The 57,176-nt window shown below is 67.1% G+C and carries 51 protein-coding genes (1 of these 51 running past the window's edge); 21 read left to right on the top strand and 30 right to left on the bottom strand.

Going from position 1 to position 57,176, the window contains the following annotated elements; genetic code table 11:
• Positions 1–325 precede the first annotated feature (325 nt).
• From FHR04_RS15095 to FHR04_RS15135, 9 genes are all read right to left on the bottom strand, one after another.
• Positions 326–2,512, bottom strand: coding sequence for a glycoside hydrolase family 3 N-terminal domain-containing protein (locus FHR04_RS15095; RefSeq protein WP_139404142.1), 2,187 nt, complete (start codon positions 2,510–2,512; stop codon positions 326–328).
• Positions 2,509–4,155, bottom strand: a complete 1,647-nt coding sequence (locus FHR04_RS15100) for a glycoside hydrolase family 43 protein (protein ID WP_139404143.1) — start codon at positions 4,153–4,155, stop codon at positions 2,509–2,511. The genes FHR04_RS15095 and FHR04_RS15100 overlap by 4 nt, the downstream gene beginning before the upstream one ends.
• Complete coding sequence (locus tag FHR04_RS15105) at positions 4,152–5,534, bottom strand: GH1 family beta-glucosidase (protein WP_139404144.1); 1,383 nt, start codon at positions 5,532–5,534, stop codon at positions 4,152–4,154. Before FHR04_RS15105 ends, FHR04_RS15100 begins: the two co-directional genes overlap by 4 nt.
• 62 nt (positions 5,535–5,596) lie before the next feature.
• Positions 5,597–6,859, bottom strand: coding sequence for a hypothetical protein (locus FHR04_RS15110; protein ID WP_139404145.1), 1,263 nt, complete (start codon positions 6,857–6,859; stop codon positions 5,597–5,599).
• 2 nt (positions 6,860–6,861) lie between these two features.
• Positions 6,862–7,764 carry a carbohydrate ABC transporter permease gene (locus tag FHR04_RS15115; RefSeq protein ID WP_039683651.1) on the bottom strand — a complete coding sequence of 301 codons (903 nt, stop codon included), beginning with the start codon at positions 7,762–7,764 and terminating at the stop codon, positions 6,862–6,864.
• A complete protein-coding gene (locus FHR04_RS15120; protein WP_039683654.1) occupies positions 7,761–8,711 on the bottom strand; it encodes a carbohydrate ABC transporter permease in 951 nt (316 codons plus the stop codon). Before FHR04_RS15120 ends, FHR04_RS15115 begins: the two co-directional genes overlap by 4 nt.
• 140 nt (positions 8,712–8,851) lie before the next feature.
• Positions 8,852–10,099 carry an ABC transporter substrate-binding protein gene (locus FHR04_RS15125; protein ID WP_039683656.1) on the bottom strand — a complete coding sequence of 416 codons (1,248 nt, stop codon included), beginning with the start codon at positions 10,097–10,099 and terminating at the stop codon, positions 8,852–8,854.
• Positions 10,100–10,175: 76 nt separating this feature from the next.
• Positions 10,176–11,201 carry a LacI family DNA-binding transcriptional regulator gene (locus FHR04_RS15130; RefSeq protein ID WP_139404146.1) on the bottom strand — a complete coding sequence of 342 codons (1,026 nt, stop codon included), beginning with the start codon at positions 11,199–11,201 and terminating at the stop codon, positions 10,176–10,178.
• Between the two features lie 275 nt (positions 11,202–11,476).
• The gene (locus tag FHR04_RS15135; RefSeq protein WP_139404147.1) at positions 11,477–12,235 is read right to left on the bottom strand and encodes a phosphatase PAP2 family protein; all 759 of its coding nucleotides are present in this window, start codon (positions 12,233–12,235) and stop codon (positions 11,477–11,479) included.
• Between the two features lie 281 nt (positions 12,236–12,516).
• Here FHR04_RS15135 and FHR04_RS21025 point away from each other — a divergent pair, with 281 nt between their 5' ends.
• Complete coding sequence (locus FHR04_RS21025) at positions 12,517–12,669, top strand: hypothetical protein (RefSeq protein WP_170213977.1); 153 nt, start codon at positions 12,517–12,519, stop codon at positions 12,667–12,669.
• A gap of 177 nt (positions 12,670–12,846) precedes the next feature.
• On the opposite strand, the gene FHR04_RS15140 is transcribed toward FHR04_RS21025, so the two are convergent.
• Positions 12,847–13,752: an SDR family oxidoreductase gene (locus FHR04_RS15140; RefSeq protein WP_039683662.1), complete on the bottom strand. Its 906-nt coding sequence runs from the start codon at positions 13,750–13,752 to the stop codon at positions 12,847–12,849.
• Positions 13,753–13,845: 93 nt separating this feature from the next.
• Positions 13,846–15,696, bottom strand: a complete 1,851-nt coding sequence (gene uvrC / locus FHR04_RS15145; protein WP_139404148.1) for an excinuclease ABC subunit UvrC — start codon at positions 15,694–15,696, stop codon at positions 13,846–13,848.
• 131 nt (positions 15,697–15,827) lie between these two features.
• Here uvrC and FHR04_RS15150 point away from each other — a divergent pair, with 131 nt between their 5' ends.
• Together FHR04_RS15150 and FHR04_RS15155 are read left to right on the top strand one after the other, a co-directional pair.
• Entirely contained in the window at positions 15,828–16,541 is a 714-nt protein-coding gene (locus tag FHR04_RS15150) for a spheroidene monooxygenase (protein WP_139404149.1), read from the top strand.
• A 17-nt stretch (positions 16,542–16,558) separates the two neighbouring features.
• Complete coding sequence (locus FHR04_RS15155; protein WP_139404150.1) at positions 16,559–17,149, top strand: histidine phosphatase family protein; 591 nt, start codon at positions 16,559–16,561, stop codon at positions 17,147–17,149.
• A gap of 79 nt (positions 17,150–17,228) precedes the next feature.
• Here FHR04_RS15155 and bshA read toward each other — a convergent pair whose 3' ends face one another.
• Entirely contained in the window at positions 17,229–18,353 is a 1,125-nt protein-coding gene (bshA, locus tag FHR04_RS15160) for an N-acetyl-alpha-D-glucosaminyl L-malate synthase BshA (protein ID WP_221265535.1), read from the bottom strand.
• Positions 18,354–18,557: 204 nt separating this feature from the next.
• Between bshA and FHR04_RS15165 the strand changes: the two genes are divergently transcribed.
• Entirely contained in the window at positions 18,558–19,397 is an 840-nt protein-coding gene (locus tag FHR04_RS15165; RefSeq protein ID WP_139404152.1) for a DegV family protein, read from the top strand.
• A 63-nt stretch (positions 19,398–19,460) separates the two neighbouring features.
• Here the strand turns inward: FHR04_RS15165 and ileS are convergent, their stop codons facing one another.
• Together ileS and FHR04_RS15175 are read right to left on the bottom strand one after the other, a co-directional pair.
• Positions 19,461–22,640: an isoleucine--tRNA ligase gene (gene ileS / locus FHR04_RS15170; RefSeq protein ID WP_139404153.1), complete on the bottom strand. Its 3,180-nt coding sequence runs from the start codon at positions 22,638–22,640 to the stop codon at positions 19,461–19,463.
• A 114-nt stretch (positions 22,641–22,754) separates the two neighbouring features.
• On the bottom strand, positions 22,755–23,084 hold the full coding sequence (locus FHR04_RS15175) for a DHCW motif cupin fold protein (RefSeq protein ID WP_139404154.1): 330 nt from the start codon (positions 23,082–23,084) through the stop codon (positions 22,755–22,757).
• 605 nt (positions 23,085–23,689) lie between these two features.
• On the opposite strand from FHR04_RS15175, the gene rho reads away from it, so the two are divergent.
• From rho to pdxT, 5 genes are all read left to right on the top strand, one after another.
• A complete protein-coding gene (gene rho, locus FHR04_RS15180) occupies positions 23,690–24,982 on the top strand; it encodes a transcription termination factor Rho (protein ID WP_139404155.1) in 1,293 nt (430 codons plus the stop codon).
• Positions 24,983–25,018: 36 nt separating this feature from the next.
• Complete coding sequence (locus FHR04_RS15185; RefSeq protein WP_249039152.1) at positions 25,019–26,389, top strand: M23 family metallopeptidase; 1,371 nt, start codon at positions 25,019–25,021, stop codon at positions 26,387–26,389.
• 24 nt (positions 26,390–26,413) lie between these two features.
• Entirely contained in the window at positions 26,414–26,854 is a 441-nt protein-coding gene (locus FHR04_RS15190) for a response regulator (RefSeq protein WP_245616445.1), read from the top strand.
• A 61-nt stretch (positions 26,855–26,915) separates the two neighbouring features.
• Positions 26,916–27,821, top strand: a complete 906-nt coding sequence (pdxS, locus tag FHR04_RS15195) for a pyridoxal 5'-phosphate synthase lyase subunit PdxS (protein WP_139404156.1) — start codon at positions 26,916–26,918, stop codon at positions 27,819–27,821.
• On the top strand, positions 27,811–28,428 hold the full coding sequence (gene pdxT / locus FHR04_RS15200; protein ID WP_375782581.1) for a pyridoxal 5'-phosphate synthase glutaminase subunit PdxT: 618 nt from the start codon (positions 27,811–27,813) through the stop codon (positions 28,426–28,428). Before pdxS ends, pdxT begins: the two co-directional genes overlap by 11 nt.
• Before the next feature lie 62 nt (positions 28,429–28,490).
• On the opposite strand, the gene FHR04_RS15205 is transcribed toward pdxT, so the two are convergent.
• The 5 genes from FHR04_RS15205 to FHR04_RS15225 are packed head-to-tail and all read right to left on the bottom strand — an operon-like array spanning position 28,491 to position 33,327.
• Positions 28,491–29,687 carry a Gfo/Idh/MocA family protein gene (locus FHR04_RS15205; protein WP_139404157.1) on the bottom strand — a complete coding sequence of 399 codons (1,197 nt, stop codon included), beginning with the start codon at positions 29,685–29,687 and terminating at the stop codon, positions 28,491–28,493.
• Entirely contained in the window at positions 29,678–30,712 is a 1,035-nt protein-coding gene (locus FHR04_RS15210; RefSeq protein WP_249039153.1) for a dipeptide epimerase, read from the bottom strand. Before FHR04_RS15210 ends, FHR04_RS15205 begins: the two co-directional genes overlap by 10 nt.
• Positions 30,709–31,581 carry a C40 family peptidase gene (locus FHR04_RS15215; RefSeq protein WP_139404158.1) on the bottom strand — a complete coding sequence of 291 codons (873 nt, stop codon included), beginning with the start codon at positions 31,579–31,581 and terminating at the stop codon, positions 30,709–30,711. The genes FHR04_RS15210 and FHR04_RS15215 overlap by 4 nt, the downstream gene beginning before the upstream one ends.
• Before the next feature lie 43 nt (positions 31,582–31,624).
• A complete protein-coding gene (locus tag FHR04_RS15220; protein WP_139404159.1) occupies positions 31,625–32,599 on the bottom strand; it encodes a dipeptidase in 975 nt (324 codons plus the stop codon).
• Positions 32,593–33,327, bottom strand: a complete 735-nt coding sequence (locus FHR04_RS15225) for an HAD family hydrolase (protein ID WP_139404160.1) — start codon at positions 33,325–33,327, stop codon at positions 32,593–32,595. Before FHR04_RS15225 ends, FHR04_RS15220 begins: the two co-directional genes overlap by 7 nt.
• A 190-nt stretch (positions 33,328–33,517) precedes the next feature.
• On the opposite strand from FHR04_RS15225, the gene FHR04_RS15230 reads away from it, so the two are divergent.
• Positions 33,518–34,675, top strand: a complete 1,158-nt coding sequence (locus FHR04_RS15230) for an aminotransferase class V-fold PLP-dependent enzyme (protein WP_039683687.1) — start codon at positions 33,518–33,520, stop codon at positions 34,673–34,675.
• Positions 34,676–34,735: 60 nt separating this feature from the next.
• Here the strand turns inward: FHR04_RS15230 and FHR04_RS15235 are convergent, their stop codons facing one another.
• Positions 34,736–35,440 (bottom strand): metallophosphoesterase family protein, encoded by a 705-nt coding sequence (locus FHR04_RS15235; RefSeq protein ID WP_039683689.1) that lies wholly within the window; start codon positions 35,438–35,440, stop codon positions 34,736–34,738.
• 76 nt (positions 35,441–35,516) lie between these two features.
• Between FHR04_RS15235 and lnt the strand changes: the two genes are divergently transcribed.
• Positions 35,517–37,004 carry an apolipoprotein N-acyltransferase gene (gene lnt, locus FHR04_RS15240; RefSeq protein ID WP_139404161.1) on the top strand — a complete coding sequence of 496 codons (1,488 nt, stop codon included), beginning with the start codon at positions 35,517–35,519 and terminating at the stop codon, positions 37,002–37,004.
• A 160-nt stretch (positions 37,005–37,164) separates the two neighbouring features.
• Entirely contained in the window at positions 37,165–38,130 is a 966-nt protein-coding gene (locus FHR04_RS15245; protein WP_139404162.1) for a tyrosine-type recombinase/integrase, read from the top strand.
• 4 nt (positions 38,131–38,134) lie between these two features.
• Here FHR04_RS15245 and FHR04_RS15250 read toward each other — a convergent pair whose 3' ends face one another.
• The gene (locus FHR04_RS15250) at positions 38,135–39,082 is read right to left on the bottom strand and encodes a diacylglycerol/lipid kinase family protein (protein WP_139404163.1); all 948 of its coding nucleotides are present in this window, start codon (positions 39,080–39,082) and stop codon (positions 38,135–38,137) included.
• A 120-nt stretch (positions 39,083–39,202) separates the two neighbouring features.
• On the opposite strand from FHR04_RS15250, the gene FHR04_RS15255 reads away from it, so the two are divergent.
• The 3 genes from FHR04_RS15255 to aspS all read left to right on the top strand — a co-directional run bounded on the left by FHR04_RS15255 (position 39,203) and on the right by aspS (position 42,642).
• Entirely contained in the window at positions 39,203–39,490 is a 288-nt protein-coding gene (locus FHR04_RS15255; RefSeq protein ID WP_338084767.1) for an IPT/TIG domain-containing protein, read from the top strand.
• A gap of 102 nt (positions 39,491–39,592) precedes the next feature.
• A complete protein-coding gene (gene hisS / locus FHR04_RS15260) occupies positions 39,593–40,915 on the top strand; it encodes a histidine--tRNA ligase (RefSeq protein ID WP_139404165.1) in 1,323 nt (440 codons plus the stop codon).
• Positions 40,912–42,642, top strand: a complete 1,731-nt coding sequence (aspS, locus tag FHR04_RS15265; protein WP_139404166.1) for an aspartate--tRNA ligase — start codon at positions 40,912–40,914, stop codon at positions 42,640–42,642. The genes hisS and aspS overlap by 4 nt, the downstream gene beginning before the upstream one ends.
• A gap of 85 nt (positions 42,643–42,727) precedes the next feature.
• Here aspS and FHR04_RS15270 read toward each other — a convergent pair whose 3' ends face one another.
• The 3 genes from FHR04_RS15270 to FHR04_RS15280 form a co-directional block, all read right to left on the bottom strand.
• Positions 42,728–43,477 carry an alpha/beta fold hydrolase gene (locus FHR04_RS15270; protein WP_139404167.1) on the bottom strand — a complete coding sequence of 250 codons (750 nt, stop codon included), beginning with the start codon at positions 43,475–43,477 and terminating at the stop codon, positions 42,728–42,730.
• On the bottom strand, positions 43,474–44,175 hold the full coding sequence (locus FHR04_RS15275) for an alpha/beta fold hydrolase (protein WP_249039155.1): 702 nt from the start codon (positions 44,173–44,175) through the stop codon (positions 43,474–43,476). Before FHR04_RS15275 ends, FHR04_RS15270 begins: the two co-directional genes overlap by 4 nt.
• Positions 44,176–44,310: 135 nt before the next feature.
• Positions 44,311–44,880, bottom strand: coding sequence for a hypothetical protein (locus tag FHR04_RS15280; protein ID WP_139404169.1), 570 nt, complete (start codon positions 44,878–44,880; stop codon positions 44,311–44,313).
• A gap of 110 nt (positions 44,881–44,990) precedes the next feature.
• Between FHR04_RS15280 and FHR04_RS21605 the strand changes: the two genes are divergently transcribed.
• Entirely contained in the window at positions 44,991–45,116 is a 126-nt protein-coding gene (locus tag FHR04_RS21605; protein ID WP_260170244.1) for a hypothetical protein, read from the top strand.
• Positions 45,117–45,356: 240 nt separating this feature from the next.
• On the opposite strand, the gene sucD is transcribed toward FHR04_RS21605, so the two are convergent.
• The gene (gene sucD, locus FHR04_RS15285; protein WP_039683712.1) at positions 45,357–46,262 is read right to left on the bottom strand and encodes a succinate--CoA ligase subunit alpha; all 906 of its coding nucleotides are present in this window, start codon (positions 46,260–46,262) and stop codon (positions 45,357–45,359) included.
• Positions 46,263–47,426 carry an ADP-forming succinate--CoA ligase subunit beta gene (gene sucC, locus FHR04_RS15290; protein WP_139404170.1) on the bottom strand — a complete coding sequence of 388 codons (1,164 nt, stop codon included), beginning with the start codon at positions 47,424–47,426 and terminating at the stop codon, positions 46,263–46,265.
• Between the two features lie 200 nt (positions 47,427–47,626).
• Between sucC and FHR04_RS15295 the strand changes: the two genes are divergently transcribed.
• The 3 genes from FHR04_RS15295 (at position 47,627) to FHR04_RS15305 (ending at position 49,613) form a co-directional block, all read left to right on the top strand.
• Positions 47,627–48,676, top strand: a complete 1,050-nt coding sequence (locus tag FHR04_RS15295) for a M24 family metallopeptidase (protein WP_139404171.1) — start codon at positions 47,627–47,629, stop codon at positions 48,674–48,676.
• A gap of 47 nt (positions 48,677–48,723) precedes the next feature.
• Complete coding sequence (locus FHR04_RS21610; protein WP_139404172.1) at positions 48,724–49,026, top strand: septal ring lytic transglycosylase RlpA family protein; 303 nt, start codon at positions 48,724–48,726, stop codon at positions 49,024–49,026.
• A gap of 125 nt (positions 49,027–49,151) precedes the next feature.
• Positions 49,152–49,613, top strand: coding sequence for a YbjN domain-containing protein (locus FHR04_RS15305; RefSeq protein ID WP_039683722.1), 462 nt, complete (start codon positions 49,152–49,154; stop codon positions 49,611–49,613).
• A gap of 111 nt (positions 49,614–49,724) precedes the next feature.
• Here the strand turns inward: FHR04_RS15305 and FHR04_RS15310 are convergent, their stop codons facing one another.
• The 4 genes from FHR04_RS15310 to FHR04_RS15325 all read right to left on the bottom strand — a co-directional run bounded on the left by FHR04_RS15310 (position 49,725) and on the right by FHR04_RS15325 (position 55,064).
• Positions 49,725–51,092, bottom strand: a complete 1,368-nt coding sequence (locus tag FHR04_RS15310; RefSeq protein WP_170213978.1) for a 3-oxoacid CoA-transferase — start codon at positions 51,090–51,092, stop codon at positions 49,725–49,727.
• Complete coding sequence (locus FHR04_RS15315; protein ID WP_139404174.1) at positions 51,089–52,372, bottom strand: thiolase family protein; 1,284 nt, start codon at positions 52,370–52,372, stop codon at positions 51,089–51,091. Before FHR04_RS15315 ends, FHR04_RS15310 begins: the two co-directional genes overlap by 4 nt.
• Before the next feature lie 405 nt (positions 52,373–52,777).
• Positions 52,778–54,523, bottom strand: coding sequence for an NAD-dependent malic enzyme (locus FHR04_RS15320; protein ID WP_139404175.1), 1,746 nt, complete (start codon positions 54,521–54,523; stop codon positions 52,778–52,780).
• A gap of 112 nt (positions 54,524–54,635) precedes the next feature.
• Complete coding sequence (locus FHR04_RS15325; protein ID WP_139404176.1) at positions 54,636–55,064, bottom strand: thioesterase family protein; 429 nt, start codon at positions 55,062–55,064, stop codon at positions 54,636–54,638.
• A gap of 55 nt (positions 55,065–55,119) precedes the next feature.
• Between FHR04_RS15325 and FHR04_RS15330 the strand changes: the two genes are divergently transcribed.
• Positions 55,120–56,292, top strand: a complete 1,173-nt coding sequence (locus FHR04_RS15330; protein ID WP_139404177.1) for a YihY/virulence factor BrkB family protein — start codon at positions 55,120–55,122, stop codon at positions 56,290–56,292.
• Between the two features lie 118 nt (positions 56,293–56,410).
• Positions 56,411–57,176 carry the 5' portion of a cation:proton antiporter gene (locus FHR04_RS15335; RefSeq protein WP_139404178.1) on the top strand. Its footprint extends 542 nt past the window's final position, so 766 of the gene's 1,308 nt are visible here — the first part of the coding sequence; it begins with the start codon at positions 56,411–56,413; its stop codon lies beyond the right edge, outside the window.

A 57,176-nucleotide genomic window follows, 5' to 3' on the forward strand; every position in this document is an offset into this window, starting at 1 on the left:
GGACGTCAGCTGTATCTCCAGCGCACACCGGCCATGACGATCGGGCTGACCGATCACGTCTGGAAGGTGCGGGACTGGCTATCACAGCCGCAGGGCGTCCCCTGTCGGGCATAGTTCCAGCCAACTATCTCCTTTTACTGTAAACGATTTATTCGGAGTCCGTATCATACGGATTCCGTTCGTTTCGTGTAGAAATCGGGATAGCTCCGATGTCCACACTCCACGTCCAGAACCCGTTTTTCCTTGCTCGCTTCGCTCGGATTTCCAAGTGTTTTTAATACCTTTCAATCGGAGTCCATATCACACGCGTCCTATCAGAAGGGGCTCAGGGCAGATTGACCCTGGCCGTTTCGTCCCCAATCTGAAAGATGTAAGGCCCAGGCACCACGCTCCCCATCACCGGCCCGAAAGCGTCTCCTGCAAAGGCTTCCAGGCGCTCCAGCGGCACGGCGACACTTAATGTGCGGGACTCGCCGGGCTTGAGGGCGGCCCGGACGACGCCCACTGGACGCCGAACCGCCTCTAAGGTTCCAGCGGGCGGCAGGCTGGCCGTCACGATGTAGGTGCCGGTGCCCGTCGCCTTCCCCGTGTTTTGTACGGTGACGCTGACCCTCACGCCGTCTGCGGTGACTACCGCCTGTCCGTCCGTGGTGCGGAAGGAGGTGTAGTCGCGCCCGAAACCCAACGGATACAGCGGCAGCGGCGCCTCCCCCGCTCCTTCGGGTGGGCGGTCTGCGGTCAGGCCCACCTCGCCCAGGGTGCCGGGCCAGGTGAACGGCAGGCGGCCCGGAAACCCGGCGCGGCCATACAGCGCGTCGGCGAGGGCGGCGCCGCCCTCGCTGCCGGGCAGGTAGGCCATCACGAAGGCGGACAGGCGGCTCTGGAGATCTTCGGGCAGCAGGATCGGCCGGCCCGCCATCAGCACCAGCACCACCGGTTTGCCGGTGCCCAGCACGTCGCGCAGCAGCTGCACCTGCGCGGGCGGCAGCGCCAGCGTGGGATTGTTGGCCTGGCTCTCGGCTGCGGGGGCCTCGCCCAGCGCCACGACGATGGTGTCGGCATTCGCGGCGGCTTTCAGCAGTGCCTCGCGTTTGCCGTCGGGCAGGGCGCTGACGGTCACGCCCACTGGGGCAGTGGCTTTCAGGGCGGTCGCCAGCGTACTGACTTTCGGGACGTCCGGCACGTTGCCCTTGCCCACGCCCTGCCAGTTCACGCTCCAGCCGCCGAGCCCAATGGCCGCGCTGTCCATCGCCGGGCCGGTCACCAGTACGCGGCCCTTCCGGAGCGGCAGACTCTGGTCATTTTCCAGCAGCGTCAGCGTCTCGGCGGCGGCCCGCCGCGCCAGCGCCCGGTGATCGGTCAGGACGCCGCCCCCCGCCGGGCGGGCGTCCATCAGCCCCAGTCCGGCCTTGAAGGTCAGCACCCGCAATGCCGCCTCGTCCAGCCGGGCGGGGGACACCTGACCGCCCTCTACCGCCTCTTTCAGGGCCGCCGCGTACTGCTCCACGTCGTTGGGCACCATATACAGGTCAATGCCGGCATTGACGCTGGCGGCCGTGGCCCTGACCAGATCGGCGTGTGTCCGGTACACCGTCACCAGCCGGTCGATGTCGTTCCAGTCGCTGACCACCAGGCCTTTAAACCCCAGTTCACCGCGCAGCAGATCCGTCAGGATGGCGTTGGAGGCGTGAACCGGAATGCCGTTGACGCTGCCGCTGTTCGCCATCACCGACATCGCCCCGGCCTGGATGCCCGCCTTGAACGGGGGCAGATACAGCTCGTGCAGGGCCTTCTGGCTGATCTCGGCGTCGGCCCGGTCACGGCCCAACCCCGGCGAACCGTAGCCCACGAAATGCTTGAGGGTGGTGGCCACCCCACCCGCCTGCAGGCCCGTCACCGCCGCCGCCACCTGATCGGCCACCAGCCACGGCGACTCGCCGAAGGTCTCGTAGAAGCGGCCCCAGCGCGGATCGCGGCCCAGATCGGCCACCGGGCTGAAGTTCCAGTCCATGTTCATGGCCCGCATGTCCTGGGCGGTGGCGCGGGCGATCTCCCCCGTCAGCGCCGGGTCAAAGGCCGCGCCCAGCCCCAGGTTGTGCGGGTACAGCGTCGCGCCCGGCACGTTATTGACGCCATGCACCGCGTCGGTGCCGAACACGGCGGGCACGCTACCGGGCAGGGTCTGACGGCCCAGTGCGTCCAGCCCGCGCAGGGCGTCGGCCCAGCCGCGCGGCGTGTTGGGCTGCGGGGCGTCGCCCCCCCCGTTCAGTGTCGCGCCGGGCCGGAGCCGGGAAAAAATGTCGCCCGCGTTCGGTGCCACCGGCCCGCTACGCCCGCCCTCCAGAAAGCGGAAGAGGTGCGCCATGCTGACCTGCCCGATCTTCTCGTCCAGCGTCAGGGTGTCCAGCACGGCACGGGCGCGGGTTTCGGCCTCCGCACCGGTCAGTCGGGGCACGGCCTGTGCGCCCACCACGCCGGCCAGCACCAAAGCCGCCGTCAACAGCCGCCTCATGCCCTCTCCAGGTACTCGGCCCAGTGGAACTCGGCCGCCCGGCTGCGCCCGCTCAGATCCTGGCAGGTCAGGGCCAGAAACGTGCCGGTGAAGCTCAGGCCGCCGCAGTGCTCGTCGCTCAGGAGGCCCGCGCTCAACCTGTCGCCGACTTGTTGCCAGTCCTCGCCGCCCACGCGGTACTCGAACCAGAATTGCCCACCCGCGTACACGATGCCCAACTCCACGGGATCGACGTCGCCCACGGCCACTTCTTCCGAAAGCAGTTCGCGGTACTCGCCGTTCTCGCTTTGCAGCAGGGCCAGCGTGCGGCCCAGAGTTTCGTCGCGGCTCAGACGCAGGTAGACCCAGTTGCGGGAGTCGTAGTACGCGCAGACGCCGGCCATCTGCTGAAAATCTTCGGGCTCGAAGCTGAGGGCGGTGCGGAAGCGGGCCTCCAGCGCCTGCAACCGGCGGCCCACCAGCGCCAGCCGGTGCCGGCTGTTCAGCGACTCATGCCCGATCAGCTTCAGGCGCTGTCCGGTCAATTCCACCCCCACCAGCTCAGCCGGCGCGCGCAGGGTCATCCACTCGGGGCGCAGTTCAGGGCCGTCGAACTCGTCGCGGGCGGGTGGCTGCGGCCACGGCTGAGGCGGCAGCGCAGGCAGTTCGGCCTGAAGCTGTGGATGGTGTCCGCCAGAAGCCAGTCTGGGCCAGTCGTCCTCACCCCAGACCAGCGATTGCAGCGCCGTCTCGCGGCCCAGCGGACACTCGCCCCGCTCGCTCAGGGGCCGCCCACACAGATACGCCAGCACCCATGACCCGTCCGGCGTGTTGGTGAAGCTGGCATGCCCGCTCTTCTGGATGGGCAGCCCCGGCGCGTCCACGGCGGTCAGCACCGGATTGTCGGGATGCACCTCGTAGGGGCCGTGAAGGCTGCGCGAGCGGGCCAGCGTGACGGCATGCTCGTAACTCGTGCCGCCCTCCGCCGTCAGCAGGTAGTACCAGCCGCCCCGGCGGAACAGGTGCGGGGCCTCGGTCACCCCCAGTTGGGTGCCCTGGAAGATGACCTCGCGCGGGCCGATGAGCCGCCGCCCGGCTGGGCTGTACTCCTGCAACACGATGCCCGAAAACGCATTGCGCCCCGCCCGGTGATCCCAGCGCATGTTCACCAGCCACTTGCGCCCGTCGCCGCCGCTGTCCACGATGGTGCTGCCGTCCGTGTCGTGGAACAGGCTGGGGTCAAAGCCGCTGGAATTGAGGTAGACCGGCTCAGACCAAGGCCCCTCGATGTGCTCGGCGGTGGTCAGGGAATTGTGGCTGTCCTTGAACACCTCGCGGCTGCCCCAGCTTTTGACGTCGGTGTAGATCAGGTGGAAACGCTCGCCGTCGTGGGACAGCGCCGGAGCCCACACCCCGCCGGAATCGGCGTTGCCGCGCATGTCCAGCAGGGCCGTGCGCGCCAGGGGCTGCGCGATAGGCCGCCAGTTCACCAGATCGCGCGAGTGGTAGACCGCCACGCCGGGGAACCACTGGAAGGTGCTGGTGGCGAGGTAATAGTCCTCGCCCACCCGCACGATGCTGGGATCAGGATGGAAGCCGCGCAGCACCGGATTGGTGACGGTCACGCCCGTCTGGGTCGGAGGCTCCACCGCCCTCACGGTCATGCGGGCTGGCCCTCCTGGGCGCGGGCCAGGAAATCGCGGTACCAGCGGCCCGACGCCTTGAGGGTGCGCGCCTGCGTCTCGAAGTCCACGTGCACGATGCCGAAGCGCTTGTCGTAGCCCTCGGCCCACTCGAAGTTGTCCATCAGTGACCACGCGAAATACCCGGCCATCTTCGCGCCTCCGGTGATGGCCGCTCCCAGCGCGGCGAGGTGCTGCTGGAAGTAGCGGGTGCGCTCCTCGTCGTGCACGGTGCCGTCCTCGGCCACGGTGTCGGGATACGTCGCGCCGTTCTCGGTGATGTAGAGGGCGGGCGGGTTGTAGTCGCGCTGCAGCCGCAGCATCAGATCGGTCAGGCTCTGCGGGGCCACCTCCCAGTCGAAGCCGGTGTACTCGCTGCCCTCCACGCGCAGTTGCCGGACGTCCAGAAAACCCTCGCCGGGCGCGTCAGCCACCACGCTGCGTGAGTACATGTTGACGCCCAGGAAGTCGGTGGGTGCGCCGATAGTCTCCAGATCGCTGCCCCTCACCAGCCCCTGCGCCTGCGGGCTGGCCGCGCCCAGCCGTTCCACCATGTCCTGTGGGTAGCCGCGCCCGAACACCGGATCCAGGTACCAGCGGTTGGCGAAGCCGTCCTGCCGCCACGCGGCGGCCTGGTCTTCAGGTGAACCCGTGGCCGGATACGCCGCCGCCAGATTCAACGTGATGCCCGCCTTTGCGCCGGGCACGTTGGCCCGGATGGCCTGCAGCGCCAGCCCGTGCGCCAGCAGCAGGTGGTGCGAGGCGGCAAAACTCTCGGCCAGATCGGTGTGGCCCGGCGCGTGAACGCCGTTGCCGTAGCCCATGAAGGCGGCCACCCACGGCTCGTTGATGGTGATCCAGTGCTTCACGCGGTCACCCAGCGCGTCCGTCACCACCGCCGCGTAGTCGCCCAGCGCCAGCGCTGTGTCGCGTTTGGGCCAGCCGCCCGCGTCCTGCAAGACCTGCGGCAGGTCCCAGTGGTACAGCGTCAGCCACGGCGTGATGCCCCGCGCCAGCAGGCCGTCCACCAGCCGCGAGTAGAAGTCCAGCCCGGCCGGGTTGGGGGTGCCGCGTCCCTCCGGCACGACGCGCGGCCACGCGACGCTGAAACGGTAGGCGTTGACGCCCACAGAGGCGATCAGATCGAGGTCACTGTCCAAGCGGTGATAGTGGTCACAGGCCACGTCGCCGTTATCGCCATTCAAGACCTTGCCGGGCGTGGCGCAGAAGGTGTCCCAGATGCTGGGGCTGCGGCCGTCCTCGTGGGCCGCCCCCTCGATCTGGTAGCTGCTGGTGGCGACGCCCCAAGTGAAACGCGGCGGGAAGCTGTGGGGGTTGGGCTGGTTGGTGTTGGCAGTCATGGGTTCCTTGGGGAGGGGGAGGAGAGGGTTGGGGGCGAAACGAGTGTGGGGGCAGTTCCGGTTCAGGGCGAGGCCTTCAGCACCACCCGCGTCAGGCTCAGCGGCGGCAGGGTCAGTGACCCGCCGATTCTCAGCGCACGCGGCGGTCTGTCGGCATTTACGTCCGCATCGGTCACCGTCTTGGCCCCGATCACGGCAAAGCCGGGCAGTTGAAGGGTTAGGGGTCTGGCCTCCGATTGCGTGTTGATGGCGAACACGGTCAGGAGCTTGCCCTGCTGTGCGGCATGCACCCAGACGTCCGGGTCGTCGCTCGTGACGCCGAAGGTCTGCCCCCGGTAGTGCGCCAGTTCGCGGAAGGCGGCGTAGGCCATGCGCGGGAAACCAGCGCCGTCCAGCAGGCCGTGGTTGCCCGTCGCCATCAGCGAGAAGTAGGTGTTGAACACCGCGCCGCTCTCCGACAGGCGCAGCGCCGCCTCCGCCGCCCACAACCCGCCCACCGCGTCCGACAGGTGGGTGGCCCGGTCTGAGCGGTAAGACTGCGCGTACTCGGTCACGCCCTGCGCCAATGGCTTGCCGTGGCCCCTGGGATTGCTGGCCGGGTCTGCCCACAGCCTCTCGACGCGCCCGATGGTGTCCGTCACCTTGCGGATGCTGGCAAACGCCTCGGCGTCCGTGCCGTCGCCGTTCGAGGGGTACAGGTGCCACGTCAGCAGATCGAAGGCGTCGCCGCATTCCTGGATGGCCGCGTCCAGGTACGGGCCGGGATTGCTGACGGCTGGCCCGGCGATCTTCGCCGCAGGGTCAACCTTTAAGATGGCCGCCCGCTGCGCCCGCACCACGCCGCAATACTTCTGTGGCGTCCAGCTGGGATCACTGCGATTGGTGGCGTACAGATCCGGCTCGTTGCCGATCTCATAGTACGCGACGTTCAGGCCCAGCGCCTGGGCCATCCGCACCAGTTCGGCGGCGTCCTCGGGCGTGTTCCTGGCCGTCTCGCCCCCCAGATTGCCTGCCTCTCGTGAGAACACGCGGGTCTGCAGCATCAGCGGCGGCCGGCCCAGCAGCGTCCAGCTGGATTGGAGGGTCTGCAGGGCTTCGGGCGTGCGGTTCTGCTCGTCGCCGACGTTGCCGCCGGGCCAGCGCAACGCAGCGGGTTGCAGCGCGTTCAGCGCATCCGTTGCCTCCACCACTGGCATCCAGTTGCCCAGATTGAAGGCGCTGATGCTGGCGGGAAAGATCGGTTGCGGGGCCGTGCCAGACGGCGTGACCGTGGCCGCCTGCGCCGACAGCAGCAGGCCGAGGCTAAGGGCCAGCACCTGCTTCACCCTCAGTCCTTGACCGCGCCGCTGGTCAGGCCCGAGATCACCTGACGGCTGGCGAACAGAAAGAGGATCAGCAGCGGGATCACGGTCAGCACCACCATCATTAGGGTGGCGCCCCAGTCGGCGTTGATGTTTGCCGCCCCCCCGGTGATGCGCCGCAGCGACAGCGGCAGGGTCATGGTGCTGTCCTCGCTCAGGCGCATGATCAGCGCGCCCTTGAAGTTGTTCCACGAGCCCACGAAGGTCACCACGCCCAGCGTCGCCAGAATGGGGCGGATCAGCGGCAGCACCACTTTCATGTAGATGCCGAATTCGGTGGCCCCGTCGAGCCGCGCGGCCTCGATCAATGACTTGGGCAGCGCCGAGACGATGTACTGGCGCATCAGGAAAATCCCGAAGGCGTTGGCCATTCCCGGCACCCACAGCGTGCGCGGCGTGCCGATCCAGTGCAGGACGTTGTTCATCACCAGAAAGCTGGGAATATCCATCACCAGCGGCGGAATCAGCATGGTGACCAGAATGAAGCCGAACAGGTATCCCTTGCCCCGGAAGTCGTACATGGCGAAGGCGAAGCCGGCCAGCGAGCAGAAGAACAGCGTGGTGACGGTGGACAGCGAGGCGATGTACAGCGAGTTCCAGAACTGCCGCAGCGCGTAGTTGTCGGTGGCCGTCATCATCTTCTGGAAGTTGCCGACGAAGGCGTCGCCAAACCACAGGTGCGGCGGCACGGCGAAGATCTGCTCACCGGGCAACGACGCCCACACGAACATCAGGTAGAAGGGAATCACCGACAGGAAGCAGGCGAGGCCCACGAAAATCCACAGCCCCACGCGGCCCAGGGGGAACCGGGCGGTGCGCCGGGGCGGTCTGGGCGCGGCCAGGGGCGTCTCCAGCGGCTGGGTGGTCACTGGCGGCCTCCGCCCCGTGAGAACAGGTAGTTGTTGACCATGCTCAGCACGAAGATCGCCAGGAACAGCAGCCACGCCATCGCCGAGCCGTAGCCCATGTCCAGATCGCGGAAGGCGACGTTGTAGATGTGCATGGCCGAGGTCAGCGCCGCGCCCCCGCTGCCGCCGGCCTGGCCCACCATGATGAACGGTTCCTCAAACAGCTGCATGTTGCCCACGATGGTCAGCGTGAAGGCGTAGAACATCATCGGGCGCAGCAGCGGCAGGGTGATGTAGAAGAACTTCTGGGCGCTGCTCGCGCCGTCCACCGTGGCGGCCTCGTAGACGTCCTCGCTGATGGCCTGCAACCCGCTTAAATACAGGATGACGTTCCAGCCCACGTAGCGCCAGAACACCACCGCCGCCACCGACACCGGCACCAGTTCCGGCAGCGCCAGCCAGCGCACCGGCCCCAGCCCCACCGCCGACAGGGCGTAGTTGAGCAGGCCCAGGTTCTCGGAATACAGCATGCCGAAGACGATCGTGATCGCCACGGCGTTGGTGATGTACGGCAGGAACAGGATGGTGCTGATGCTGCCCTGCCAGCGGCGCAGCGACTGGTTGATCACGAAAGCCAGCGGAAGCGCCACCAGATGCTGCGGCACCCCCGACAGCAGGCCGATCCACACCGTGTTCTTGAGGGCCACCCAGAACTGATCGCGTGCGCCCAGCGCGAGCTGGAAGTTCTCCCAGCCCACGTATTCCCAGTTGCCCAGTCCGTCGAGGGGATTCCACAGGTGAAAGGCCAGGAACAGGCTGAAGCCCAGCGGAAACAGGCCGAAGATCAGGAACAGGACAAAGAACGGGCTGGTGAAAATGTACGGCGCAAAACGCTGCTGGAAGCGGGTGTAGCTCCAGCGGCGGCGCTGGCGGGGGGGGCTGGTGGGCAGGGGCACTCGTTCTTGCATGGGGCCTCCCTGTGGCGCGGTGGCCGACACCGGGGCAGAGCAGGAACAGCAACACTCAGGATGCAAACGTTCCGTTCGGGAATGGCGAGGGGGAGCCGCCTTTCTCGCTCCCCCGGACGGTCATGCAGCTCTCCCCAGGCTCAGCGGGCGCGGCGCAGGATCTGGGCGCGGGCGTCGGTCAGCGCCTGCTTGATGTCCTTGCCCTGCTCCAGCACGTTGGTCAGCTCGGTGGCGAGGATCTGGTCGGCCACCGAGTCGTACTTGTTCACGTCGATGGGCTGGGTCTTGCGCGCGGCGTCGCGCCACAGCACGCGGGCTTTCTGACCGCCCAGGAACGGCACGCCCTGGTTGAAGATGGGATCGTTCTGGGCCGAGAGCAGCGCCGGGAACGCGCCGTTGTCGATGAACGCCTTGATCTGCGACCCCTGGTCGACGGTCATGAACTTGATGAACTCCCAGGCCCACTGCTTGTTCTTGGACGCGGTGGGAATGGCGTAGAACGAGCCGCCCCAGGATGCGTAGCCGCCCTCGGGCAGGTTCTGGACGCGCCACAGGCCCTTGGTGTCGGGGGCCATCCAGCTTTGCAGCGCGCCGGTCAGCCACGCGCCGCTGAACTGGGTGGCCACCGTCCCCTTTTTGAAGGCGTCGTACCACTCGTTGCTCCACTCGCCGATCTTGGCGTCCAGGCCGGCGTCGCGCACCTGCTTGGCCAGCGTGAAGGCGCGCACGAAGCGGGGGCTGTCGGGGCCGACGAGCAGGTTGTTCTTGCTGTCGAAGTAGATGCCCTCGCCATTCTTGAGGTTGGTGCGCGTCACGATCCCGTAGACGCCCGCCGCCGAGTTGATCAGCGACGCCCCGGTCTTGGCCTTGATGGTTTTCCCGGCAGCGATGTAGTCCTCCCAGCTTTTCATCATGGTGGTGGGGTTCACGCCCGCCTTGTCCAGGATGTCCTTGCGGTACAGGAAGGTGCCGGGGCCGATGTCGGTGGGCATGGCGACGAAACGCTTGTCCGCGCTGGTGGCCTGCGCCACCGTGAAGGGCGTGAACAGCTTCTTGTACTGCCCGGCGTTGTAGGGGGCCTTGTTCAGATCTTCCAGCCCTTTGCCCTCGGAGAATTTGCCCACGTAGCCGATTTCCACGGCCATCACGTCAGGCAACCCCTGGCCGGTGGCGAGGGCCGTGGTCATGGCGTTGTGGTGGTCGCCGATTTCCTGGGCCACCAGTTTGATGGTCACGTTGGGATGCAGCTTGTTCCACGCGGGCGTGATGGCCTTGATCGCCACGTCCAGGCTGGGGAAGGCGGCCACGTTCAGGGTGACTTTCTCCTGGGCGCTGGCGGTGCTGGCCAGCAGGGCGGTAACGAGGGCGAACGCGACGAATTTCTTCATAATGACCTCCACGGGTCTGTTGAAAGCGCTTTCAAATCAAGACTGAAACGATGCGGTTCTCAGGAACTGTCGTGCATCAGGAGCCTCCGGTGGCGGGGGAGTGGGGCGCTGGCCCGGTGGATTCACGGATGACCAGTTGCGGCACGTAGGGGGACATATGGGGCTGTTCGCCGGCCAGCAGCCGCAGCACAGTCTCGGCGGCCAGTTGCCCCAGTTCGTTGACCGCCTGATGCACGGTGGTCAGCGGCGGCGTGGTGTAGCGCGAGGAAAAGAGGTCGTCGAAGCCGGTCAGCGACAGGTCTTCCGGCACGCGCAGGCCGCGGCGGTACAGGCTCAGGCGGGCGCCGAAGGCCATCTGGTCGTTGGCGCAGACCAGCGCGGTGAAGGGCACGCCCGAGCGCAACAGTTCCTCGGCGGCCCGCTCGCCGCTGGCCTCGGTGTAGTCGCCGCACCTCATCAGGTGGGGATTGACCGACAAGCCTGCTTCCTGCAGGGTGGCCTCGAACCCCACGCGGCGCTCCACCGCGTCCTGCTGGGCCTCGTCGCCGCCGATGTACGCGATGTCCCGGTGGCCCAGCCCGGCCAGATGGTGAACCACCTGCCGGATGCCCGCGTGGTTGTCGATCAGCACGCAGCGCTCGGGCAGCCCACTGACCGCACGGCCCACCGCCACCAGCGGCACCTGCGCCGCCACCCGTTGCAGGGCCGCGTCCTCGATCACGCCCCCCAGCACGATCAGGGCGTCCACCCGGCGGCGCATCAGCAGCTCGAGGGCCTGCTGCTCCTGCTTGGCCCGCCAGTGGCCGCTGACCACCAGCGGATGGTACGCGCTGCCCTCCAGCCCCTGCTCGATGCCGGCCAGGGTTTCCCCGTAGAACGCGCTGCTCAGTTTCTGGGTCAGCACGCCCACCGAGAAGCTGCGCCCGTTCGCCAGCGCCTGCGCCTGCACGTTGGGGGTGAAGTTCAGGCGGTGAATAACCGCCTCCACCCGCTCGCGCTTGTCCGGCGTGACGTTGGCGGTGCCGTTCAGAATGCGCGACACGGTACTGGGCGAGACCCCCGCTTCCCGCGCCACCTGCATCAGCGTGACGGTTGCAGACATAACACTTCTCCTGACAGGCGCGCTGGCCTGCTCCGAGCCCTAAATTCTGGCTTGGCCCTGGATTCTGACTTGTGGAACACTTGAAGCTTAAATGATTTTGAAAGCGCTGTCAAGCCAGGGGTCACTTGTTACGTGTGCAGATGTAGGCGGGCGGGTCCAGTGTTCAGCTTCGGCAGCTTGCGGCAACGGCCAGCCCGGCCCTGGCCCGAAGAAGGGGTTGTAGAGCAGCTGGGCGCTGACCTGCCCGGCGTCCTGGGTCAACTGCGCCGGAATCGTTAGCGGGTCCGGTCGCGTTCACGTTCCTGGCGTGGCACCGCGTCTGTTCCGGTCTGGACTGATGAGCGGGTGTCGTCCATGCCGCCGGGCGAATTCCGCAGCGCCGGCCAGCGCCGTGCCATCAGCAGGTACAGGCCGTACGCCCAGGCCGCGGCACTCAGGAAGCCCACGATCACGTCGGTGGGGTAGTGCACGCCCAGATAGTTGCGGCTGGCCGCCAGCAGCACCCCCCAGAACACACCCAGCACCGCCACCGGCCAGCCTGCGCGGGACCGCCAGAAAATCAGCCCCAGCGCAATGCCGAATGCGGCGTTCGACATCGCGTGCCCACTGGGAAAACTGAAGCCCGATTCGATCAGCACCGCCCCCAGCTCGTCCGGGCGTGGCCGCTGAAAGATCAATTTGGCCAGCACGTTGAGCAGCGCCGCCCCAGACAGGGCGAAGGCCAGGTACCACGCGTGGATGCGTCCGCCCGCCCGCGCCAGCAGCAGGGCGATCACCAGCGCGATAAAGGGCAGCACCCGCACGCCGCCAATGACCCCTAAAGCCAGGGCAAGCGACGTCAAGGTGGGGGTGCGGTGCGCGCGGTACCACTCCAGAACGGCGGTGTCCCACGCAAACCCGCCGTCTCGGAAAATGTCCTCCGTCAGCTCTGCAATCAGGACCAGCGGCAGCAGCACGCCCAGCAGCAACAGCAGCAGGCCGCGCCAGTGGGTCCGGAAAAAGGCGACGGCTTCATGGAGGCGGTCCGGGAACACGTCGCCATTACACCCCGTCGCGCGTGCCCCGCGCTTGGCGGATGCTTAACGCTCGCTCCTGCGCCGCGCTGCCGCTGGCCCTGGGCGGATTCCGGATGCGTGGCCGGCGGGTGCTCCCGGGTGGCGTCTCCCTCTTAAGGACTACCGGTCCTAGGCCAATCGGCGCAGCGGGTATGGGCCACCCGTCGGATGTGCCCGGACCCCTCCGCGGCGCACCATAGGTTCATCAGCGCAGGACCCAAGGATGCCGCAGCGGCAGCCCGCGCCCCCAGGAACCCACCATGCAATTTGACCTTCGGCACGCCCAGCAACGCGCCCAGGAACTGCGTCAGGAAGCCGCCCAGGCGAACCGCGCCCAGCAGGTCCGCCCTGCCCGCGAACAGCGTCAGCAGCGCAGCCTGCGCGACCTCTTTCACCGGCCCCGGCCCGCATGACCGCGCAGCTTCAACCTTCCCGCCACCGCCCCCTTCGATCCTGAAGAGGGCGGTGTTCTTTTGGGTGTCGCGTGCTGCCCCGGCTGCAGAATTTTCCACCCGTAATCCATGCCAAGCCCATAGAACAAGGCCGCGCTCTCGTTCCCGCTGCGCGGCCCCTGTGCTGCTGGCAGAGCCTCAGTACAGCGTGCCCCCGGTGCTGGCGTACACGTTCCCGGTCATGTAGCTCGACTCCTGTGACGCCAGCAGCACGTACAGCGGCGCGATCTCGGCCGGCTGTCCGGGGCGGCCCAGCGGGGCCTGCTCGCCGAAGGTGGGAATCTTGTCCTGGGGCTGGCCGCCGCTGGGCTGCAGCGCCGTCCAGTACGGCCCGGGGGCCACGGCATTCACCCGAATCCCCTTTTCGGCCACCTGCTTGGCCAGGCCGCCGGTAAAGTTGGCAATCGCCGCCTTGGTCATGGCGTAGTCCAGCAGATTCTTGGACGGCTGGCTGGCCTGGATGGACGTGGTGTTGATGATCGTCGATCCCGGCGGCATGTGCGGCAGCGCGGCCTGGGTGATCCAGAACATCGCGTACACGTTGGTCTTCATGGTGTCGTCGAACTGCTCGGTGGTGATGTCGGCGATGTCGTCCACCGCCGTCTGCTTGCCCGCGTTGCTCACCAGAATGTCCAGCCCGCCCAGACCTTCCACGGCTTTCTGCACCAGTTCCTTGCAGAACGCCTCGTCCTTCAGGTCACCGGGAATCACCACCGCTTTCTGTCCCGCGTCCTCGATCAGCTTGATGACTTCCTCAGCGTCGCTGTCCTCCACCTTCAGGTAGTTCAGCGCCACGTCGGCCCCCTCGCGTGCGAAGGCAATGGCGACCGCCCGCCCGATGCCCGAGTCGGCCCCGGTGATCAGCGCCTTGCGGCCTTTCAGGCGGCCAAAGCCGACATAGCTGTCCTCGCCGTGGTCCGGCCTGGGGTCCATCTCGCCCGCCAGCCCAGGGGCCGACTGCGGCTGTTTGGGAAACGGCGGACGCGGGTACATGCTCTGTGGATCGCGCATCTCGTACTGGTTTTTCACGGGGTCACTGGTCATGTCCGGCAGTGTTGCCGCCACGCCGGCCCCGAAATCCCCACGCCCCCACACTTGAAAGGTTGTTTCAAGGCATGGTGTACGGACCCTGAACCATCAGCCCAGCGGCGCCCGGTTGGCCTCACGCTGGCTCAGAAAATCCTTGACGCTCTGGGCGGCCCGCGCGTTCATACCCGGCACGGCGGCGATCTGCGCCACCGGGGCGGCGGCCAGGTCTTCCAGACTGGAGAACTCCTCGAGCAGCGCGTCCCGCCGCTTCTGCCCGATGCCCGGCAGATCGTCGAACACGCTGCGGAGCATGTCCTGGCCGCGCAGTTTTCGGTGGTAGGTGATGGCGTACTGGTGCACCTCGTCGCGCACGGCGATCAGAATCCGCAGCGCCGGATGGGTGTGCAGCAGCAGCAGCTCACGGTTCACGCCCACCTCTGTTCCCGTCTCCAGCCACCACTGCGCCCCGTAGCGCCCCGGCAGGATGATGGTCTCCTCGCGCTTGGCGAGGCCCACCACCGGCACCTGAATATTCGCCTCCTTCAAGGCGTCGAGGGCGGCGTTGACCTGCCCGCGCCCGCCGTCGATCACGATCAGGTCCGGCAACGGCAATTTGTCGGCCAGGCTGCCGGTGAAGCGCCGGTGTACGGTCTGTTTCATGGCGGTGTAGTCGTCCGGGTGATCCAGTCCCTTGACCTTGAATCGGCGGTGTTCCCCGCGCCGCGCCCGCCCGCCCTCGAAGACCACCATGCCCGAGACGATGTTGGTGCCGAACAGGTTGGAGTTATCAAAACCCTCGATGCGCCACGGGCGATCCGGCAGCGCCAGCACCTCGCGCAGCGCGTCGAGGCCCGGATGGTCACCCCGCCGCTCCAGCAGCGCCAGCTCGGAATCCAGGCCGTTGACCGCGTTGCGCTGCGCCATCTCCACCAGGTCCACCTTGTCGCCGCGCCGGGGCATCCGCATGGCCGTTTTGCGCCCGGCCTTCTCGCTTAAAAATTCGCTCCACAGCGGCGCGTCCTCAAACTCGGCGGGCAGCAGGATCAGCGGCGGCACGTGCGTGGCCTGGGTGTAGTAGTCCTGCACGAAGGCCCCCACGATCTCGCCGGGCGTGCCTTCCTCGGCGTTGGTCAGGAAGCGCTTGTCGCGGCCCACCACGCGCCCGCCGCGCATGCGGAACAGCTGCACCATCGCGTACTCCCCGGCCTGCGCCACCCCCAGGAAGTCCAGGTCGGTCTCGTCGCTCACGAAGGCGTGCTGCTCGGTGCCGAACAGCTTCTGCACCGCCTGCACGCGGTCACGCACGCGGGCGGCCTGCTCGAAGTCCTGGCCCTGCGCGGCCACCTTCATGTCTTCTTTCAGGCGTGAGATGACGGGTGCGGCGCGGCCCTCCAGCAGCGATTTCACGTCGTCCACCACGCGGGCGTATTCCGGCGGGTCGGCCTGGTCCACGCACGGCCCCAGGCAGCGGCCCATGTGGTAATTCAGGCACGGGCGCGGTTTTTTCTGCATGGGCAGCCCGCTGTTCTTGCGCAGCGGGAACATGGTGTCGATCAGGTGCTTGACCCGCCGCACCGCCGAGGAATCCGGGTACGGCCCGTAGTAGCTGCCGCCGTCCTTCAGGACCCGCCGCGTCACCACCAGCATGGGAAACGCCTCGTTGGTCAGCTTCAGGAACGGGTAGTGCTTGTCGTCCTTCAGGGTGACGTTGTAGTGCGGGCGGTGCTGCTTGATCAGGTTGGCCTCTAAGACCAGCGCCTCGACCTCGTTGCGCGCGGTGATGAATTCCAGCGACTCGGCCAGTGCGGTGAACTTGCCGCTCTTGCCGCCCGCCTTGAAGTGCTGCCCCACCCGGCTGCGGATGTTGTTGGCCTTGCCGATGTAAATGGGCACGCCCCCCTTGCGAAACAGGTACACGCCGGGGGTGGTGGGCAGCACGGGCAGATCGTCGAAATGCACGTGCCCAGCATAGGGGAGCGGCGGGGCGCGCACCGTGACAGCGGTTTCCGAAAGCCTTCAGGCTGCGGCGTCCTCAAACAACCGTGGCGCAGACCAAGGTCTGTCGGCGCCGCCGCTCTAGACTGCCGCGAATGTCCGTCCCGCCCTCAAACAGGCTTGTAACCCTGACCGTCAACCGTTTTGCCGCCGCCGACACCCGCGCGGGCATGCGGCGCATGGCGACGGACCACGTCTACCTGCGCGGTCTGCCGGGTCTGGAGTTCTACCGGCTGCTGGGGACGGGTCAGGGCGTGAAACTCTCGTTGAGCGTGGACCCGCGCCGCTGGGCGCGCTTCGCCGTGTGGCAGTCGCGAACCGCCTTCGAGCTGTTCGAGGCCAGCCCCTGGCGCCGGAAGGAACGGGGGCTGGTGGCCGACACCGCCACGCTGCTGCTGTCGCCTGTGCGCTGGCATGGGCGCTGGGCGGGTCAGGAACCGCTGGGCCGCGCCGCCGCCCACGCTTCTTCCGGCGAACGTCCGGTGGCGGTCCTGACCCGCGCCGTGATTCGACCGGCGCGGCTGGCGGCCTTCTGGCGCGCGGTGCCGGGCACGCAGGTCTTCGCGGCAGATCAGCCCGGTCTGATCTCCGCCCTGGGGCTGGGTGAGTGGCCGCTGCTGCAGCAGGCCACCTTCAGCGTGTGGCAGGACGAGGCGAGCATGCGGGCCTACGCGTATCAGGGCCACGCGCACCGCCGTGCCATCGCCCGCACCCGCCAGGAAAACTGGTACAGCGAGGAGTTGTTCGCCCGGTTCGAGGTGCAGGAGGTCCGGGGCGTGTGGGCGGGGCTGCCGTCTGACATGTCCTGACTGACTAGAATCCGGCGGTGACCTCCTCCCGTCTTTTTCTGGCCCGGCATGGGCAGACCTCCGGCAATGTCGCGGGCATCCTGCGCGGCGCCGACAGCCGGCATGACGAATTGACCGCCGAGGGCGAGGCCCAGGCCCTCGCGTTGGCCGACAAGATCGCCGCCCTTGATCCCGATTCGCCGCGGGTCTACGCCAGCACCTACACCCGTACCCAGCAGACGGCGGCCCCCATTGCCCAGTTGCTCGGCGTGCCCGTGACGGTTCTGGACGGCATTCAGGAAATTGATCCCGGGGAATGGCGTGGTCGCCCGTACAGCGATCTGAAAACGCACTTTGACGAACTGATTGGCCCGGACGACCGCGTGTCGTTTCCCGGCGGCGAGAGCCAGGGCGAGGTGGCGGACCGCTTCGAGGCGGCCCTGCACACCGTTCTGGCGCGGCCCGGCACGCCCATTGTCGTTTCGCACGGCGGCGCCCTGACCTCGGTGCTGATCCGTCTGTTGCGCCTCCCGGTGGTGGAGAGCTGGCGCTCTGGGCGCTTTGCCCCGGAAAACGCCGGAGTGTCTGAACTGTGCCGCACGGTGCACGGATGGCAAATTAAGAAGTAAGCGAATCAAAATTTCACGATCTAGAATTATCGTGAATCATTTCACTTACTATAAACCCAGAGAGGGACGAGCCACGTTCTCAATCCTGCCGGATCACCCGTTCGTAGGCTGCCAGATACTGCGGCACGATGTGGGCGGGGGAAAAGCGCGAGGTGGCTGCGTGCCTCGCCGCCGTGCCCATGCCCAGATAACGTTCGCGGTCCCGCAGGATGCTCAGTGCGGCGTCGGCCATGCCGTCCACGTCACCCACCGGGCGCAGAAGGCCGGTCACGCCGTCCTCGACGACTTCCGGAATGCCGCCGGCACGGGCCGCCACCACCGGCACCTCGCAGCTCATGGCCTCCAGCGCGGCCAGGCCGAAGCTCTCGTTGCTGCTGGGCAACACGAACAGGTCACTGATGCCCAGCACGGTCTCCACGTCGGGGAAGGACCCCAGGAAATGCGTGCGGCCAATCACGCCCAGCTGCTGCGCGAGTTCAAAGGCGCGGGGACGCTCGGGCCCGTCGCCGATCATCAGCAGCCGGGCCGGCATCTCGGAGGCCACGCGGGCGAACACCTGCACCACGTCCTCAACCCGTTTGACCGGACGGAAATTGCTGACATGCACCAGCAGGGCCTCCTCCGGATGGGCAAAGCGCAGCCGCACCTCGGGGTCGGTGATGCGCCGGAACCGCCCCGCGTCCACAAAGTTGTGAATCACCTCGATCTCGCGGTCCACGCCGAAGACCTCACGTGTCTGATCCGCCAGAAACTGCGACACGGCAGTCACATGGTCGCTGCGCTCAATGGCGTGGCGGGTGGTGTGCCGGAAGGCCGGTTCGGCGCCCACCAGCGTGACGTCGGTGCCGTGCAGCGTGGTCAGCACCCGGCCCGCGCCGACGATGGCACGGGCGTGGATGGCCGCCGTGGCATGCGGAATGGCGTAGTGCGCGTGCGCGAGTTCCACCCCGTATTCCAGCATCACCTCGGTCAGGGTGTTGGCGGCGGCCAGCTCCGGGTACGGTTGTTCGAACAGGGCGTAGGCGAAGCCGCTGACCTGATGGAAATACGGCCCGCGCATGCCGCCCTGTCCCGACAGCCGGAACGGCTGCGCCGAGCCGACGAAATGCACCTCGTGTCCGGCCCGCGCCACCTGCAGGCCCAGTTCGGTGGCGACGACGCCCGAGCCGCCAGCGCTGGCGTGGCACAGCACGGCGACCTTCAAAGGGGAAATCCTGTTGGTGGGCGGCAAAAGGAGGGACTGGGCATGGCCGGAAAGTATAGCGTTCCCTGTGAAGCCCTCCCCGTAAACCTTAAGGATTGCACCGGGCCATGATCGGCGTGGACCCCCCCCGGTACCCCCGCAGCCCCGTGTTCAACGAGGAAAACAGCACAGACAACTTGATGAGCCGAAGCTGAGAATAGATGAATGATCGCTGTACTGACCGACTCGACCTGTGATCTTCCGCTGGAAGACGCCCGCAAACTGGGCGTCCACATCATTCCCCTGACCGTTCACATGCAGGAGCGCGACCTGCTCGACTGGCAGGAGGTCGATCCCGATGCCGTCTACCACCACATGAAGTCGGGCGGGACGGCCAGCACCACGCCGGTGGCTGTGGCCGCCTTCGCCGCCCGGTACCGCGAACTGCTCGACACCCACGACGAGGTGGTCAGCATCCACCTGTCGGGCAAGCTCTCCGAGACCGTGGAGCATGCCCGGCGGGCCGTGACGCTGCTGAACATGGAACGGCGCATTCATGTGGTGGACAGTGGACTGGCCAGCAGTCCCCTGGCCGAAGCGGTGCTGGCCGCCCGCACGGCCATCCTGAGCGGAGGTGACCCCGCAAGTGCGGTGCAGGCCGCCAGGGCCGTCTGCGATCAGATCCACACCGAATTCAGCGTGCTGTCGCTGGACTACCTGCGTCGGAGCGGGCGGATTGGCCGCACCCAGGCTTTTTTCGGCAATGCCCTGGGCCTGCGCCCGATCCTGGGTTTCGAGGGCGGCGAACTCAAGGCCCTGCGGCGCTGCAAGGCGGACCACGCCATTCCGGACATGCTGGGTGGGCTGCGTGCCCGCTTCGGCGATCAGCCGCTGTCCATCTCGGTGATTCACGCCGGGCGCGACAGTGGCCGCATCCAGGCCCTGCGCCACGCCGTGACCACCAGCGGCCTGAATGTCAAACAGGCCCGCATGCAGCTGATGGGTCCGGTGATCGGCGCGCACGTGGGGCCGGGAACGTTTGGATTTATGGCCCGCCCGGCCTGAGCGGTGATACGGGCGAGGGGACGCGGCACAAACTTAGCCGCGTCCCCTCGTTTCTGTTGAGTCTTACGCCGTCAGTCCGTCCGCCTCCAGCCGCTCCAGGTAAGCCGCGCCGCCCTCGACCTCGGCCCTGAACCCGGACGCCTCACCGAAGACCAGCGTCTCGGCCAGCGTCTCGGACATCAGGTACTCCTGCCACGCCTCGGCGGCGGCGCGGGCGTCGCCTTCCAGCTCCAGATGCAGGGTGATGCGGTCCTGCACCTCGAATCCGGCCCGCTTGCGCCCGTCCTGGATGCCGCGCACCAGATCGCGGGCCAGTCCCTCCAGCTCCAGCTCGCGCGTCAGCGCCGTGTCGAAAGCCACCAGATACCCGGCCTCCTCCTGAGCGGCGTAGCCTTCGGGGGACTGGGCGTCCACCAGCACCTCGTCCGGCCCCAGCTCGAAGCGCTCGCCCGTCGGCGCGATGACCTCAAACTGCTGGCCGTCCCGCACCGCCCGCGCGATCTCGGAGGCGTCCGCCGCCGCCAGCGCTGCGCGCACCTGCGGCACCGCCTTGCCGAATTTCTTGCCCAGCAGCGGCAGGTTGGGGCGCAGCGTGTAGCTGACCAGCTCGGCGTACTGGTCCAGCAACTCCACCTCCTTCACGTTCAGTTCCTCGCGAATCTGTCCCTCGAACCGGCCCAGCGCCGCCGTCATCTGGGGCGTGCGGGCCCGCAGCAGCACGCGCGGAAGCGGCTGGCGCTGGCGCATCCCGCTGCCGGCACGCACCGCCCGGCCCAGTCCCACCACACGCAGCACGGCGTCCATCTCGCCCACCAGCGCCGGGGCCGCGAGCGACTCGTCCACCGTGGGCCAGCCGGACAGATGGACGCTTTCCGGCGCGGTGTCGTCCACACTCCGCACCAGATTCTGGTACAGCGTCTCGGCCAGGAACGGCGTGAACGGCGCGGTCAGCTGCGTCACCGTCACCAGCGCGTAGTGCAGCGTGGCGTAGGCGCTCAGATCCACCTGCCCGTCCCCAGACCAGAAGCGCCTGCGGTTGCGCCGCACGTACCAGTTGCTCAGATCCTCGGTCACGAAGTCCTGCAGCGCCCGACTTGATCCGGTGGGATCGTAGTTTTCCAGCCGCTCGGTCACGACTGTAATCAGCGCCTGCACCTTCGCCAGCAGCCATCTATCGACTTCCGGGCGTTCCTCCAGCGGCGGTGCGGCCCGCAAGTCCGGTTGGTCCAGATTGGCGTACAGCACAAAGAAGCTGTAGGTGTTCCATAGTGTGAGGAAGTAGCTGCGGAACGCCTCGCCCACCAGGTTCATGCCGAAGCGCCGGGACAGTTCCGGCGGCGCGGACACGTACATGTACCAGCGCGCGGCGTCGGCGCCGTACTGCTCGAACACCGCCCAGGGATCGACGATGTTCCCCTTGCTCTTGGACATCTTCAGGCCCTTCTCGTCCAGGATGTGCCCCGAGCAGATCACCGACTTGTACGCCACCGAATCGAAGACCATCGTGCCGATCTGGTGCAGGCTGTTGAACCACCCGCGCGTCTGATCGATGGCCTCCGCGATGAAGTCGGCGGGAAAGCCCCCGTCCTCAAACTTCGCCTTATTTTCAAACGGATAGTGGTGCTGCGCGAACGGCATCGAGCCGCTGTCGTACCACACGTCCATCACGTAGGGCACGCGCCGGTACGTCTCGCCGCCCAACTCGAAGGTGATGTCATCCACGTAGGGGCGGTGAGGATCGAAGTTCTCCCCCGTGACTTCAGGCCGCCCGCTGAGTTCCGCCAGTTCGGCGTAGCTGCCCACCACCTTGTACTTGCCCCCGTCCGCTGTTTCCCACACCGGCAGCGGCGTGCCCCAGTAGCGGTTGCGCGACAGGTTCCAGTCGATCAGGTTTTCCAGCCAGCCGCCATAGCGCCCGTTCTTGATGTGCGGCGGGTGCCAGTCGATACTCTGGTTCAGCTCGATCAGCCGCTCTTTCAGGGAGGTGTTGTTCAGGTACCAGCTCTCGGTGGCGTAGTACATCAGCGGCGTGCCGCAGCGCCAGCAGTGCGGGTAGCTGTGCATGAAGTTCTTGTCGCGCCACATCACACCGCGCGCCTTGAGATCCCGGATGATGTCCGTGTTGGCGTCGCGGAAAAACACGCCCTTCCACGGGCCGTAACGGTGCTTTCCTTCAGGATCGACGCCCACGATCACCGGGAAGCCGTAGTTCTTCGCCAGCCGCATGTCGTCCTCGCCAAAGGCCGGGGCGGTATGCACGATGCCGGTGCCGTCGCTGTCGGAGACGTAGGTGTCCAGGCCGCTCATCCAGATCGGGGCGCCGTCGCCCTCCGCCTCATACGCCTCGGTGTACAGAGGCTCGTAGCTCAGCCGATCCAGTTCCGTTCCCCGGAACGACTTCACGACTTCCGCGCCTTCGCCCAGCACCTCATTCAGCAGCGTGCGGGCCAGGATCAGCACCTTGCCGTCCTTGTCCTTCGCCGCCACGTACTCGAACTCCGGATGGATCGCGACGCCCACGTTGTACGGCAGTGTCCACGGCGTCGTCGTCCACACCAGAAATGCCGCGCCCGCCTCCAGCCCGATTTTTTGTGGCTCCTTCAGATCCAGCGCCACGTAGATGCTGGGATCCTGGATGTCCTTGTAGCCGTCGCTGACCTCGGCGTTGGACAGCGTGGTGCCGTCTTTGGGGCAGTACGGCGCGACGCGGAAGCCCCGGTACAGCAGCCCCTTCTTCTCCAGCTCGGCCACGCTCCACCACACCGACTCGATGTAGTCCTTGTGCAGCGTCATGTAGGCGTCGTCCAAGTCCACCCAGTAGCCCATGCGCTCGGTGAACCTGCGCCAGTCGGCCTCGTACACGAAAACGCTCTGGCGGCATTCGGCGTTGAACTTGTCGATGCCGTAGGCCTCCACCTCGCGCTTGGAGTTCAGGCCCAGTTTTTTCTCGACGCCGATTTCCACCGGCAAGCCGTGCGTGTCCCAGCCGGCCTTGCGCGGCACGTGGAAGCCCTGCATGGTCTTGAAGCGCGGAAACAGATCCTTGAAACTGCGCGCCTGGACGTGGTGGATGCCCGGCTGCCCGTTGGCGGTAGGCGGCCCCTCGTAAAAGGTGTAGACCGGGCCGGCGGCGGTCTGCTCCAGGCTGCGCTCGAAGATTTTCTTTTCGGCCCACCACTGCTGGGTGGCCTCCTCTAACGCAGGAAATTTGGGATTGGCTTCGACGGGTTTGAAGGTGGACATGTTTCTCCTTCGGAGAGTGGATGGGTGACGGTTGAAAGTTGATGGAGAACAGGGGAGAGACGGTGCGTGGTCAAGTTTTTTCGGCCTTTTTTGGGCGGTTGGACGGTTTGACCATCAGTCCACGATGAACAGCCTGGCCCCGCCCGCCGTGCTGGAGCGGTGGGCCTCGGCGTGATCGGCCACCTGATAGCTGTGGCCGGGCCTGAGGGTGAAGGTGCGGCCATCTTCCAGCTCGGTGTCCAGCTGGCCGTCCAGCACCAGCAGAATGTGGCCCTTGCGGCACCAGTGATCGGCCAGGTAGCCGGGCGAGTACGTCACCATGCGGACGCGAAGACTTCCGAAGTGCTGCGTGCGCCAGTGCGCCACCCCGCTCACGCCGGGATGCTCGGTGACGGGCACCGCAGACCAGTCGGTGACGCCAAACCCAATGTCGTGCATCTGCATGTTTTGCCTCCCCTCCCCGCACAGAAAAAGACGACGCGCCTCAGCTTCTTTGCTGGGACGCGCCGCCTGTGGAGGGCTGATGCGTGGTACCACCCAACTTCGCCGCGCACCGCTGCGGCCTCGTTGCAAGGCCCTCTGTCGGGGGGCGTCCGGGCGGGTCTAGTCGGCCCCTGCGGGCCTTTCTTCCGTCTGCGCGGGAGGTGATGTTCGGCGTGGCGGCTGGTCTGTCAGGCTCTCACCGTCCCTGACTCGCTCCCGACTGCCCTGCGCTGGCGTACTGTCCTCGCGGTCGCGTCTGTTTGCTCACCCCGTTTTCAGGAGTGAAGGACATGGTAGGGCGGCGGGGCCGCGCGGGTCAATGCGCCTGATGGCAGTTGCGCCGGCCTGCAGGCCGTCACCGGAAATTCCCTTCGTGAATCGGGGTATGCTGGGTGTCGCGTTTCTGCCCGCCTTCCCCGCTGCCGCCGCCCGCCCTCACGGTGTATTGGGCGGCGGGCGCGTACAATCCTTGTCAGGGAGTCCCACATGAAGTTGCCTTGTCACCGTCAGGAGAGCCGTCAGTCCATGAACACCTGTTTCATCTCACCCCAGGGAGGCCGTCCGCAGTGACCGAATTCAGCGGCGCCTCGCCCTATACCACGGCCCTGCCGTTTCAGGAACTGCAGCAGAAGATCCTGCCGGAGCTGCACCTGATCGCCGCCGGATACGGCATCGACAACTACCGCAAGCTGAAAAAAGACGCGCTGGCGCTGGCGATCATGGAGCACCAGGCCGACGCCGAGGGCCAGCTGCTGGCGCGCGGCTATCTGGAAATCAGCGCGGACGGCTACGGCTTCCTGCAATCGGACCTGCTGGACCCCAACAGCCGCACGGTGCTGGTCACGGCGGGGCTGATCAAGGCCAACCACCTGCGCACCGGCGATCAGGTGATTGGCCGCGCCCGCCGCCCGCGCGAGAACGAGCGCTTCGGCTCGCTGGTGCAGGTCGAGGCGGTCAACGGGCTGGACCCCGACTCGGCCCGCCGCCGCCCCCGCTTCGATGACCTGACCCCCACTTTCCCCGAGGCGCAACTGGTTCTGGAAGACCCCGGCAACCCCGACGGCCTGAGCCTGCGCGTCGTCGATCTGCTGGTGCCCATTGGGCGCGGGCAGCGGGCGCTGATCGTGGCGCCGCCGAAAGCCGGGAAGACGACGCTGCTGAAGCAGATCGCCAATTCCATCGTCAAGAACTATCCCGATGTGACCGTGATGGTGCTGCTGGTCGACGAGCGTCCCGAGGAGGTCACCGACTTCCGCGAGAGCGTGCAGGGCGCGCAGGTCGTGGCCTCCACCTTTGACGAGCCGCCGCAACACCACGTCCGGGTGGCCGAATTCGTGCATGAACGCGCCCGGCGCATCGTGGAGGACGGCGGCCATGTGGTCATCCTGCTGGACAGCATCACCCGCCTGGCCCGCGCCAACAACCTGGTCACGCCGCCCACAGGACGCACGCTGTCGGGTGGTCTGGACAGCAACGCGCTGCACTGGCCCAAACGCTTCCTGGGCGCGGCGCGCAACATCCGCGAGGGCGGCAGCCTGACCATCCTGGCCACCGCGCTGGTGGAAACCGGCAGCCGCATGGACGACGTGATCTTCGAGGAGTTCAAGGGCACCGGCAACGCCGAACTGGTGCTGTCGCGCCGCCTGGAGGAGCGCCGCATCTTCCCGGCGCTGGACATCATCAAGTCCGGCACCCGCCGCGAGGAACTGCTGCTGCGGCCCGAGGTGCTGAAAAAGATGTGGCTGCTGCGCAAGGTGATCAGCGACATGGACCCCGCCGACGCGATGGAAATGCTGCTCTCGCGCATGGGCAAGACCCGCAACAACGTCGAGTTCCTGCAGAATCTGGCGGGCGGCTGACGCCTGCCGCCTCTCGTGATCCGGAGTCCCTGAACCTTGACTGTCCTGTCTGATGCCCGTCGGTCTGCCCGCAGCCTGATCGGCGCGGCCCTGCTGTGCGCCGGTTTGTTTCCCGCTCAGGCTTCCGCCACGCTGCCTGAACCGCTGGCCGGCATGTTCACCGCCCCCTCCGACCTGTTTGTCCCCGAACCCGAGGTGACCCTGCAGCCCGACACGCGGGGGCCGGCGCTGCAGCTTGTGACCGGGGGGCAGACCACGGCCAAAGCCCTGGCCCGGCGCTACGGCGTGACCGCTGGCGCGGTGCGAACGCTGAACTCCGGCCCCGGCTGGCGGCTGCGGGAGGTGCGGCTGCCCCATCCGGGCGTGGCGCGGGCTCCGGCGCGGCCGACCTCGGTGCAGGGCTACACCGTTCGCCCCGGCGACACCCTGAGCGGCGTGGCCACCCGCCACGGCCTGAGCATGGTGGACCTGCTGAGCGTCAACCTGGACCGCCAGAGCCTCGACACCCTGCGGGCGGGCGAGACCCTGAACATTCCCACCCGTGAGCGCGGCCTGCTGGTGCGTATCAAGCCCGGTCAATCGGCGCTGTCGCTGATCGCCGGGTACGGCGCGGATCTGGTGGCGACTGCCCGCGCCAACGACGTGCTGCCCACCGAACTGCATGTGGGCGACGAACTGCTGCTGCCCGGCATCCGTGCCGAGAGTTTCCGCCAGCAGCTGCTGGCCGCGCGTGAGGCCGAACGCCGGGCGCAGCTGGCCTACGCCCGGCAGCAGAAATACGAGGAATACCTGGCGTGGCAGCAGGACCGCGAGCGTCAGCGCCTGCAGGAAAAGTACGCCCGCCAGGAAAAGTACGAGGCGTACCTGGCCTGGAAGAACAGCCCGGAGCGTCAGCGTCAGCAGGCCGCCTACGAGCGGCAGGCCCGCTACGAGGCGGCGCAGGCCGCGGCGCGGCAGCGGACCAGCGCCGCCGTCCAGCAGGGGGCCAGTCTGCCTGGCCGCGTTCAGACCGCCAGCACCAACCGCATGGGCGGGCTGGCGTGGCCGCTGCGCTCCTTTACCCTGACCAGCCGCTTTGCCGAGCGGGACATCGCCTTCCACCGCGAGGTGTTTCACGGCGGCATCGATCTGGCCGCCCCCTTCGGCACCCCGATCTACGCGGCCAGCGACGGCACGGTGTCGGCCAGCGGCTACGGGGCGTTCGGGCTGAACGTGTGGACCGTGAACGGCACCAGCACCGTGATCTACGGCCACATGAGCCGCACGGCGGTGGTGCCCGGCCAGACCGTCCACACGGGGCAGGTGCTGGGTTATGTCGGCTGCACCGGCGTCTGCACCGGACCACATCTGCATTTCGAGGTGCGGCTGGGGGGCCAGGCGGTGGACCCCCTGGCCTTGCTGCCGTGATCGCCGCACCGTGACGTTCACGCCGTGACGGGCCTCCCGCCGCGCCCGCTGAATCTGCTGGTGGTCGACGATGAGCAGCAGATCCTGGAACTGCTGGAGTTGACCCTGGGCCTGCGGGGCTACGCCGTGTGGACCGCTCTGGACGGCCCGCAGGCGCTGGAGGTCTGCCGCCAGCGTCCGATCGACGTGATCGTCATGGACGTGATGATGTCTCCCTGGGACGGCTTCGAGACGGTGCGGCGGCTGCATGACCAGTACCGCCGGCCAGCCCAGCCTGCCGAGGCCGGGGCCGCCGCACCCATGCCGCCCGTCGTCTTTCTTTCCGGCCTCAATCCTCCGGAAGCCCTGCCGGAACTGGCCGGGCAGCTGGTCCAGACGTATCTGGTCAAGCCGTTCCGCCCCACCGAGCTGATCCTGGCCATCGAGCGTGTCTGGGCGGCCCAGCACGGCCACCCGGAAAACTGACCCCACTCACATCCGCTTTCTGGCCCTATGTGTGGGGGCAGTTGCGGCCTATGCTGCGGCCATGAGCGAACCCACTGCCCAGACTCCCCAGCCCCAGCAGACCTACCTCAACTTCGGCTTTGCCGAGATGTTTAAGGGCGGCGTGATCATGGACGTGGTCACGGCCGATCAGGCGCGCATCGCCGAAGCTGCCGGCGCCACCGCCGTGATGGCGCTGGAGCGCGTCCCGGCCGATATCCGGGTGGACGGCGGCGTGGCCCGCATGAGCGATCCCAAGATGATCAAGGAGATCATCGCGGCGGTGACCATTCCGGTGATGGCCAAGGTCCGCATCGGCCACATCGTCGAAGCGCAGATCCTGCAGGCGCTGGGCGTGGATTTCATCGACGAATCCGAGGTTCTGACCCCGGCCGACGAGCAGTTCCACATCCTGAAGTCCGAGTTCAAGGTGCCGTTCGTGTGCGGCGCCAAGAACCTGGGCGAGGCGCTGCGCCGCGTGGGCGAGGGTGCGAGCATGATCCGCACCAAGGGCGAGGCCGGCACCGGCAACGTGGTGGAGGCCGTGCGCCACGCCCGCACCGTGCTGGGCGAGATCCGCACCATCCAGGCCCGCCCCGCCGAGGAACTGATGACGGTGGCCCGTGACCTGCAGGCCCCCTACGAGCTGGTCCGCTACGTGCACCAGCACGGCAAGCTGCCCGTGGTGAACTTCGCCGCCGGTGGCGTGGCCACCCCCGCCGACGCCGCCCTGATGATGGTTCTGGGTCTGGACGGCGTGTTCGTCGGCAGCGGCATCTTCAAGAGCGACAACCCCGAGCGCCGCGCGCAGGCCATCGTCAAGGCCGTGACCCACTTCCAGAACCCGGAAGTGCTGGCCGAGGTCAGCGAGGACCTGGGCGCCCCGATGACCGGCATCAACATCGACGACCTGATTCCCGCCGAGCGTCTTGCGTCACGTGGCTGGTAAACCGCTGCATATTGGCGTCCTGGCCCTCCAGGGCGCCTTTCGCGAGCACCGGCAGCGGCTGGAGTCGCTGGGCGCACTGGTGCGGGAAGTGCGCCTGCCCGCCGATTTAGTTGGGCTGGACGGACTGGTCCTGCCGGGAGGAGAGAGCACCACCATGGCGCGGCTGCTCACGGAATACGCGCTGTGGCAGCCGATCCGCAAGTTCCACGCAGGTGGTGGGGCCGTCTGGGGCACCTGCGCCGGCGCGATTTTGCTGGCCCGCGAGGTGCGCGGCGCGCCGCCGCAATTCGGCGGCCAGCAGGCGAGCCTGGGACTTCTGGACGCCGCTGTGCAGCGCAACGCTTTTGGCCGGCAGATCAATTCCTTTGCCGCAACGCTGCCTGTCAGCGGACTGGAGGAGCCGTTCCCGGCTGTCTTTATCCGTGCACCCGCCTTCAGCGACGTCGGTTCGCAGGCCACCGTGCTCGCCACATGGGAAGGTCAGGCTGTGATGTTGCGGCAGGATGCTGTCCTGGCCACAGCCTTCCATCCTGAGCTCAGCCCGGATGCCCGAATACACGCGCTGTTCCTGATGAAGGTGGCCGAAACCAAGACTGAGATGACATAGGCAACAAAATTTTCACGAGCAAGTAATATCGTGAAACAATTCACTTACGTATAATAGCCTCTTTAGCCCAACCGCGACCGCTCTGCAGCAAAGGCCATCCGGTGCGAATCAAGCGACTCCGACAGGGGAGTGGGGACTTCGGTCTCGCCGCGCAGCGAGGCCAGCCACGCCTGCACCAACGCCACGTCGCCGCCGCCGTGGTTGCCGCTGGCGTCCACCGTCCGGAGATCTATCGTGCCATTCCGGAAATCGTGCAGTTCCAGTTCGCCCCGGTCCATGTGGCCGCGCAGTTCGCCGTGCGTGCCGAGCAGCTTGAGGGTCCGGGTGTTGTTGTGCGTAAAGGCACTGACGCTCAGGCTGGCCGTCACGCCGTTGGCGAAGGTCACGTTCACGGTCTGGTGGTCGGCGACATTGTTCAGCCCCAGATACACGCACTGACCGTATGGCCCGGTGTTCAGAGCTTCAGCTGGCGACTGCTCCCCAGCGGTCAGCACCGTGTTGGGCCACGCGTCGGGCGGGCGGGTGCCGTAGATGCGGCGGGCGTCGTAGGGGCAGTCCGGCACCCGGCAGGTCACGCAGCGGTCCGACGCTCCGGGCGGCGCGTGTTCCGGGCGAAAATGGTGCAGTCCGCCCTGGCTGTCCACCCGAGACGGCGGCGCACCCGCAAACCAGCGCAGCAGGTCCAGGTCATGACAACTCTTGGCCAGCACAAAGGGAGCCGCCGGGGGTGAGGCCCGCCAGTTGCCGCGCACGAACGAGTGGGCGTAGTGCCAGTACGCCACGTTCTCTGCGTGCTGAATCCCCACCAGTTGACCCAGGCGCCCAGCGTCCAGCACCTGCCGGATCGCCTGAAAAAACAGGGTGGCCCGCAGGACGTGACAGACGCTCACGCGGCCCGTCGACTGCGCCTCGGCCTGAAGCAGCAGGTCCAGCTCGGCCTCCTGCAAGCAGATCGGCTTTTCCAGCAGCACGTCGTAGCCCAGCGCCAGTGCCTGCAGGCACGGCGTGACGTGCTGGTCGTCGGGGGTGGCGACCACCACCGCGTCGGCCACCCGCCCCAGCGCAAAAAACGCGTCCCAGTCCGGAAAACAGACCGCTGGTGGCAGGCCATGCCGGGCGGCCACCTCCGCGAGTCGGGCCGGGCGCGGGTCCACCAGATGCGTCACGCGCGCCCCCTGGGCCGCCAGATGCCGGGCGTACACGTCCCCGCCCCGGTTGCCGCAGCCCAGGATGGCCACCGTGACGGCCTTCACCGCCATTCCACCCCCCAGCCCACACCGTCGGGCCGGGCCAGCTCACCCGCCGTCCATTCCAGGCCGGCATACGGATCGTCGGCCAGCAGCAGCGCCCCGTCCAGATCGGCCCAGTCGCACAGGCCAGCCAGATGTGCGGCGGCGGCGATGCCCAGACTGCTCTCGATCATGCAGCCGATCATGACGCCCATGCCGTGGGCGCGGGCCAGCCGCAGCGCCGTGAGCGCCCGCAGCGGGCCGCCCAGCTTGGCCAGCTTGAGGTTCACGCCGTCGAAGGCGTCGGCCAGGGCGATCACGTCCCGGACGTGGTGCAGGCTCTCGTCGGCCACGATGGGGACGCGGGACACGCGGCGCAGTTCGGCGTGGCCCTCCAGATCGTCCGCCGCCAGAGGCTGCTCGACCAGCTCCACGCGGGCGGCGTCCAGCACGCCCAGCATGCGTTTGGCCTGCGGGCGGGTCCAGGCGGCGTTGGCGTCCACGCGCAGGGTCACGTTCGGCACCTCCTCGCGCAGCGCTTCCAGAATGGCCGTGTCGCGCGCCGTCCCCAGCTTGACCTTGAGAACCGTGTGCCCGGCGGCCACCGCCTCGCGGGCCTGCCGCCGCATGTCGGGCAGCTCGGCCAGGCTGACCGTGAAGCTGCTACGCGGCAGCGGGGCGGGGGAGAGGCCCAGCAGCCGCCACACCGGCAGGCCCGCCGACACCGCGCACCACTCCAGCGCCGCCATTTCCAGCGCGCACTTGACCGAGGGGTGATCGTGCGGCATGCGCGCCGCGAGCCCTGCGTGCAGCCCGTCCCAGTCCCGGGGATCGGTCAGCGCATCCGCGAGCAGCGGCAGCACCGCCTCCACCGTGCCGCGCGTCTCGCCGTAGAAGGCGTTGGGGGCGGCCTCGCCACGCCCTGAGATTCCGTCCTGGGTGAAGGTCACAAAAGTGCGCGGGTACACGCTGTGGGTCCAGCGCGCGATACCGAAGGGCTGGGCGGTGTGCAGCTCCAGCGTTTCCCAGTTCACGTTCATAGGGGCCGCGCTCATGCGGTCCACCGCCCGAAGCCGGTGCAGCCTGCCGCAAGTCGCTGCCCGTACTCGCCCTCGCCCAGGGTTTCCACCGTCACACGCATATGGGTGGCATTGGCGTGGACCATGCGCTGCCCGTCCAGCATGACGCCGACGTGACCGGGAAAGAAGGCCAGATCGCCGCGCTGGGGGGCCGTGACGACCGTCAATGCCTCCTGCTGCTGGTCCGCGTCGCGGGGAAGGAACTGCCCGAAGGCGGCGAAGGCCAGCTGGCTCAGGCCCGAGCAGTCCAGCCCCCATGCGCTGCGCCCGCCCCAGACATACGGGGTGTCCAGAAAGCGCAGGGCCAGCGCCGCCGGGTCTGCGTCCTCAAGGGGGGAAAGGACAGGCTCGCCCACCCAGGCGGCCGTGCCGCCCGGCAGCACCACGGGCACCCAGCGCCGCCCACCTTCCTCGACCACCTCGCCCGGCGCACGGGTCATCCTGGCCCCCAGGCACAGCTCGCCAACAATCGGCTGGCTGACCTTCGGCCCGGCGAAGGCGTGGGCGCGCAGGGCGGTGACGGTGAGGGTTTCACCGCTGGGGGGCGCGGTCAGGCCGCCCAGCCGCGTCCAGCCCAGGTAGCGGTCCTGCCCCGTCCGGACGTATACCCAGCCGTGCCCGTCGTCCCACAGGCGCTCCAGCGCCTCGCCGGGCAACGCTTCGCTGACCTGGGCGGCGTCCGTGCGCGGCGCGGCGCGCAGGCTCAGGCGAGCGGCGGCAGCCACGGGGCGGGGCGTGACATACGTCCAGCCGCTGCCCTCCAGCTGACCGCGCAGGCTTTCCTCGGCGTGCCGGGTCTCGGGGTGGTGGGCGTGGGTCCGGGGATCGGGCGGGAGGGGCACCATGCCCGACAGGGTAGCGGGAAATCCGTACTGGGGCGCGGCGGCGTTACAGGTACGTCGTCAGCCAGCGCCGCCAGTTGTCGCTTGCCACGCCTGCCCGGTGTTCGGCAGGCAAGCGGTCCAGAAAACGGGGGAGATCGCGGTAGCTCCCCACGCCCACCGGGGTCTTCTCGGCCCCGAAGCCGCCGTCCATGTCGCTGCCCAGGGCCACGCGGTCCCAGCCGACCAGTTCGGCGTAGTGCCGGGCGTGGGCGGCCAGATCCTCCAGCGTCGCACCGTGCGTGGCCCCGTCGCGGATGAACGCACTCAGGAAGACCAGCCCGATCACCCCGTCCTGTCTGGCAATGGCCCGCACCATCTCGTCGCTCAGGTGGCGGTTGCCGGGCACCAGCGCGCGGGCGTTGGAGTGCGAGGCGATCATGCGTGGCCCGATCTCGGCGACATCCCAGAACGCGGCGTCGTCGAGATGCGAGGCGTCCAGCGCAATGTTCAGGTCCCGCATGGCCGTCACCAGCGCCCGGCCCGCCTCCGTCAGCCCTCCCGGCGCTCCGGTGCCGCCGGCGTACCGCGTCGCGCCCCAGGCCGGGCCAATCAGTCGCACGCCCGCGTCCACCCAGAACGGCAGGTCGTCGGCGTCCCGCAGCGGATCGGCTCCCTCCATCAGCAGCACGACGCCGGGGGGGCCGTCCGGCCCCTCCAAGTGGGCGCGGACCTCGGCCCCCGAGCGCAGCAGCCGGATGTGGCCGCCGTCTTCCCAGCGGCGGTACACGTCCAGCTGCGCCAGCGCCTGCGCCCGCGCGCCGACGTGATCGGTGTAGCCCGTGGGCGAGTCCGGCGTGCGCGGCAGCGCGAACAGCGTCCCGAAGCACACCCGCAGGCCCGCCGCCCGCATCTCCGAAAAGGTGGTGGTGGCGGTCTGGCCCTCCACCGGGTCCACCGCCCGCAGGCCGTCCAGGGGCAGCGTCAGGTCGCGCCCGTTCAGCGCGTTGTAGGCCAGGTCCAGGTGACCGTCGATCAGCATGGGCCGCCCACCCCGGCGGGCACCCTTTCTCCCACCAGGCCCAACACCGCGCGCAGGTCGTGGATGGCCTCCTCGTCTTGCCCCTGCAGATCGATCACCGTGGCCTGCATGCCCAGCGCGCGGGCGGCCTCCACGTTTTCCGGCTTGTCGTCCACGAACAGGATCTCGGCCGGCCGCAGGCCCAGCGCGTCGGCCGCGTGCAGAAACGCCCCCGCGTCCGGCTTGTGCACGCCCACCGCACACGTCGCCACGGCGACATCCACCAGATCGTCCAGACCCACCGCCTCCAGCGTGCGGTCGATGCTGGGCAGCGTGTTGCTCAGCACGCCGATCTTCAGCCCCTGGGCGCGCAGTGCCCGCAGCACCTCTCGGGCATGCGGCACCGGCTTCATGAACCGCTCGTAGGGGTACTCGGCCATGAAGACGGCGGCCTCGGCAGGGGGCAGGCCCAACCGTCCCATCAGCTCCTGGCCGTAGCCGTCCCAGAAGGCGGTCTCGTCGTCCTCGGTGCGCAGGTCCCACCATGTCAGCGCCCGTTCCTGCCAGTGACGCAGCATCTCCGCACCCACCACTCGCGCGTCCAGCCCATACTCCTCGGCAGCCCAGCGCGCAGCCTCGGCGTAGACCTCGCGGTCCGTGAAGGCGATGGTGTCGTCCCGGTCGAACAGGACTGCTCGGACAGGGGACAGGCTGATTCGGTTCGGCGGCGCTGCGGGCTGTGGCGTCATGCGCTCCATCCTAGTGATCCGGCCGGCCGCCGAGGTAACGGAAGACTGAATCGAGCCTGAATTGAGCCGCGGACGACTCTCTCTGTCTTTTTTCACGGGTTTTGAGCAATAAAATTTTTTCTTATAACCTTAAGAGGCCAGTCAGCGCAACTGCGTTGCTAAACCGTGCACAAAACTCTATGCTCCTGTCATGTCTCTGGACGCCTTTCCCGAACACATCCTGCTGACGCCCGGCCCCACCCCGCTCCACCCGCACGCCCTGCAGGCCCTGTCCCGTCCGATGCTGGGCCACATGGACCCGGAGGTTTTCGCCCTGAACTGCGAGATTCAGGGTGATCTGCGCGTGATGTACGGCACGGCTCCGGGCACGTTCACGGCGCTGCTGGCCGGCACCGGCAGCCTGGGCATGGAGGCCGGCTTCGCCAATCTGGTGGAGGCGGGCGACGAGGTGCTGGTCTGCGCCAACGGCAGCTTCGGGCGGCGCATGGCCGAGATGGCGGCCCGGTACGGCGCGAGGGTGCGGGTGGTCACGGCCCCGCTGGGCGAGGCGATCCGTGCCGACGACGTGGCGGCAGAACTGGCGAAAAGCGGTGACATCCGCATGGTGGCCGTCGTCCACGGCGAGACCAGCACCGGCGTGCTGAACCCGGTGCCCGAGATCGCCGAACTGGTGCGCGACACCGGGGCGCTGCTGGCGGTGGACGCGGTGACGACGGCGGGCATGGAGCCGTTCCACATGGCCCGGTGGGGGGTGGACTACGCCTACACCGGCGCGCAAAAGTGCCTGTCGGCCCCTCCCGGCGTGGCGCCGGTGGCCATCAGTGAGCGGGCGCTGGCGCGGCACGCTGCCCGGCGCACCCCCACGCCGCTGTGGTACTGCGACTTTGAGGGCCTGCGCGACTACTGGACGCGGCAGACCTACCACCACACCGTGCCGGTCAACCTGCACTTCGCCCTCCACGCCGCGCTGCGGGCTGCCCTGGACGAGGGGATGGCGGCCCGCCAGCGCCGCGTGCAGCAGGTGGGCGAGGCAATCGTGAGCGCCCTGGCGCCCCTGGGCTTCTCGCCGTACGTGCGCCGACCACAGGACCGCCTGCCCACCGTGCTGGCCCTGCGCCTGCCGCAGGGCTTCGACGACGCGGGCGTGCGTCAGGCCCTGCGGGCACGCGAGATCAGCGTGACCGGCGGCCTCGGCCCCACGGCCGGCCAGATCTGGCGGCTGGGCCTGATGGGCGAGGCCGCCCGGCCCGGCCCCTACCGCGCGCTGATGAGAGCGCTGGAAGATCTGCTGGGCGTGCGCGGCGTGATGGAACGGTTTGAGGCGGCGCTGGACGGCGTGCTGGTTTGAGCTTCTGACAGGGAAAGGGGGCGAGCCGTTCCAGGGTGCCCCCTTTCCCTGTGTCGGCTGCTACCCCATCCGCCCGGTCTTGATCACGTCCGCGATCACCGGCGGCAGGCTCCAGGCCATGATGTCGAAGGCGCTGGAGGCGTAGTCGTAGGTGATCTTGTGCAGCGAGACCCTGGGTTTGCGCCCCACGCAGTCCACGATCACCACGTCCGCGCCGGGTTCATGGTTCAGGCTCAGGCCCACGCTGCCGGGATCGACGAAGGTGGTCTCGCCGATCACCCGTGAGAACGGCACATGCGAGCCGCCCACCACGATCACCCGCGCGCCCAGCGTCTCGGCCAGGTCCTCCAGTTCGCGCTCGCCCGCCATCAGGTCCAGGCGCTGTTCAGGATCGTGGGGGCCGCCGTGGAAGTAGCGCACCCGGCCCACCGGGGTCATGATGCGTCCGCCCGGCGGCAGGCGGCGCAGGAATTCGGTCTGCTCGGGGGTCAGCATCTTCTTGGTCCAGGTCAGGACCTGATCGGCCACCCCGCGCCGCCCCTCGCGGTCCCCCAGATCGATGGCGACGCGCATGTCGCTGGACCCCAGCCCGGTGGCCCAGCCCTCACGCTTGACAAAATCGATCACCGGGCCGGGGCTGGCGCCGTAGCCGACCAGATCGCCCACCACGATCACCTGATTGACGATGTTCTCGGTGAGGAACCGTTTGACCGCCGTCAGGGCGTGGATATTTCCGTGAATGTCGCTGATGAAGGCCAGTCTCAAGGTGCAGCCATCTTAACCCAGGGCCGGCGGCAGCGACAGCCGACATGCGGCGCGTCCTCATGCCCCGGCCCCTATCATGGCGGGCGTGCCTGCCGTTCCTCCACCCGTTCTGGCCCTGCTGCTGGGCGCCCTGCTCGGCCTGTGCGGCCTGCCTCTGCCCTGGAGCTTTCTGAGCTTTCTTCCCCTGGCCGGGGTGCTGGCCTTCGCGGCCTCGGCCCGCACGGTGGAGGGCGTCCCAGGCCGATTGTTCTGGTCCGGCGTGGGCTATTTCGCCGTGCAGCTATGGTGGCTGACCGCCTTCCTGGGCAAGCTGTTTCAGTTTCCCCCGGCGGGTGTGCTGGCGTTTGCCCTTTTCGTGCTGGAAGGGCTTTTTCTGGCCGTGATGGCCTACCCGCTGGCCCGACTGGTCCGCTCGCCCGTGGCCCGCGTCTGGGCGCTGGCCGGCGGCTGGGTGGTGCTGGAATGGCTGCGCTTCCTGGGGCCGCTGGCCTTTCCCTGGCCGACGCTGGGGTACGGTCTGTTGCCCAGCCCGGCCATTCAGATCGCGGACCTGGGCGGCGTGTTGCTGGGCAGCGTGCTGGTGGCGGGCACGGCAGCGGCGCTGGCCGGAGGCTGGGTCGGCGGCTGGAGCCTGGGTCGACAGGGAAGAGGTCGCCCGGTGCTGCTGGCCGCGGTGTGCTGGGTGGCAGCCCTGGGGTACGGCCTGACCCGCACGCCGGGCGAGGGACCAGTGCAGCCGATGCTGGTGCTGAGGACCGCCTTCGATTCGTTTGGTCGGGCGGCGGGGAGGCTAACAGCGGATGAGCAGTTGCAGATTCAGCGGCAGGCGTCGGCCAGGCGTACTCCCGACGAGGTGCTGGTCTGGAGTGAAACGGCGCTGACGGCCCCGGCCACCCAGACCGTGCTGCCCCAGTTTCCGGGACCCGGCATCAGTGGGCTCGGGACGCCGCTGTATGAACGTCCCGAGCGCAACGACGTGGTCAGCATTGATGGAACCGGACAGATCACTTCCCGTGAGGCGAAGGCGAAACTGGTGCCGTTCGGTGAATATTTCGTGTTCTACAACGGCATTTTGCGCCCCGTCTACCGCCTTATCGAAAACCAGCTTCATTTCGAACTGTCCAGCGCTCAACCCGCCCAGATCGTTGAGCCGCTCACGCTGGAAGGGGTGCGCTACGGTGCCTACATCTGCTACGACAGCGTCTTCCCGTGGGTGGCCCGCAGTCTGACCCGGCAGGGCGCTGAGTTGCTGGTCAATCCCAGCAATGACGGCTGGTACAGCGGCTGGGGGGTGCAGCAGCACTTCATGATGGGCCGCGTGCGCGCCATCGAGAACCGGCGCTGGCTGGTCCGCAGCGTCAATAAAGGGGTGGCTGGGACGGTCAACGATCTGGGGCAGCCGGTGAGGACCCTGGCCAGCGGCGAGCAGACCCAGGCACTGAGCGTGCGTCCGAAACTCCTGACGGGCCGCACCGTGTTCAACCGGGTGGGCGACTGGCCCGCGCTGCTGCTGGCGCTGGGGATGATCGGGTACGCGGTGCGGGTGGACCGGCGGGAGGGGTGATCATTGCTGCCCTAGACGTTGAGACACACCAAGGAGCCAGGCTCGATACTTTTCAGGTGAATGATTCCACTGGGGCAGATGCGCGGGGAAGTTGTACTCATACCTGTATCTCCTGATTGTTGCTGGGCAACGTTGATAATGAATGTTATCATCGGCGCAAATGTCGGAAACCCTGGAACGTTACCTTGGTGATCGTTTGGCCCATGCCCGTGCGCTTGCCGGACTCAGTGACGAAGCCCTGCGGGTCAAGGCGGTCACGGCAGCCCGGGATAAGGACGCCGCGTTGCTCTGGGAGCTGACGCTCGCGTCACTGATCAGCGAAACCAGTGCGGGCGTGCGACTCAGTCCCCATACCTTGCGTGCCTACAAAAAAGGCTCCGAGGTGCTCGTTGAGCACGCAACGAACAATGCCTGGAACCTGTTGCATCCTGGGCAGCGTCAACCGGGTCTATATGTGGCGTCTCTGATGTCACTGGGGCTGAAGCCAGCAACGGTGCAGGCGCGGATCGCGGCGGCCAGCGCGTTGTACCGGGCTTTGCGCTGGGCTGGCGCAACGGACTCGGATCCTTTTACAGACGTCAAACGCCCCAGGGATGCCACGCGCGGAGTGGTTAAAAATCCACCGTACCGCGCCGACTTCGTGCAGGCGATGCTGGCCGAGGCGGATGCTCAGGAACAGGTGTTGCTGCTGCTGCTCACCCACGCAGGCTTGAGAATTGCGGAAGCTCTGGCTGTTGATTGGTCTCATGTTGATCTGCACCGAAAACGGCTGCTCGTAGCCCACGGGAAGGGTGATAAGGCTCGGGTGGTGCCGTTGAGTGCGCGTCTGCGGGAGGCTCTGGGTAATTTGCAGGCCGAAACGACAGGAACTGGGCGTCTCCTCACTCTTCAGGCGTATTCGAGTGCCTATGAACGATTGCAAAAGCTGGCGCTGAAATGCGGGCGGGAGCATGATTTCAGGGGATTTCATGCCGGGCGCAAATATGCTGGGACGAAACTTTACGCAGTCGTTAAAGATTTCACTCGTGTCGCCAGCTTCCTGGGACATGAACAGGTAGATACCACCCGGCGATATGTCGAGTTGCCTGAAGACGACTTGGAATCTGTGGTCGAGGACTTTCAGTAAAGCTTTACGTCTCGACCTCCTCCTCCCGGGCCGCCGTAATAAACCGGGCCGCTCCAGGCAGGATGCGGGCGGTGAACGGCGTCGTTTCCACCATCAGCTCGCCGTCGTATTGCAGGGGAAAGGCGTCCGCCGCGTCCACGGTGACCTCGCGGGCGTAGACGGTTTCCAGGTTGCCACTGAACAGCGGATCGCCCAGGTTCAGCTTGGCGCGCACCGAGTCGATCAGGTTGGGAATCAGGCGCAGCAGATTGCCGGCCTTGAGCAGCACCACCGTGAACTGACCGTCGGCGGGATCGATGTCGGTGGTGATCGGCATGCGGTAATTGGCCATGCCGAAGTTGGCCGCCATCACGCCGATGCCCTCGAACTCACGCGTCTCGCCGTCGAGGGTCAGCGTAAAGGTCGTCTTCTTCGGGTTGAGCTGCTTCATCGCGCTCAGGACGTAGGCCATCACGCCGAACTGCTCCTTGAGTTCCTCGCTGTCCCGGATCATGGCGGCGTCCGCCCCCGCACCGGCCAGCATGGCAAACCCGTTCTTCTGGCCCCTCACCTCAATCTCTCCCAGATCGACGGTGATGGTGTGTCCGGCCAGCACCAGGGCAGCCAGTTCCGGCGCCGTGGTGGGCAGGTCCAGATTCTGCGCGATCAGGTTGGCGGTGCCGGCGGGAAAGGCCAGCAGCGGCACGCCCGAGTCGCGGATGGCGTAGGCCAGGCTGCTGACCGTGCCGTCACCGCCCGCCGCGACCAGGCTGTCGAAGGCCCCCAGGTCACTGACCTGTTCTTCCAGCGGCGTGTCGCGGCTCAGTTCGCGCTGCACCACCTCGGCCCCGCCGGCCCGCAGCAGGCGCACGAATTCCGGCAGATCGCTGTCGCCCTTGCCGCTCTTGGGGTTGAAGACGACCAGAACGCGTGGGGTGCTGGGGGGGCCGGGGGGGGAGGTTTGACCTGTCATCAGAACGTTCATTAGACTGTGAATTCGGAGGCTGTTGCTATGCTGCGTTTCTTGGTTGCTTCTTCACTCATGGTTGGGGCGCTCGCGTCCTGCGCGCCTTCTCAATCCACAGACCGCTTCGTGACGGTGACTCCGGTGCTGATCAAGGTTTCCGAAGCCGCTCCGCGCGGCGAGTCGGTGACCATCCAGGGCCGCTACCTCGGCGGCCCCACCACCGGACAGGTTCGCCTGGGGGCCGACGAATCCGGCAAAGGGGGCTATGTCTTCCCGACCTCGGCCATTCAGTCCTGGACCGACAGCCAGATCGTCCTGACCATTCCCAGCGACGCGCCCGTCGGCGGCAGCTGGCTGTTCGTGGAAGTCGCGGGCAAGCAGTCCACCGGGCTGCCCTACAGCGTCCGCCAGTAGTCCTGCTTGCCTGGGGCCGCCCTTCCAGAAATGGGGGAGGCGGCCTCTTCCCTGTTGCGTCTTTGACCCCCGGACCCCCGGACCCGTAGACTCCCCTCTGTTATGGCGATTACCCGCCCCAAGGGGACCAACGATCTGCTGCCACCGGGCAGTCCCAAACTCTCACCGCTGATCAGCGCAGGCGCGCATGCCTGGCTCACCGAAAAGGCCCGGCACGTGCTGGAGCGCGCCGGGGCGCAGCGCATCGAAACCCCGATCTTCGAGGAGGCCGAACTCGTCAAACGCGGCGTGGGCGACAGCACCGACATCGTCCGCAAGGAGATGTTCACCGTGTATTACTTCGGGGATCACGGCGGCTTCATCTTGCGGCCGGAGGGCACGGCAGCCATCGTGCGGGCGTACCTTCAGAACGGCCTCAAGCAGTTGCCCGCGCCGCTGAAGCTGTGGACCAGTGGGCCGATCTTCCGTGCCGAGAATGTGCAGAAGGGCCGCTACCGCCAGTTTCATCAGGTGGATTACGAGGTGCTGGGCAGCAGCGATCCCCTGGTGGACGCCGAGGCGATTGCCCTGATGGTGGACGTGGTGCGCGAACTGGGCCTGAAGGAAGTGCGCGTCAAGCTGGGCAGCATCGGCGACCCGGCGGATCGGGAGGCCTACAACGTCTACCTGCGCGGGCTGTTTACCTCGCACGCAGACCGCCTCTCGGACGACTCCAAAGACCGCCTGACCCGCAACCCCATGCGAATTCTCGACAGCAAGAGCGAGGGCGACCAGCAGTTGCTCGCCGAGTTGGCCGTGAAGCCCATGCTCGATTTCCTGGGTGACGAGGCGCGGGCGCACTTCGAAGCGGTTCAGGGGTACCTGCAAGCCTGGGGCGTGCCGTATACCCTGGATCCCAGCATCGTGCGCGGACTGGACTACTACCGACGCACCGCCTGGGAACTGCACCATGAGGGCGTGGGCGCGAAATCCGCGCTGGGCGGGGGCGGACGCTACGACGGGCTGGCCGAGATTCTGGGCGGGCCACCCACGCCGGGCATCGGCTGGGCCTTCGGCGTCGAGCGGCTGCTGCTGGCGCTGGACGCCGAAGGGGTCACGTTGCCGCAGGGTGAAGGACCGCTGCTCTATGTCGTCGCGCTGGATGAGGAGAACGTGCCCCACGCGGCGAGGCTTGCGTTTGCGGCCCGCGCCGTGGCCCGCGCCGAGTTCGCCTACCGCGCCATGAAACCGGGCGGCGCCTTCAAGGACGCCGAACGCCGGGGCGTGCGCTGGATCGCGCTGCTGGGGTCCCAGGAGGTCGAGAACGGCACGCTCAGCCTCAAGAACCTGCACAGCGGCGAGCAGCGCGTGATCGGGGTTTCCGAACTGGCGGCCTTCCTCGAAGCTTCTTCCCTCACGCCCCCCTCTCCACAGGAGTCCCCATGAAACGCACCGCCATGATCGGCCACCTCTCCCCCACCCACGCCGGGCAAACCGTGACCCTGCAGGGCTGGGTGAACCGCCGCCGCGATCTGGGCGGCCTGATCTTCCTGGAACTGCGTGACCGCAGCGGGCTGATTCAGGTGCAGGTGGAGCCGGACGCCCCCGCCTTCGCCGAGGCGGATCGCCTGCGTGCCGAGTACGTGGCCGAGATCGAGGGCACCTATCAACTGCGCCCCGAGAGCCAGCGCAAGGGCGGCGCCGCCGATTACGAGGTGATCGCCTCGCGCGTGCGGGTGCTGAATGCCGCCAAAACGCCGCCCTTCGAGCTGGAAAAAGGGGCCGAGGTGGCCGAGGACATCCGCCTCAAGTACCGTTATCTGGACCTGCGCCGCCCGGAGATGCAGCGCGCGTTGATGCTGCGCAGCCGGGCGACGGCGGCGGTCACGGCCTTTCTGGACGCCGAGGGCTTCGTGGCGGTGGAAACGCCGATGCTCACCCGGTCCACGCCGGAGGGCGCACGGGATTTCCTGGTGCCCAGCCGCCAGAACCCCGGCGAGTTCTACGCCCTGCCGCAGAGTCCGCAGCTGTTCAAGCAACTGCTGATGATCGCCGGATTTGACCGTTACTACCAGCTGGCCCGCTGTTTCCGCGACGAGGACCTGCGCGCCGACCGTCAGCCGGATTTCACACAGCTCGACATGGAAATGTCCTTTGTGGAGCAGGAAGACGTGCTGGACCTGCAGGAGCGGCTCCTCGCGCACGTCTTCAAGACCGTGCTGGATGTGGACCTGCCTCTTCCCTTCCCACGCCTGAGTTACCGCGACGCGATGGACCGCTCCGGCTCGGACAAGCCTGATCTCCGTTTCGGCCTGGAGTTTGCGGATGTCACCAGGCTGTTCGCGGGCGGTGAATTTGCCGCTTTCGCCAGCGCAGAAACGGTCAAGGTGCTGGCCGCCCCGGAGCTGACCCGCAAGCAGATCGACGAGCTGGAGCGGGTGGCCAAGCAGAACGGCGCCAGGGGGCTGGCGTGGGCCAAACGCAACGGTGACGGCTTCACAGGCGGCGTCAGCAAATTTCTGACCGATCAAACGGCGGCCCTCCTTGAAAGCACGGGCGTGCAGGAGGGCGGCACCCTGCTGTTTGCGGCGGGCGAGTGGAAGCGGGCGGTCACTGCGCTGGGGGCTGTACGCCTGGGTCTGCGCGACCTGTTCGCTCTGGCCCAGGCCGGCCCGCAGTTCCACGTGTCGTGGGTCACCGATTTTCCCCAGCTGGAATACGATGAGGACAGCGCCACGTGGACCTACATGCATCATCCCTTCACGGCTCCTCACCCGGACGACGTGGCCTTGTTCGGCACTGAACGGCAGGGTGAGATTCGCGCCCAGGCTTACGATCTGGTGCTCAATGGGTTCGAGATCGGCGGCGGCAGCATCCGGATTCACGATCCGGCGGTGCAGGAACAGATGTTCGCGGCCATCGGCTTTTCCCCCGAGGAGGCGCGGCGGCAGTTCGGCTTCTTTCTGGACGCCCTGGAGTCCGGCACGCCCCCGCACGGCGGCATCGCCTGGGGCTTTGACCGGCTGATCATGGTGATGTCCGGGGCGAGCAGCATCCGCGAGGTGATCGCCTTTCCCAAGAACAACCGCGGCGCGGATCTGATGGCGCAGGCGCCCTCCCCTGTTTCGGAGGCGCAGTTGGACGAGGTGGGGCTGGCCATAAAGGCAGAATAGAACTGAGGGGGCAAAGAGCCTCCTCTTCAAATGATCTGCTAGTGAATGGTTTCACGATGAATTTAGATCGTGAAAGTTTTATGCACTAATGCTTGACGGCGCCGAGAAAGTCGAGCGTGTACCGGGCCACCGCCCGTGGAAACACGTCGGGCAAGGCGTGGGTGCCGCCTTCGATTTGACAGACATAGGCAGCGGGGATGGCGTTGCGGATGGCTTCGAGGGTCCACAACCGGATGACTGGATCGGAGGTCCCGTCGACCAGCAGCGTTGGCACCTTGATCTTCGGCAGCAGACGCCCGGTGTCATGGTGGTCCTGGTCATGGGCCAGCTTGAGCATCCGGCGCACGCCACAGTGGGCGTAGGCCCGCAGGCCCGGCACCAGGAGGCCCAGACGCTCGCGTGGCAGGTCCAGTAGCAGACGGACCAGCTGGGCAAAGACACTGGGGTTCTCAGGAATGCCCGTGGGAGCGCAGGCAATAAGAGCACCGGCGTGCTGCGGGTAACGCGCCGCCAGATCGAAGGCCACTTCGCCACCCAGCGAGTGTCCGAAGATGGGCGCCCCCTTCAGGCCCGCCACGTCCAGCCAGGCGGCCAGGTGATCGGTCAGCTGCTCGATGCAGTCCGGCAGATGCGGCAGGCCCTGACTGTATCCGTGGCCAGGCGGGTCATACACGTAGACGGTTCGGCGACGGGCCAACTCGCGTGATACACGCACGTACATCCAGGAGGCACAGCCCAGCCCCGGCACGATCACCAGCGGTGGCCCACTTCCCCGCACCCAGGCGTGGGTCGACAGTCCGTTCACCTCCAGATACAGGGCACGTCCAGCAGTCATCCGGCGCCCTGCGGCCCATCGACGAACGTCAGCACGGCAGCATTGAACTCGTCCGGCGCGTCCACCATGACCACGTGCCCGGCGTGGGGAATCACCGCCAGCTGTGCCCCCGCAATCGAACGGGCCAGCAACTCGCCCAGCGGCAACGGCACCAGCGCGTCGCGCTCGCCCCACACCACCAGCGTTCTGGAAGTGATCATGGGCAGGCAATCCTGCACACTGTCCTTGAGCAGGTCGCTGGCGTTGCGCCACAGGTTCAGCGGTCCGGCCAGCAGCGCGTCGGTGAGGATGCGCGGCACAAAGCGCTTGCGCCCGGTGACCAGCGCACGCGGCAGGTTCAGGGCAGTGCGGTAGGCGCTGGCTTTCAGCAGCCCACTGGCACACACCAGCACCAGGTTCTCGATGCGCTGTGGATGACCCGCCGCCACCCGGATGCAGATGTGACCGCCCATCGAGTGGCCGATCAGGGTGATGTCCTGCAGATTCTCGGCCTCTAACCAGTCGGCGATCAGGGCCGCACTCTCACGCACGGACAGGGCGCGCTGGCGGCGGGCCGCACCGTAGCCCGACAGGTCGAGGGCATACACCCGGTGACGCCGTGTCAGCGCCCGGAGGTTTCGGCGCCACCAGCGTGAGGACCCACTCAGGCCGTGAACCAGCACCATCGGCGGCCCCTCTCCCAGGACGCGATAATGCATCCTGACCCCTGACCGCTCGTAGACACCGCTGGACACAGCCGGCAGCATAGCGCCTCAAGTCCGCATTCTTCGGACAGCCAAGACGACTCGTGAATATATTCACGATAAACCTATTCGTGAATTTTGTATTCCCATCTATTTTTGAATAGAGACTGTGACCATGACCGTGTCCGAGGCCTGTTGGACGGTGACCGTTCGTCCGACATCCACCAAAAAGGCGTTCCAGCCCCTTTTCAGAGTCGCCTGATATCCTTTATTGGCCGTCACCGTCACATCCGCGCTAACCCAGGGGATAAAAAGAGTAGTCTTCGCAACCATTGGCGCAACTTCGCGCAGGGCCTCATTGTCGTCGTGGCGGGCGTTGCCGTTCTGATCACGGTAGACGAAGAATTTCAGCTCCCCTGCCTGCACGGCGGCGCTGACTTGGACTGGATCGATCACGCCGGGCCAGGACACGTTCTGTGATGTCAGCACCGCCTGGGCGCGTGTGGGGGGCGCAGTGTCGGGTAGGTCGAGTTGAAACCGGCCCGCGTCCACCGCCGCACTGACCAATTCCTGCACCGGCTGCCCGAAGGGCGTCACCGCGAAACCGCCGATCCGCGACTCCGGAGCCACACTGCCCTGCACCACGCCTCTGACGGTCAGGGCCGACGCCGGGGCCGCCAGCAGACCCAGCGCCAGGGGAATCAGGAGGCGAGCATTCATAGCAGGAGTGTACGCCCGGCGGCTGATCCGGACGTGACGCCTCCATTTGGAGGATCCAGAATCAGCCGCCGGGCCAGTAGGCTTCGGGAGGAAACCAGTCTCACGCAGGAATGGCTGCAGACGACGACACCGCGCTCACCCCGCACTTGGCGGCGATAGCCGATTCTTCTCTGCCGGCCTCCCGCGAGATTAAAAATCAGGAACAGGAAGTCGCCGCCCAACTCCTGATTGCATGAGGACGCAGGTGAACGCAGCCACGAAGCAGTTCGGAGGTTGAGCGTCAGGTAGCACAGAAAAGAGACTGCCAACGAAGGGCAGTCTCTCGTCAAAAAAGTTGAATTATACGGACTCCGATTGAAAGGTGTTGAAAACACCTGGAAATCCGAGCGAAGCGAGAATGAGGAAAACGGGTTCCGGACGTGGAGTGTAGAGATCGGAGCTGTCCCGATGTCTACACGAAACAAACGGAATCCGTATTACTTGTTCAGCGCCGCCTTGACCAGATCGATGATCTCGGGCATGGTGTCGGCCACCGGCACATTGGCGTCCTTGAAGGCGGCCAGCTTGCTCTCGGGGGTGCCGACGTTGCCCATGATGATGGCGCCGGCGTGGCCCATGCGCTTGCCGGCCGGGGCGCTACGTCCGCTGATGAAAGCCACGACAGGCTTCTTCATGTTGTTCTTGATGTACTCGGCCGCCGCTTCCTCGTCCGCGCCGCCGATTTCACCGATGACCACGATGGCGTCGGTGCCGTCGTCGGCCTCGAACATGGGCAGCACGTCGGCGAAGGTGGTGCCGATCACGGGATCGCCGCCGATGCCCACGGTGGTGGAGGTGCCCATGCCGGCGTCGTTCAGCAGCTTGGCCGCCTCGTAGGTCAGCGTGCCGCTGCGGCTGATCAGGCCGATGCGGCCGGGCTGGGTGTAGATCTTGTTGGGCATGATGCCCACCTTGGCTTCCCCGTTGGTCACCAGACCGGGGCAGTTGCCGCCGATCAGGCGCACACCCTCGCCGCCGTTTTCGCGGCTCTGGGCATCCAGCGCCTTGACTTCCTGCACGGCCTTCATCATGTCCACCGTGGGCACGCCCTCGGTGATCAGCACGATCAGGGGCATGCCGGCGTGGGCCGCTTCCAGCACGGCGTCGGCGGCCCCGGCGGGCGGCACGAAGATGATGGACACATTGGCGCCCGTTGCTTCCTTGGCCTCGGCCACCGAGTTGTACACCGGCCAGCCCTCGAAGTCGGTGCCGCCCTTGCCGGGGGTCACGCCCGCGACGACCTGGGTGCCGAAGTCCTTCATGGCGCGGCTGTGGCTCGCGCCTTCACGTCCGGTCATGCCCTGGACGATCACCTTGCTGTCTTTGCCTACGAGAATGCCCATTTACTTATTCGCCTCCCCTGCGTTGGCTTCTTTGGCCGCTTCGGCGGCGGCGTCGAACATGTTGGGGTACATCTGGATCAGGGGGCTGTTGACTTCCGCCAGCAGCGCCTTGGCTTCCTCTTCCGCCGTGCCGGCGATACGCATACGGACGGGCTTGGTCAGGATGCCGTCCTGCAACGCCTGAATCACGCCCTTGGCGACTTCATCGGCGCGGGTGATGCCGCCGAAGATGTTGATGAAGATGGCCTTGACGTCGGTGTCCTTGCTGACCAGCTTGACCGCGTTGTAAACGATCTCGGCCTTGGCCCCACCGCCGATGTCCAGGAAGTTGGCGGGCTTGGCCCCGGCGCGGTTGACCACGTCCAGCGAGGTCATCACGATGCCTGCGCCGTTGCCCAGCACGCCCACGTTGCCGTCGTCGAGCTTGACGTAGGCGAAGCCGTACTTGCTGGCCTCGATTTCCAGGGGGTGCTCGGCTTCCAGCTCGCGCCAGTCGGCCAGATCCTTGTGGCGGTACATGGCGTTGTCGTCAATCTCGAACTTGGTGTCCAGCGCCAGCGGGGTGCCCGAGGCGTCCACGAACAGCGGGTTGATCTCCACCAGTACGGCGTCGCGCTCCAGCGCGGCCTGGCTGAGCTTGACCATCATGTCGGCAATCTTGTTCAGGTTGCCCTTGAAGCCGGCCTGGATGGCCACCGCACGGGCCTCGTAGGGGCGTAGGCCCGTGATCGGATCGACGCGGTAGTGCACGATCTTCTCGGGGGTCTCGGCGGCCACTTCCTCGATGTCCACGCCGCCCTCGGCGGAGGCCATCAGGGTGAAGCTCTGGACGTTGCGGTCCACGATCATGCCGATGTAGTACTCGGTGCCCGCGTCGATGTCCACGGCTTTCGTGACCAGCACCTTGTTGACGGTCAGGCCCTTGATGTCCATGCCCAGGATCTTCTCGCCGTTCTCGTAGGCCTTGTCGGGGGTGGGGCTGAACTTGACGCCGCCCGCCTTGCCGCGCCCGCCGACGTGCACCTGGGCCTTGACGACCACGGCGTCGCCGTAATCGCGCGCGATCTGACGCACCTCGTCGGGGGTGGTCGCGGTGCGGCCTTCCTGCACATTGACGCCGAACTGGCGCAGAATTTCCTTGCCCTGATATTCGTGAAGCTTCACAGTGTCCCTCCTTGGGGATGGGGCCTGGGGTGGCCCGGTGTGCGAATCTCGTGTTGTCCCGATAGAGGAGTATAAGCGTCCCGTCAGATTGCGCGGCGTTTCAGGGGCAAATCCTTAACTGCAGGGGTGTCTCCTGAACGGGGACAGGGTGGGAGCAGAGGCACGAACAGGCGGCGGGCAAGATGTTAGCGTCCCTGGTTATGAGCCAACTGCAACAGTTGAGAGCCGCAATGAACGACGCGGGCGTGGACGCCCTGTGGGTCAGTCACCCTGCCAATGTGCGGGCGCTGACCGGCTTCACGTCCCCCGAGGACGGCAAGGTGCTGGTGACGCCGGACGCCGCCACCCTGTACACCGACGCCCGTTACACCGTCCAGGCCCGTGAGGAATCGCGGGTGCCGCAGCACATCGCCCGTCCGCCGGAAACCTTCCAGCACGCCTCCGGTGATCTGAAGGGCAAGCGGGTGGGCTTCGAGGCCGACAACCTGACCGTGGCGGGCCTGGAAGACCTGAAGACACACTGGCCGGAGGCCGAACTGGTGCCTCTGCGCGGCGTGATTCAGGGGCTGCGGCAGCTCAAGACCCCCGATGAGATTGGGGCGATCCGGGCCGCGCAGGCTCTGGCGGATCGGGTGTTCAACGACGTGAGGCCCCTGATCGTTGCCGGGGCGCGGGAACTGGACATCGCGCTGGAGATCGAGATGCGGCTGCGAAAGGCCGGGGCCACGAACGCCTTCGACGTGATCGTGGCGAGCGGGCCGCGCGGAGCCATGCCGCACGGCCACGCCTCGGAACGCGTCATCCAGGACGGCGAACTGGTCACCGTGGATATGGGCGCGCGCCTGAACGGGTACAACAGCGACATGACCCGCACGGTGGCGGTGGGCCAGCCCTCGGACGAGATGCGGCGGGTGTACAACGCGGTGCTGGAAGCCGAGGAAGCGGCCGTGAAGGCGGTCAAACCGGGCGTGCGCGCCGCTGATCTGGACAAGATGGCGCGTGACATCCTGACTGGGCACGGGCTGGGCGAGGCCTTCGCGCACTCGCTGGGCCACGGCGTCGGCCTGGAGGTTCACGAGGGGCCAGGGCTGCGCGGCACCAGCGAGGACGTGCTGCAGGCAGGCATGGTCATCACCATCGAGCCGGGGGCGTACCTGCCAGACGTGGGCGGCGTGCGGATCGAGGATCTGCTGCTGGTCACCGAGGACGGGTACGAGGTGCTGAGCCACGCCCCCAAGGAGCCGGTTTGAAGCGGGCGGCGCTGGCTCTTGCGCTGCTCCTCTTCCCCGTGGGCAACATGAGCCTTGGCGCAGCCGGTGCGTCGTCGGCCGTCTTCCAGAGCGGCTCGGCGGTGTTCTACGGCGGGCGGGCCGCGCAGGGCACGGTCATGACCGCCGCGCACCGCAGCCTGCCGTTCGGCACCTGGGTCCGCGTCACGCACAGCGGCACGGGCCGCAGCGTGGACGTGATGGTCAATGACCGGGGACCGTTCGGCAATTCGCGGCGGATCATCGACCTGTCGCGGTCCGCCGCCGCGTCGCTGGGCATCCTGGCCCAGGGCGTGGCTCCGGTGACCCTGAGGATTCTGTCCAGACCCTGAAGGCCCACCCCCCTCACCTTGCCCCCGGTTCAAGTTCCTCGGTGGACGGCAGGTGTTAGAATCGTTCGGGTTTCAACCACACCGTAAGTAGAGTTGAGCTTCACCCCCTCAAGGAGATGGTTTTAATGACGATGGAAACGGCACTGCTGACCCTGGATACGCTGGCGAAGTACCTGAAGGAAAAGGAAGTCCAGCTCGATATGGAAGAGAACAACGGCCAGCGCTTCATCCGCATGGGCTGGCGCTTCGAGATGGGCGACGCCGCCGTGCTGGTCAGCGTCAATGACGGCCCCAACAACACCTCGCGCCTGGAAGTCACCTGCGTGACCCAGAAGACCTACACGGATCGCCGCGACGAAGTGGTCAACATGCTCAACGACCGCAACCGCGAGCGCGCCTTTGCCCGCAGCATTGACGCCGACGGCAACGTGTGGCTGGAATACGTGGGCTTCTACCCCACCCTGGCCGAAATGCCCCAGGAAACCTTCGACACGCTGTTTGGCGGCGTCCTGATGCACTTCCAGGACGATTACGCCACGCTGGAAGGCTTCGTTCCCGGCCCGCAGTTGCAGCAGCCCCAGGCCTGAGCCTCAGATCAGAGCGAAGAGTGAAGGTGGGTCTCCAGCCCGCCTCTCTTTTGCGCTCTATTAGTGAAAGTATTCACGATATACTTGCTCGTGAATTTTTTGTTCGATCTATCAGATTTCAACGACGGTCTGCTCTGTCAGGCGTTCTGCAAAGTGGGCTTCCGTGCTCCGGCGAACGTCTTGAAGGGATGCACCGGGCATCAATCCGGTCAGGGTGAGCTGTTCATCCACAAACTCAAAGACCGCCTGATTGGTAATGATCATGTCCACCGCACCTCGCGCGGTCAGCGGCAGCGTGCACTCCTCAACGATCTTTGGGGTGCCGTCCGGGTCCGTATGGGTCATGGTCACGATCAACCGTCTGGCGCCGCTGGCCAGGTCCATCGCACCGCCCACGCCCAGCAGGGGCTTGCCCGGCACCGCCCAGTTGGCCAGATTGCCCGCCGCGTCCACTTGCAAGCCGCCCATGACTGCCACGTCCACGTGGCCGCCCCGGATCATGCCGAAGGACGCCGCAGAGTCGAAATAGCTCGCTCCCGGCAGGGCAGTGACCGGAATCTTGCCCGCATTCACGGGGAAGTCCATCGCGCCGCCGCCCTCCGGCGCAGGGCCGACGCCCAGCATGCCGTTCTCGGTGTGCAGGTTGATGTTCATTTCGGGCGTGATCAGGTCCGCCACCAGCGTCGGGATGCCGATGCCCAGATTCACCACGTCGCCAGGACTCAGCTCCTGCAGGGCGCGGCGGGCCATGTTCATGCGGGCCTCGTCCACGCGTTTGGCTCCGCCCTTCACATCGGCGCTGCTGCCCAGATCCGCCAGGGTCAGGGTGGCCTGCACCAGATAATCCACGTATAGGCCGGGGGTATGGACGTGTTCGGGCGCAATCTCGCCCACCTCCACGATCTCTTCGACTTCTGCGATGACCAGCGTCGCCGCCGTCGCCATCGCGGGGTTGAAGTTCTGCTCGGTCAGTCGGTATTGCAGGTTGCCCGCCGTGTCGGCCCGCCACGCGCGGATCAAGGCCACGTCACCGCGCAGCGCCGGAACGAAGACCATCTCCTGACCGTTCAACACGCGCACGTCCGCGCTCCCGGCGATCACGGTTCCGGCGGCGGTGGGCGTATAGAAGCCGCCGATGCCCGCGCCGCCGGCCCGCAGCGCCTCGGCCAGCGTGCCCTGCGGGATCAGCTGCACGTCCAGCGCGCCCTCCTGCGCCGCCGCCACCGCCTCGCGGTTGCTGGTGAAGAACGAGCCGATGGCCTTTTTCAGCTGCCCGTTTCGCAGTAATCGGCCCCCGCTCAGGCCCGCCTCACCGACGTTGTTGCCCACGAAGGTCAGCTCACGGGTCTGCGTTTCGGCCAGCGCGTGCACCAGATGCACCGGGTTGCCGGTCATGCCGAAGCCGCCCACCAGCAGGGTGTCGCCTGACTTGATCAGCGCGGCGGCCTCGTCAGCGGAGATGATGGGCACCGTTTTCACGCCTGCACCCGCTCGATGATGGCCGCCTCGCCCTGCCCGACGCCCACGCACAGGGTGGCCAGCCCGTAGCGTCCGCCGCGCCGCCGCAGTTCGTGGGTCAGCGCCACGATCAGCCGCGCCCCAGACATGCCCAGCGGGTGCCCCAGCGCAATCGCGCCGCCGTTGACGTTGACCTTTTCGGGGTCCAGGCCAAGCTCGCGGATCACGGCCAGGCCCTGGGCGGCGAAGGCCTCGTTGAGTTCGATCAGATCGAGGTCACCGGTGTTCAGACCTGTCCGCTCCAGTACCTTGTGCGTCGCCGGAATCGGCCCCAGGCCCATCACGCGCGGTTCCACGCCGGCTGCCGCGCCGCCCACCCAGCGGGCCAGCACCTCCAGACCCAGTTCCCGCGCCTTGCCTGCGCTCATCAGGACCAGCGCCGCCGCGCCGTCGTTCAGGCCCGAGGCATTGCCCGCCGTCACGCTGCCGCCCTTGCGGAAGGCGGGCTTCAGCCCGGCGAGTTTGTCGGCCGAGGTGTCCAGCGTGAAGGTCTCGCCCTCCCGTGCGTAGCGGGGGTGCTCGTCGGTGTCGAACACGGTCACGCCCTTGCGGCCCTTGACCTCGACAGGCACGATCTCGTCTTTAAAGCGGCCGGCGTTCAGGGCGGCCACCGTGCGACGCTGCGATTCCAGCGCGAAGGCGTCCTGATCGGCGCGGGTGATCTCACCGCCCGCGTAAGCGCCTTCGCGGCTGCGTTCCACGATGTTTTCGGCGGTCTCGCCCATCGCTTCCAGCGGGAACAGCTCGGCCATGGCAGGGTTCGGGAAACGCCAGCCCAGCGTGGTGTCGTAGGCGGTGACGTTGCCGTTCTGGAACGCTCCGGCCCCCTTGGGCATCACCAGTGGGGCGCGGGTCATGCTCTCCACGCCACCGGCCACGTACACGTCACCGTCGCCGTTGCGAATGGCGCGGGCCGCCGTGTTGATGGCGCTGAGGCCCGAGGCACACAGGCGGTTGACCGTCAGGCCCGCCACCGTGTCTGGCAGCCCGGCCAGCAGCGCGGCCATGCGCGCCACGTTGCGGTTGTCCTCGCCGGCCTGATTGGCGCAGCCGAGAATCACTTCCTCGATCAGTTCGGGATTCACGCCGCTGCGCTCGACGGCGGCCTTGATGATGTGGGCGGCCAGATCATCGGGCCTCACGGTGGACAGGGCGCCTCGAATGGCGCCAATCGGGGTGCGGACGGCGCTGACGATCACCACGTCGCGGTCTTGCAGGGGAGTGGGGGATGGGTGGGTCATGGGATTCTCCTTGTCGAGGTCCTGAAACAGACGGTCTTTCAGGCATTCAGGCCGCGTGATCTGGCAACGCTGACCGACGCCCGGATAATCGGCCTGGACAGGCTAACGCATGCCAAGTGGGGAGGCGGCCGGGTACGTCGTCCGGGCCGACGACACCCGCACTTTCCACCTCTAGCACCTTCAACGGCCAAACAGAGTTTCAGCGCGGGAGGGGACTGCCAGCTCCAGCGGTGCCAGGGACCCCCGACTCTCACAGTCCGCAGAGCCCATCCCAATGCCATCAACCGGCGTAACGTACGGCAAATTAAAGACTCCAGGCATGCACACTGCTGCCCCGCCACCCTCCAAGCAATCTGGAGGGTGGCGGGGCAGCGATTAACGATTGGATCGAGGTCCGAGCTTGGGCTAAGTGGTGCTACCCACCTTGCGCAGCGGCAGGTACTGGGGAAGCCACGCACGGTCCCGTATGACCGCTTCCAGTTGCTCGTCGGTCATGGTGCGGATGCGGCGCTCGGCGCACACACCGTCGGTGATGGCCTGCCGCGCCACGTTGACGGCCACACGGATGCTCAGCTCGCGCAGGGCGCTGATCGGCGGGTACACGCGCTCGCCGTACTGCTGGGTGAACTCGGCCAGGGTCTTCGCGGACGCCATCACCATGTTGTCGGTGATCTCGCGGGCGCGGGCGGCCACCGCGCCGAAGCCCAGGCCCGGAAAGATAAAGGCGTTGTTGCCCTGGCCCACCGGGTAGCTCTGGCCCCCGTATTCCACGTCCGGGAAGGGGCTGCCGGAGGCCATGATCGCGCCGCCCTTCGTCCACTCGATCAGGTCGGCGGGGCGGGCCTCAACGTGGCTGCTGGGGTTGCTCAGGGGAAAGATGATCGGGCGCGGCGTGTGCTCCAGCATGGCCTCCACGCTTTCCTGCCGGAACAGCCCCGGCACGCCGGTAAAGCCCAGCAGCGCGGTGGCCCCGGCGTTGACGATCACGCCGTGCAGGGTGGGGTAGTCGCCGGCGTAGGTCCAGCCCACGAGATCTTCCTTGCGCCGCACGAAGCTCATCTGCTGCGGTTCCAGATCGTCCTGGCCTTCCATCAAAAGGCCGTGACGGTCCACCACGTACACGCGGGCGTTGGCCTCGGCGTAACTCAGGCCGTCGGCCTCCAGGCCCTGGCGGATGGCAGTGGCGACGCCGATCCCCGCCGCGCCCGCGCCCACGATCACGAAGACCTGCTGCGACAGGCGCTCGCCCTTGATGCGCGAGGCACTCATCACCCCGGCCAGGGCCATCGCCCCGGTGCCCTGGATGTCGTCATTGAAACTGGGCACCACCTTGCGGTAGCGCTCCAGCACCCGGAAGGCCGTGCCGCGCGAGAAGTCCTCCCACTGGATGATCGCCTTGGGGTAGCGGGCCGAGACGGCCTCCACGAAGGCGTCCAGGAACTCGTCGTAGGCGGCCCCGGTCAATCTCTTGTGGTGAACGCCCAGGTACAGCGGATCGTCGATCAGGTCCTGGCGGTTGGTGCCCACGTCCAGCTCGACCGGCAGCGTCTTGTCGGGGCCGACGCCACCGGCTGCGGTGTAGAGCGAGAGCTTGCCAATTGAAATCGCCATGCCGCCGAAGCCCTGGTCCCCGATGCCCAGAATCGCGCTGCTGTCGGTGGCGACGATCATCCGCACGTCGTTGACCGGCACGTTCTCCAGCATGTCCTCGACCCGGTCGATGTCCTGGGTGCTGACGGTAAAGCCACGCGGGTAGCGGTAGTTGTTCGAGAAGAACTTGACCGCCTCGCCTACCGTGGGGGTGTAGATGATCGGCAGCATCTCCTCAAGGTGGTCTTCCAGGACCCCGAAAAACAGCACCTCGTTGCGGTCCTGCAAGGCGCGCAGGTATTCGTGCTTTTCCAGGTCATTGGCGTTGCGCTGGTAGCGGCGGTAGGTGCGCTCCTTCTGCTCCTCGAAGCTGCTGTTGTGCGGCGGAATCAGCCCCTCCAGCCCCAGGTCCCGGCGCTCTTCGGGCGTGAAGGCGGTGGTCTTGTTCAGGAGGGGATTTTGCAGCAGGGCCAGTCCGCTGACCTGCACGTCGATAAACCGTTTGCCGTGTTCATCGCGTTTGACGTCATAGTACCGGGACACAGGAGGAGATTTGGGCATATCGCCCCCCAGCATAGCGGGCCGGAGCACACGCCATCTCAAGATACTTAGAAGTCAAAGTGGTTTGTCGCCCCACACGGAATGGGGGCAGCGGACGGCCCTCCCTTCCCGCCTACTTCCCAGGCTCCCGGTGGGCCGCCCAGCGGTCCCGCAGCGCCTCGAAGTTGGCGTCGATGCGCGTTTGCGGCAGCACGAACTGGGTGGTGCTGCCGTGGCCGATCTCGTCGCCCAGTTCGGTGACGGCGCGCATGTCTGCGTGGATGCGCCGCCCCTCCTGCGCCGTGAAGGTGGCGGTCACGGTCACGGTCATACCCGGCAGGGCCGGGCCGGTGTGGATCACCTCCACCTGCGAGCCGATGCCGCCCTCGCCGTCGTCCAGGAACGGCAGGATGATCTTGCGGCCCGCCTCCTCGAAGTGTTTGGCCAGCCAGTACGTCGCGTAGACCGGGTGGACAGCCCCGAGTTCGCCGAAGTCGACGGTCATCTCGTCGGTCACGGTGAGGATCAGGGTCTGGATAAAGCCGGCGGGAATGGGGCGCATTCCTTCAGATTAGGTCAACCGGGCGGGGGGGGAGGTGCCCGCTAGACTGCCCCCTATGAGGTTCACGCCCGCCGACCTGTTCACCCTGCTGCGCGAGTCCGCGCTGGCTTTCAGTCAGGACAAGGCTCCGCGGCTGGCCGCCGCCATCGCGTACTACGCCATCTTTGCCATTGCGCCGCTGCTGTTTTTCGTGCTGGCGGTCGCCAGCGGGCTGCTGGCCAACGCCAACGTGCAGGAGCGGCTGTTCGAATTCCTGGCCGACAACCTGAACCAGAGCGCCGTGGAGTTCGTCAAGGGCATCGTGCCCGACGGCAGCCGCCTGCAACAGTCGACGTTGTGGGCGAGCATCGCAGGCTTCGTGACGCTGTTCATGGGGTCCACCGGCCTGTTCGTGCAGCTTCAGGACGCTCTGAATACCCTGTGGGGCGCGGAACCGGCCACCGGCAACGGCATCCTGAACGTGATCAAATCGCGGCTGGTCTCCTTCGGGCTGGTGCTGCTGATCGGCGTGATCATCATCGCCTTTCTGATCGGCAACACCTACCTGTCGGCCATCGCCGAGCATCTGGGCGAGGTGATCGGGCTGGGCACGCTGTTCGTGCGGGTCGCGACGTTCGTGGTCAGCGCGGGCATCCTGACGGTGGTGTTCGCCGCGCTGTACAAGGTGCTGCCCAACGTCAAGCTGCAGTGGCGTGAGGTCTGGATCGGCTCGGCGATCACGTCGGTGCTGTTCACCCTGGGGCAGATCGGCATCGGCATCTACCTAGGCCAGGCCGCGCCCGGCAGCGCTTTCGGGGCCGCCGGATCGCTGGTGCTGCTGCTGCTGTGGATCTACTTTTCCAGCATGGTCTTCTTCTTCGGCGCGGAGGTCACCTGGGTGTACTCGCAGAAGTTCGGCTCCGGCGCGGGCGGAGCGGCCAGCGTGGACAAGAAAGCCGCGCTGGTCGGCAAGGGCGCGCACATCAGCGCCGCGCCCACCGCGCAGGAACTGGCTGCCCGCCGGAAGGAGGAGAGGGGCGGGTCATTGCCGGGGCGGCTGGGCGAGATGCTGGATACGGCCAACGCGAAACTGCCGCGCGTGCTGCCCCACGCCCCCACCCGCGCCGAGGGGCGGCTGCTGCCCACGGTACGCGGCACCCTGTGGAACGCGGTGCGCGCCGTGCTGGCCGTGCCCGCCGTGATCGTTCTGCGGCTGCTGGGCTGGACCGGGGGCAAGGGCGGACGGTAGCGCTTCACATTGGCGCCGGGCAGCCGGGGGCGCGGCCTCCCGGCCCTATGCGCCGCAGCAGGACGCCACCGGACCATGAAGGAAAAGGCACGCCGACGGGCGCGGCATACTTGACGCCATGTCCTCCAGCGAGACGTTCGGCATCTTCGTGGTGTTGCTGGCCGCGCTGTCCTTTCTGAACAGCCGCTTTTTCAAACTGCCGCCCACCATCGGCATCCTGATCGGCGGGTTGCTGCTGGCCGGGGGCGTGGCCGCACTGGACCGGCTGGGTGTGCCGCTGGCGGACCAGTTCCAGGCCACCGTGACCTCGCTGCCCTTTGGTTCGCTGGTCTTCGACTGGCTGCTGGGGTTCCTGCTTTTTGCCAGCGCCATCCAGATCAACGTAAAGCTGCTGTTCGAGGAACGCCTGAGCGTGGTGGCCGTGACCCTGCTCACCACCCTGACCACCCTGCTGACGCTGGGCACCGGCCTGTTCTACCTGCTGCAGTGGGTGGGCCTGCCTGTGCCTTGGGCGGCGGCGCTGCTGTTCGGGGCCATCGTCGCGCCCACCGACCCGGTGGCGGCGCTGCCGCTGCTGCGGGCCGCCCGGGTGCCGGAGAAGGTGGAATCGCTGATCGCCGGGGAGTCGCTGTTCAACGACGGCGTGGGCGTGGTGGCCTTTACCGTGCTGGTGGCCCTGCTGCCGCCCGTCACGCAGGACGTGACCGTCTGGAGCACGCTGCTGCTGTTCGGGCGCGAGATGCTGGGCGGCCTCGCGCTGGGCGCGGCGCTGGGCTGGGTGGCCTTCGCCTTCATCCGCCGCACCGCGCTGGATGAGAACACCCGGCTGGTGATCGCGCTGGCGCTGGTGGTGGGGGGCAACGCGCTGGCGCAGCGGCTGGAGG

The organism is Deinococcus radiopugnans ATCC 19172, from assembly GCF_006335125.1.
Taxonomy (GTDB): Bacteria; Deinococcota; Deinococci; order Deinococcales; family Deinococcaceae; genus Deinococcus; species Deinococcus radiopugnans.

Coding starts and splice junctions, on each gene's coding strand:
- FHR04_RS15095 (WP_139404142.1), bottom strand. CDS start 2,512: ATGAGGCGGCTGTTGACGGCGGCTTTGGTGCTGGCCGGCGTGGTGGGC.
- FHR04_RS15100 (WP_139404143.1), bottom strand. CDS start 4,155: ATGACCGTGAGGGCGGTGGAGCCTCCGACCCAGACGGGCGTGACCGTC.
- FHR04_RS15105 (WP_139404144.1), bottom strand. CDS start 5,534: ATGACTGCCAACACCAACCAGCCCAACCCCCACAGCTTCCCGCCGCGT.
- FHR04_RS15120 (WP_039683654.1), bottom strand. CDS start 8,711: ATGCAAGAACGAGTGCCCCTGCCCACCAGCCCCCCCCGCCAGCGCCGC.
- FHR04_RS15125 (WP_039683656.1), bottom strand. CDS start 10,099: ATGAAGAAATTCGTCGCGTTCGCCCTCGTTACCGCCCTGCTGGCCAGC.
- FHR04_RS15130 (WP_139404146.1), bottom strand. CDS start 11,201: ATGTCTGCAACCGTCACGCTGATGCAGGTGGCGCGGGAAGCGGGGGTC.
- FHR04_RS21025 (WP_170213977.1), top strand. CDS start 12,517: ATGCAATTTGACCTTCGGCACGCCCAGCAACGCGCCCAGGAACTGCGT.
- FHR04_RS15140 (WP_039683662.1), bottom strand. CDS start 13,752: ATGACCAGTGACCCCGTGAAAAACCAGTACGAGATGCGCGATCCACAG.
- FHR04_RS15150 (WP_139404149.1), top strand. CDS start 15,828: ATGTCCGTCCCGCCCTCAAACAGGCTTGTAACCCTGACCGTCAACCGT.
- FHR04_RS15165 (WP_139404152.1), top strand. CDS start 18,558: ATGATCGCTGTACTGACCGACTCGACCTGTGATCTTCCGCTGGAAGAC.
- ileS (WP_139404153.1), bottom strand. CDS start 22,640: ATGTCCACCTTCAAACCCGTCGAAGCCAATCCCAAATTTCCTGCGTTA.
- FHR04_RS15175 (WP_139404154.1), bottom strand. CDS start 23,084: ATGCAGATGCACGACATTGGGTTTGGCGTCACCGACTGGTCTGCGGTG.
- pdxS (WP_139404156.1), top strand. CDS start 26,916: ATGAGCGAACCCACTGCCCAGACTCCCCAGCCCCAGCAGACCTACCTC.
- FHR04_RS15205 (WP_139404157.1), bottom strand. CDS start 29,687: ATGGCGGTGAAGGCCGTCACGGTGGCCATCCTGGGCTGCGGCAACCGG.
- FHR04_RS15210 (WP_249039153.1), bottom strand. CDS start 30,712: ATGAGCGCGGCCCCTATGAACGTGAACTGGGAAACGCTGGAGCTGCAC.
- FHR04_RS15215 (WP_139404158.1), bottom strand. CDS start 31,581: ATGGTGCCCCTCCCGCCCGATCCCCGGACCCACGCCCACCACCCCGAG.
- FHR04_RS15220 (WP_139404159.1), bottom strand. CDS start 32,599: ATGCTGATCGACGGTCACCTGGACCTGGCCTACAACGCGCTGAACGGG.
- FHR04_RS15225 (WP_139404160.1), bottom strand. CDS start 33,327: ATGACGCCACAGCCCGCAGCGCCGCCGAACCGAATCAGCCTGTCCCCT.
- FHR04_RS15230 (WP_039683687.1), top strand. CDS start 33,518: ATGTCTCTGGACGCCTTTCCCGAACACATCCTGCTGACGCCCGGCCCC.
- lnt (WP_139404161.1), top strand. CDS start 35,517: ATGGCGGGCGTGCCTGCCGTTCCTCCACCCGTTCTGGCCCTGCTGCTG.
- FHR04_RS15245 (WP_139404162.1), top strand. CDS start 37,165: ATGTCGGAAACCCTGGAACGTTACCTTGGTGATCGTTTGGCCCATGCC.
- FHR04_RS15250 (WP_139404163.1), bottom strand. CDS start 39,082: ATGACAGGTCAAACCTCCCCCCCCGGCCCCCCCAGCACCCCACGCGTT.
- hisS (WP_139404165.1), top strand. CDS start 39,593: ATGGCGATTACCCGCCCCAAGGGGACCAACGATCTGCTGCCACCGGGC.
- aspS (WP_139404166.1), top strand. CDS start 40,912: ATGAAACGCACCGCCATGATCGGCCACCTCTCCCCCACCCACGCCGGG.
- FHR04_RS15270 (WP_139404167.1), bottom strand. CDS start 43,477: ATGACTGCTGGACGTGCCCTGTATCTGGAGGTGAACGGACTGTCGACC.
- FHR04_RS15275 (WP_249039155.1), bottom strand. CDS start 44,175: ATGCATTATCGCGTCCTGGGAGAGGGGCCGCCGATGGTGCTGGTTCAC.
- FHR04_RS15280 (WP_139404169.1), bottom strand. CDS start 44,880: ATGAATGCTCGCCTCCTGATTCCCCTGGCGCTGGGTCTGCTGGCGGCC.
- FHR04_RS21605 (WP_260170244.1), top strand. CDS start 44,991: ATGGCTGCAGACGACGACACCGCGCTCACCCCGCACTTGGCGGCGATA.
- sucD (WP_039683712.1), bottom strand. CDS start 46,262: ATGGGCATTCTCGTAGGCAAAGACAGCAAGGTGATCGTCCAGGGCATG.
- FHR04_RS15295 (WP_139404171.1), top strand. CDS start 47,627: ATGAGCCAACTGCAACAGTTGAGAGCCGCAATGAACGACGCGGGCGTG.
- FHR04_RS21610 (WP_139404172.1), top strand. CDS start 48,724: ATGAGCCTTGGCGCAGCCGGTGCGTCGTCGGCCGTCTTCCAGAGCGGC.
- FHR04_RS15305 (WP_039683722.1), top strand. CDS start 49,152: ATGACGATGGAAACGGCACTGCTGACCCTGGATACGCTGGCGAAGTAC.
- FHR04_RS15315 (WP_139404174.1), bottom strand. CDS start 52,372: ATGACCCACCCATCCCCCACTCCCCTGCAAGACCGCGACGTGGTGATC.
- FHR04_RS15320 (WP_139404175.1), bottom strand. CDS start 54,523: ATGCCCAAATCTCCTCCTGTGTCCCGGTACTATGACGTCAAACGCGAT.
- FHR04_RS15325 (WP_139404176.1), bottom strand. CDS start 55,064: ATGCGCCCCATTCCCGCCGGCTTTATCCAGACCCTGATCCTCACCGTG.
- FHR04_RS15330 (WP_139404177.1), top strand. CDS start 55,120: ATGAGGTTCACGCCCGCCGACCTGTTCACCCTGCTGCGCGAGTCCGCG.